Origin of the sequence: Streptomyces sp. NPDC059788 (assembly GCF_042732265.1) — a bacterium.
Taxonomy (GTDB): domain Bacteria; phylum Actinomycetota; class Actinomycetes; order Streptomycetales; family Streptomycetaceae; genus Streptomyces.
The window spans coordinates 56,017-108,373 of sequence record NZ_JBHWHY010000036.1; the positions used below are offsets into that span (position 1 = coordinate 56,017).

Below are 52,357 nucleotides of genomic sequence, written 5' to 3' on the forward strand. Positions count from 1 at the left end.
GTCTCAGGCCTGCGGACGGCCCAGCGCCCGGTACGTCCAGCCCGCCTTGCGCCACAGCTTCGGGTCGAGCGCGTTGCGCCCGTCCAGGATGCGCGGGGTGGCCACCACCTCGGCCAGCGCGGCCGGGTCCAGCTCCCGGAACTCCTGCCACTCCGTCAGGTGCAGCACCACGTCGGCGCCGCGCACCGCGTCCGCCGCCGTGTCCGCGTACCCCAGCGTCGGGAACACGCGCCGCGCGTTCTCCATGCCCTTGGGGTCGTACACGGTCACCTGGCCGCCCTGGAGGTGGATCTGCCCGGCGACGTTGAGCGCGGGGGAGTCCCGTACGTCGTCCGAATCCGGCTTGAACGTGGCGCCGAGGACGGCGACCCGGGTGCCGAGGAAGGAACCGCCGACCGCCTCCCGGGTCAGCTCGACCATGTGGCCGCGGCGCCGCATGTTGATCGAGTCGACCTCGCGCAGGAACGTCAGCGCCTGGTCGGCGCCCAGCTCACCGGCGCGCGCCATGAACGCCCGGATGTCCTTGGGCAGACAGCCGCCGCCGAAGCCGATGCCGGCCCGCAGGAACTTCTTCCCGATCCGCTCGTCGTGGCCGATCGCCTCCGCCAGCTTCACCACGTCACCGCCGGCCGCCTCGCACACCTCCGCCATGGCGTTGATGAACGAGATCTTCGTGGCCAGGAAGGAGTTGGCGGACGTCTTGACCAGCTCGGCGGTGGGAAAGTCGGCCACCACGAACGGCGAGCCCTCGGCCACCGGCTTCGCGTACACCTCCCGCAGCACCTCCTCCGCCCGGCCGCCGTCGACACCGATGACGATCCGGTCCGGGTGCAGGGTGTCCTGCACGGCGAAGCCCTCGCGCAGGAACTCCGGGTTCCAGGCCAGCTCCGCGTCATCACCGGCCGGCGCCAGCTCCACGAGCCGCTTCGCCAGCCGCGCCGCGCTGCCCACCGGGACCGTCGACTTGCCGACCACCAGCGCCGGGCGCCGCAGCAGCGGGGCCAGCGAGTCGACGGCCGACTCGACGTACGACATGTCACAGGCGTACTCGCCGTGCTTCTGCGGCGTGTTCACACACAGGAAGTGCACGTCGCCGAAGTCGGCCAGCTCCTCCCAGGAGGTCGTGAAGCGCAGCCGGCCGCTGGCGCCCTCGAAGCCCGCGACGTGCGCCCGCAGCAGCTCCTCCAGACCGGGCTCGTACATCGGGGTCTCGCCCCGCTCCAGCATCGCGATCTTCGCCGGGTCGATGTCCAGCCCCATCACCTCGAATCCCAGCTCCGCCATGGCCGCGGCATGCGTCGCGCCGAGGTAGCCGGTGCCGATCACGGTGATCTTCAGGGCCATGGGTGCTCCAGGTGCATACGGGGAGGAGTGCGCTGCCGAGCATAGTCCGGCCGTTCCCCGGGGGTCCGGGCCCGGTGGCCGGGATCGTTCGGGTGCTGTCGGCAAACTCACGTATCCCCTGTGCCGTACAGCCCCCTAGAATTCGGGTTACTTAACGGTAGTTAGCACTGCAGTCAGCTCTCAGGGGAGTGAGAAACCTTGGCGGGAACCGCTGATTTCGATCTGTACCGGACGTCCGAGGAGCACGACATGCTCCGCGAGTCGGTGCGCTCGCTCGCCGAGGCGAAGATCGCCCCGTTCGCCGCCGAGGTGGACGAGCAGGCCCGCTTCCCGCAGGAGGCCCGGGACGCGCTGACCCTCAACGACCTGCACGCCGTCCACGTCCCGGAGGCCTACGACGGCGCCGGCGCCGACGCGCTGGCCACCGTCATCGTCATCGAGGAGGTCGCCCGCGTCTGCGCCTCCTCCTCCCTGATCCCGGCCGTGAACAAGCTCGGCTCGCTCCCGGTGATCCTCTCCGGCTCCGAGGAGCTGAAGAAGAAGTACCTGGGCCCGCTCGCCAAGGGCGACGCGATGTTCTCGTACTGCCTCAGCGAGCCCGACGCGGGCTCCGACGCGGCCGGCATGAAGACCAAGGCAGTACGCGACGGCGACCACTACGTCCTCAACGGCGTCAAGCGCTGGATCACCAACGCGGGCGTCTCCGAGTACTACACGGTCATGGCCGTCACCGACCCGGAGAAGCGCTCCAAGGGCATCTCCGCCTTCGTCGTGGAAAAGTCCGACCCGGGCGTCTCCTTCGGCGCCCCGGAGAAAAAGCTCGGCATCAAGGGCTCCCCGACCCGCGAGGTCTACCTCGACAACGTCCGCATCCCCGCGGACCGCCTCATCGGCGCCGAGGGCACCGGCTTCGCCACCGCGATGAAGACCCTGGACCACACCCGCATCACCATCGCGGCCCAGGCCCTCGGCATCGCCCAGGGCGCCCTCGACTACGCCAAGGGCTATGTCCAGGAGCGCAAGCAGTTCGGCAAGCCGATCGGCGACTTCCAGGGCGTGCAGTTCATGCTCGCCGACATGGCCATGAAGCTGGAGGCCGCCCGCCAGCTCACCTACGCCGCCGCCGCCAAGTCCGAGCGCATCTCCGCCGGCGGCAAGCCCGAGGACCTCACCTTCTTCGGCGCCGCCGCCAAGTGCTACGCCTCGGACGCCGCCATGGAAATCACCACCGACGCCGTCCAGCTCCTCGGCGGCTACGGCTACACCCGCGACTACCCCCTCGAACGCATGATGCGCGACGCCAAGATCACGCAGATCTACGAGGGAACGAACCAGGTACAGCGGATCGTCATGGCGCGGAATCTGCCGTAACGCACGGTTTCGCAGACGTCCGACGCGAATCAGGGAGCTCCGGCCGGTCGGCCGGGGCTTCTTCGCCGCTCCGCCTGCCCGAAGCACCAGGACAGCTCGGGTCTACTCACTGCCGCGTACGGCCCTGATCAGGAGTGTGCCCATCGTGCGCTTGTCGTCCTCGGGGGCCGGGAGTACCACCGCCGTCACATCGTTGAACCCGTATTCCTTCAGGAGCGCGGACCAGGTGTCGGGTTCGTGGTCCCAGCGCTTGACGATCGCGGGGTCTTCGTCGGGACCGCGTGGGATGTAGGACGCCTGGCAGCCGTAGCAGCCTTCCACCGGAGGCCGCTGGGACATGGCGAAGACGCCGCCGGGGCGGAGGCCCGCGTGCACGGCCGGGAGCATCAGGTGCGGGTCGCAGAACCAGGCGGCGCCGAACACGCTGTAGACCGCGTGGAAGCTGGTGTACGTCTCTGCCAGCTGGTCGAGGGCGTCGCCCTGGTGCAGTTCCATGCCCGGCACATCGGTCCACCGGTCACGGGCCTTCCGGAGCTGCCCGGAAGAGAGGTCCACCCCCACCACCCGCACGCCGAGCGTGGCGAGATGAGCCGCGTTTCCGCCGGCCCCGCATCCGAGGTCCAGCGCTGCTTCTCCGGGTTTCAGGCAGAGCAGTTCGGCTCCGGGGCCGTGGTCGGCGTACTGGGTCCAGTTGAACCACGTGGTCTCGCCCCGGCTGTTCGTCTGCCGTCGATGCCCCTTCGTGGCGGAGTACACATCCCATGCCGGGCCTCCGGTCTCTGACACGTCTCGATCCTTCGCTGATGACGGCAGCCACCCGGACCGGGCGGCTGCCGGTTCGGGGCCTATGTGCCGACCGGGCTGTCGGTGCACCCTGCGTAGCTCTGGGTGCAGTCCGCCGCGCCGTCAGCGGGCCAGAACTCGTGGTCGATCTCGAAACCGGCCGCGCGGATGGTGTCCCGGGTCCTGCCGAGGGCCGCCCGCCCCTCGGCAGGGTCGTGCCCCCGTCGGTCCGGCACGTGGTGGATGAAGTCCGTTCCGAGTGCCGCACAGAATGCGGCGTACTGGGCGGTGTGCAGGACGAAGGCGTGCCAGAAGAGGTCTACTCGGAGGCTGGGGGCCATCTTCTCCGTGGCTTCGACCGCGGAGGCGAGGAACGCCGCCAGTTGGTTCACTCCCCTCGCGCCCAGGTCGTCGGTGAGTTCGGGCCAGTAGTCCTTGCGCACGACCGCGACCAGGTCCGCCCGCATCTCGGGGCCGATCAGGTTGAGGATCTCGGCCGGGGAAAGCTGAGGAGCAGGGGCCCGTAGGGCTTCATGGAGGGTCACCACGTCGGTCCTTCCTTCAACGGTGCCGATGGGACGACCGTAGGAACCCCCGCACCGGCGGGTCCACGATGTTGCACGTTGTTGCAGGGCAATTACCCAAGAGAGTCGATGGCCCTGCTGATCAGGGAACGGGCCCGGGGGCCGTACACCGCCATGCCGGCAAGACGGGTGAACGCCCGGAGGTATACCTCCACCTCGGTCGGCGTCGTCACGGTGACCTTCGCGGCCAGCAGCTCCACATGAACCCGCTTGTCATCGAAGATCGTGAACGTCTCCGGTCCCCATATGCTCCGGGGCGCGGACCGGGGGATGACCCCGAGCGAGACAGCGGGGTACGACATGGCTGTCAGCAGGTGCCCGAGCTGGCCCGCCAGCACGCAATCGCCCCCGATCCGGTGCGTCAGGACGTCCTCCTCCACGAGCAGGGCGACACGGTGGAGTCCGTCACGGATGACGTGCGAACGGTCCACACGAGCGGCAGCGGCTTCGCCGACGTCGTTCGGGAGGCTGCGGAAATCGGCGATCAGCGACAAGAGGGCATGGGCGTAGCCCTCGGTCTGGAGGAGTCCGGGCATGACCCGGGAGCAGTAGACGCGGAACAGCTTGGTGCGCTCGTAGAGCGGGACGCTCGCTTCTTGGAGCCTGCGCAGGCCCGTGCGCTGCATCCGGCGCCATGCAACGTACATCGAGTCCGCCGACCGGGACGCGGCGATGAGATCGGCCGCCTGTTCCGCGGCCGTGCAGGCGGCGCACCAGGCATGGATGTCGGCATCGGAAGGGGCGGTTTTCGCGGCCTCGATGCGCGAGGTCTTCGCCTTGTTCCAGCCGCATCGGTCAGCCAGCGCCTGCATCGTCAGGTCGGCGTCCAGACGGAGCTCCTTGAGCCGCGCGGCGATGGATTCGCGGGCGGCCTGGGCACTGGAGAGCGGTGCGGAAGGCATGAGTCGGCCGAGGGCGGAGGGCGGGGTCAGACCTGGTAGTCCTCGTGGGGGACACCGCGCTCCCAGGCCGCCTCGAACGACGCCGCGAAGAGCTTCAGGACGGCCGGTTCGCAGGAGAACTGATCGCCGACCAGAAAACCGTTCCCCGCGAAGTGGTGAATCCGTGCCAGACGGTCGTCGAACAGCCAGAAGTCGTTGCACGGAAGCAGAAGATCCGACGCGAGGCGTCGGGGCACCCACCGGACCTGCTCGCCGGCGGCGAGGTTGGCCCGGGTCATGTAGTGCTCCCAGCGGATGTATGCGGATACCGGCTCACTGATGATGCGCACCCGGCGGACGGACACCCCTCGTTCGACCGCCCCGGCGATCCGGTCATGGAACGGGCGCCACCAGGACGACCGGTCGCCCCACTCGATCCGGGCTCCGTGTCGCCATGCGGCAAACCGCTCGTTGTCGCCGTAGTCGTCGCGCATCTCCAGGTGGACCGCCGAACGGTCCGTGTCCCGGAGGCACTCAGCGAAGCTCGGCTGCTGAGCGTTCTGCGGCATCGCACGCCTTCCTGATCTGCTCCACCAGCCGGGCCGGGATGCGGATCACGGCCTCCGTGTCCGGGACGGGGCCGAAGGCGAGGCACTTCTCCTCGGTCGCCCGGTCGGTCTTCCACCCCTGGAGAACGAGATCGGCGGTTTCCTCGTCCACCCAAACCGAGGGGCAGTGGTCCTCGTCGGTGTCGGGGTCCTTGCCGAAGAACAGCAGAGACATGGCATCTCTCCCGCGTCGAGCTTGTTGCGACCGGTCACCTGACCTTGGCGGGCTGTCGGCAATGCCGTCAAGAGGCCCTGCCTGGGGGCGGTGACGGAGCACGGGCCCTGGGGCGTCGGTACGAACCGGTGGCGGCCACCCTCACGCCTTCACCACCACGGGCCCCGGCCCGCGCTCGCGGTCCGGGGCCCGTGGTGTCGAGGGCGTGGTGTCGGCTAGTTGCCGCTCACCGTCACCGGCTCGTCGTTTTTCAGTTGTTCGACGAGTTTGGAGACCTTGGACTTGTCCCAGACGAGGTTTCCGCCGCGGGAGCCGGAGACGGGCATGTTCATCGACTTGCCGTCGCCGCCGGTGACGCCCTTCATGGCGAAGAACATCTGGCCCAGGTCCCACAGGCCCATGTCGTTGTCGACGATCAGGGTGTCCAGGCCCGCGCCCATGGTCGGGTAGAGCTTGAACGGGTTGATGATCGTGCCGGGGGTGGCCGTCTGGTTGGCGAGGGCGGCGAGGAACTTCTGCTGGTTCTTCGTGCGGTCCAGGTCGCTGCCGGCGAAGGCGTAGCGGGTGCGGACGAAGGCCAAGGCCTGTTCGCCGTTGAGGGTCTGCTTGCCGGCCTGGAAGTCGGCGCCGGACTTCTTGTCCTTGAAGGCCTTGGGGATGTCCATCTCGACGCCGCCGATCGCGTCCACGATGCCCGCGAAGCCGGCGAAGCCGATCTCGACGTAGTGGTCGATACGCAGGCCGGTGTTGTGCTCGACGGTGCGCACCAGCAGCTCCGGGCCGTCCTCCGCGTACGCCGCGTTGAGCTTGGTGTGGCGGCCCTTGCCGGCGTACTTCTTGCCGGACTTGGAGCCGACGAACGAGGGGATCTCCACGTCCGAGTCGCGCGGCAGCGAGATCAGCGTCGGGCCGTTGCCGCCGTCGTGCAGGATCATCATCGAGTCCGTGCGCTTGCCCTCGGCGGAGCCGGTGTGCAGCTTCTTCTTGTCCTCGTCGGACATGCCCTCGCGGCTGTCGGAGCCGACGATCAGGTAGTTCGTGCCGTCGCCCGCCTCCGGCCGGTCGATGACCTTGCTCAGGTCCACCTCGCGGCGCAGCTTGCCGTCGGCCCAGATGTACGTGCCGACGGAGGTGACGAGCAGGACGACGACCAGCGTCAGGACGGTCCACTTGATGCGGCGGCCCCAGTTGGGCGCGGGCCGCGGGGCGCGTCCGCCGCCCTGTCCGCTGCCGCCCTGGCCGCCGCCGCGGCCCCCGCCGTAGACCTGGCCCGTGTTGTAGCCGTCGTCGTACCCGCCGCTGTGGCTGCTGCCGTACGGGGCCTGGCCCTGGCCCTGGTGGGGGACGGAGGGGCGGCGCGGCGAGAGGTGCGGCGGCAGGGGCGGCTCGGGCGGCTGCTGTCCGGGGCCCGGGCCGTGGCCGGGTCCGCCGGGGCCGCCGGGTCCGCCGCGCCGTACGTGCGGCATGGCGCGCGCGCCCTCCGGCTCGGCGCCGCTGCCATGTCCGTACCGGTCTCTGTTGTCGGACCCAGGCCACTCGTTCATGGGGGAAGTCTGCCTGTCCTACGGCTCCGCCATACAGGGCAGGTACGAGATCGGGCCGCCGCTGTTGCAGAGCTGATGCAAAGTGACGCGGTGCGTCGCTTGCGCAATCCGGAAGGAGGTGATCATTCCGGTTTGTTTGTGCTGGTCAGTGGAGGAGTCGGAGGAACAGGGCGTGAGGCGGGCGCCTTGGTGCGGTACGGGTGGGGAGGAGGTGCGGGGCGGGCGCCGGGGGAGGGGTGCGCGCCCCGCGCATAAGCTGGGCGCATGACCGATCTCGTCACCACCGGCCCGGAGGGCGACCTTCCGGGCAAGCCCACCTCCGTCTCCCGTACGACGCTGTCGCACATCATGGACGCGAGCCACACCAATCTGCTCGGCACGGTGCACGGCGGCGTGATCATGAAGCTCGTCGACGACGCGGCGGGCGCGGTGGCCGGCCGGCACTCCGGCGGGCCCGCGGTCACCGCCTCCATGGACGAGATGGCCTTCCTGGAGCCGGTCCGCGTGGGTGACCTGGTGCACGTGAAGGCCCAGGTGAACTGGACCGGGCGGTCCTCGATGGAGGTCGGCGTACGGGTCCTGGCCGAGCGCTGGAACGAGTCCACGCCCGCGACGCAGGTCGGTTCGGCGTACCTGGTGTTCGCGGCGGTGGACGAGGACGGCAAGCCCCGCCCCGTACCGCCGGTCGTACCGGAGACCGAGCGCGACAAGCGCCGCTACCAGGAGGCCCAGATCCGCCGCACCCACCGGCTGGCCCGACGCCGCGCGATCAAGGAACTGCGGGCGCAGCGGGTGGCGGACGGGATCGACGAGCAGGGGCGCGGATAGGCCGCGTCTCGTCCGTCGGGCCGCGTTGACCGGCGCGAGCGGTGAGGCGGCTCGTAAAGCCCGTATGCCCGTATGCCCGTATGCCCGTATGCCCGTATGCCCGTAAAGCCCGTATGCCCGTAAAGCCCGTATGCCCGTAAAGCCCGTACGCCCGTAAAGCCCGTACGGACCGTAAGCCCGTAAGGCCCGTAGGGATTGCCGTTGCGGGCCTTACGGCCGGGTCAGGTCGAGGATCGCTTTGGTGTCGGTCGTGCGCGGGCCCTCCCACAGCAGGACGCGGTCCGCGCCGGATTCGGCGAGGAGCCTCTCGGCGAGCCGGGTGTCGCTGTCGCAGGCACGTTCGACGACGTCCTGGCCGCTGTCCCGTACGGTCCACGCGCCGTCGTCGAACACGTCGAGGCGCCAGCTGTAGCGGACGCGTTCGCGCAGGATGCGGTACACGTACGACGGGGTGACGGCGAGGTCGCGAGCGATGGCGGAGGCTTCCAGGCCGTCCGCGGCGGCCTCCAGGACGAGGCGCGGCAGGGCGGCTTCGGTGATCTTGTACGCGCGGCGGATGCGGCCCGCTTCGGCGAGGGTGAGGCCGTCGGCGCCGACCTCCGGATCGAGGGCGGGGGCCGTCCATGCGGGTGGCCCGGCGCCGGAGTCCCGGGCCGCGTGATTGAGGCGTTCGACGTCCGCCTGGAGGGCGGCTTCCTCCTCGTCCAGCCGGGCCCGCTCCGCGGACAGCCGCGCTGCGCGGACGGTCAGGTCCGCCGCCTGGGAGGAGCGCCGGGCGCCGGGCGTGTCCGGTACGCGGCTGTCCGGCTGGGAGCGCAGGAACTGCTGCGCGACGGTGGTGATCTGGTCGATGAACCATCGGTCGGTGAGTGGTGATCGTTTGTGGCCCATGACCGGCGACTGTACTGAGTACACAGCCTGGCGGGCAACGGGGAAACTGGGTTCACGAGTGCGGGCCGGGAAGGAGTGGGCTGCCGGGGCCCGGTGGTCAGGGGCAGGCCGCCTCGTCTCCCGTCAGGGTGGTGAAGTCGCCGGAGGGGGTCAGCTGGGTGGGGTCGTCGGAGCGGACCTGGTGTACGGGCTTGGACTCCTTGCCGACGGTGACGCGCAGCACCGGGCCCTGTCCGGGGGCCTTGCGCAGGATGGCGCCGGGGAGGGCGGCGGCCAGGGAGCGGACCGAGCGGTCCCAGCGCGGGTCGTAGGCGATCACGGTGCGCCGTACGCGCGTGGGCGCGTTGCCCGGGGTGCCGGTGGTGTCGAAGCCGGTGGCGCGCAGGGCCTTGTCCACCGAGCGGCCGAGCCCCGCCCGGCCGGCGCCGTTGTCGACCTGCACCCGGATCGTGCCGGGCGGTACGTCCACGACCGTCGCGCGCTGCCGCCCGTGCCGCCGCACGGCCAGCGGCCGGTCCTCGCGCAGGGCCTGGAAGAGCTTCTTCGCCCTGTTCTCGTTCCACATCACGGTCGAGCCCACGTTGGGCACCTCGAAGTCGATGTCGCTCACCGGTACGGACGTGAACTCGGAGGACGACGGGTTGAAGCCGCGCAGCGCCTGGCCGAGGTCGACCATCTCGTCCGCGCCGAAGCCCTCGTCGGCCCGTACGGACTCCAGCAGCGCGTCGGTGATCTCCTTGAACCGGCCCGGGTGGAGCAGCGCGCCGGAGCTGGTGATCTTGTGCATGAGTGCGGCGAGGAAGCGCTGCTGGCGCTGCATCCGCCCGAGGTCGGAGGCGCTGTCCAGGTGCCGGGCGCGGACGTACTGGAGCGCCTCGCCGCCGTTGAGCCGGGACCGTCCGGCGGGCAGGTCCAGGCCGCTGTAGCCGTCCTTCAGGGGGCGCGCGGTGCAGATGTTCACGCCGCCGACCGCGTCCACCGTCTTCATGAAGCTGGTGAAGTCGACCTCCAGGTAGTGGTCGATGTGCACACCGGTCATGCGCTCCACGGTCCGGATGGTCAGGTTGGGCCCGCCCTCGGCGTACGCCGCGTTCAGCTTCACGGGGTGGCCGTGGTGCCGCTTGCCGGTGGTCGCGTCGGTGTGCGGGGGTGTCTGCGCGTACGAGTCGCGCGGCAGGCTGACCACACTGGCGCGGTCCCGGTCGGCGGACAGGTGCACCATCATGATCGTGTCGGTGCAGTGGCACGGCTCGCCGCCCAGGTGGTACCTGCGCTTCTCCTCCGGTGAGAGCTTGTTCCGGCCGTCCGTGCCGACGACCAGGAAGTTCATGCCGTCGCCGCCACTGTTGTCCGGCCGGTTGCCCATGCCCTTGAAGGCGTCCACGCGGGAGATGCCGTCCTCCACGCCGGTGACCATGGCGTGCCCGATGCCGCCCGCGGCCAGCAGCAGCAGCGAAGCGCCCGCGGTGATGCGCAGGCCCCAGCGGGGCCGCCCGGCCGGACGCCGGTGACGGGCGGGCGGACGGGGCGGGCGGTGCGGTGCGGTCATGGGGACACCTCCGCGGCGGGGTCGGGGCGGACGGGGTGCGGCAGGGGACGGCGTAGCGGGGCGAGGGGAGGCGGGAGGGGGAAGGTCCGGTACGGGATGAGGCGGGACGGCCGGTACGGGAGGGGCGAGGCGGAGTGGGGATGAAGCGGACATCACGGTAGGAGCGGGTCGGGTCACCGTAGGCCTATATGAATGGCTGTAAAGCACCACACGCCGGACGTCGCCCCCACGGCCACCCGGCTGCCGTCGGTCCCCGTCCCCCACACGCGGTAACGTGACCGCGATGAACGCCACGCCCCCGCAGCAGCTGCCGGCCGTCTCCGTGATCATGCCGGTGCTCAATGAGGAACGTCATCTGCGCAGCTCGGTCCAGCACATCCTGGAGCAGGAGTACGCGGGTGAGATGGAGGTGGTGATCGCGCTCGGGCCCTCGACGGACCGTACGGACGAGATCGCCGCCGAGCTGGTCGCCGAGAACGCCGCGAGCGAGCGCGCCCGCGTACTGACCGTGCCCAACCCCACGGGCCGCACCCCCGCCGCCCTGAACGCGGCGATCAAGGCCTCCCGCCACCCGGTCGTGGTGCGCGTCGACGGCCACGGGATGCTCTCGCCGAACTACATCGCGACGGCCGTGCGCCTGCTGGAGGAGACCGGCGCGCAGAACGTCGGCGGCATCATGCACGCCGAGGGCGAGAACGCCTGGGAGGACGCGGTCGCCGCGGCCATGACCGCCAGGATCGGCGTGGGCAACGCGGCCTTCCACACGGGCGGCGAGGCGGGCCCGGCCGACACGGTCTACCTGGGCGTCTTCCGGCGCGAGGCGCTGGAGCAGCAGGGCGGCTACAACGAGGAGTTCATCCGCGCCCAGGACTGGGAGCTGAACTTCCGCATCCGCGAGGCGGGCGGGCAGGTCTGGTTCTCGCCCGAGCTGCGGGTCCAGTACCGGCCGCGGCCCAGCGTCCGCGCGCTCGCCAGGCAGTACAAGGACTACGGGCGCTGGCGCCATGTCGTGGCCCGCTACCACGCCGGTTCGATCAACCTGCGCTACCTGGCGCCGCCGACCGCCGTGTGCGCCATCGCTGCGGGCGCCGTCGTCGGCGCGTTCGTCACGCCGTGGGGCTTCGCCGTCCCGGCCGGCTACGTGGCCGCGATCGCCGCGGGCTCGGTCCCGGCGGGCAAGGGACTGCCGCTGAAGGCCCGCGCGCAGATCCCGGTCGCGCTGGCCACCATGCACATGTCGTGGGGCTGGGGCTTCTTGACCAGCCCGCGGTCGCTGGCCAGGAAGGTCATCGCCAGCCGCCGCCCGGCGGTGACGGCTCCGCAGCCGGCCGCCGCGGAGTAGTGGAGGGCCGGACTGCCGTCCCGGCCGGTCGCCGCACAGTAGGCGGGGCCGGATCGTCGTCCCGGCCGGCTGCCGCACAGTAGGCGCGGCCGGACTGCCGCCCCCGTCGGTCGCCGTGGAGCGGGCGGGGCCGTACCGCCGCCCCGCCTTCCCCGTCCCGCCGCGCATCCGGCGCCTCACCCGCCCCCGCCGCCCCTCCCGTCACAGCAATGCACGCGGGCTGGGCACGGGCGCACAGTCGTGGTTACGATACGTGTTGCGATCATCACGTACCGTGCCCGACGATCGGCTGGAGGTGGCCGCGTGCGTCCATGGGCGGTGCTGGTTGTCCTGCTGAGCGGCACCTTCCTCGCCAACCTCGATGTCTTCATCGTGGTCGTGGCGATGCCCGCGCTGGAAGGGGACCTCGGCGCGGACGGCGGGCAGCAGCAACTCGTCCTCGCCGGCTATCAGTTGGTCTACGCCCTCGGCCTGGCCGCCGGCGGCCGGCTCGGCGACGCGCTGGGCGCCCTGCGGGTCTTCGGACTCGGCATGGCCGTCTTCACCGTCGCCTCGGTCGCCTGCGGCGCGGCGCCCACCGCGGCCGTACTGATCGTGGCGCGCCTGTTCCAGGGAGCCGGCACGGCGCTGATGGTGCCCCAGGTCTACCGGGCGGCGCGGACCCTGTTCACCGGTCAGACACAGCGCAGGGCGTACGCCGCGATCGGCGCGGTGATGGGCCTCGGCGCGATCGGCGGGCAACTGCTCGGCGGCTGGCTGCTGTCGGCGGACGTCCTCGGTCTCGGATGGCGCGCCGTCTTCCTCGTGAACGTGCCGGTGGGCGTCCTGGCGCTCGCCCTCCTGCCGTGGGCGGCGGGCGGCCGGCCACCGGTGCGCCGCGGGCCGGTGCGCCTCGACCTGCCCGGAACGGGCCTCGCGGCGGGCGCGCTCGGGCTGTTCGTCGTCCCGCTCGTGGCGGGCGGCACGGGCGGCATGGTGTGGTGGGGACCGGCCTGCCTGGCCGCCTCCGTTCCCGTCGCGGCCTGCTTCCTGCGCCACGAACGCGCCCTGGACGCCCGGGGCGGCTCCCCCCTCGTACCGCCGCGACTGCTGCGGCTCGACGGATTCCGCCGCGGCATCGTGCTGATCGTCCTGATCAACTGCGGACTCGCCGCGTTCGTGCTGATGCTCGGGCTGCTGTTGCAGACCGGACTGCGCTGGAGCCCGCTGGCCACCGGCGCGGGCATGGTCCCGGCCGCGGTCGCCTTCGCGGCCGGCTCGCTGGTCGCGCCGCGGCTGGCCCGCGGCGCGGAGCCCCGGCTGCTGATGCTGGCCTCCCTCGCCGCGACCGCCGGGTACGCGGGCTGCGCCGTGAGCGCCCTCGGCGACGACCCCCGCTGGCTGCTCGGCGCGGTGTGCGCCGTCGGCGGCGCGCTGGGACTGTGCGTCACACCGGCCCTGTCCGTGACCCTGCGGACCGTTCCGGGGCCGGTCGCGGGCGCGGCGTCCGGCGTGGTCTCCACGGCCCAGCAGCTCGGCGCCGCGCTGGGCGTGTGCGTCTTCGGCTTCCTCTTCTTCGCCCAGGTGCGCGCCACCGCCGATGTCGTCGGCGCCTTCGCGGTCACCACCGTCGCACTGACCACGACGTCGGCGGCCGCCGGCGTCCTCGCCCGTGGCCTGCCGCGGGCCGCCGTGCCCGCCGGCCGGCCGGACGACGCCCTCGGCGCCCCGGCGGCGCGGGACGTCCCGATGTGACACCGGACCAGCCCCCTGACCGTACGGAGACGCGCTTGTCCCCTCATCCCCGGTCCGCCGCCGTGCGGCCGAGCCCCGAAGACCGGCTCGCCGAGGTCTTTCCGCAGGTACGGCAGTACCTGGCCGGGCTCCTCGACGGCTACCGGCCCCGGTACGCCCATCTGCGGCCCGCCCTCGAACGGCTCGTCGACCACGGCAGGCGGACTCCCCTCGAATGCGCGCTGCCGCTTCTGGTGCACGGTGCCGTCGAGGGCACCCTCGAACCGGCCGTCCCGGTGGCGGGGGCGCACACCCTGTGGTGGCGGGCCGCCAACACCTTCGACGACGTGTCGGACGGCGACGCCGGCACCCGGCTGTACGGCGGCGACCCGGCCGCGGTCATGACGGCCGCCCTGGAATGCGGCTACGCCCTGCCGCTGCGCGCCCTGGCCGCGCTGCCGGTGCCCGGCCCCCTGCGTGAGCGCCTGACCGCGGACTTCCTCGACGGCTGGACCGCCGCCTGTGACGGGCAGGTCGGCGACATCCTCGGCTCGCCGACCGGCACGAGCCCCGACGAGGTCCTGACGGTCTACCGGCACAAGAGCGGTTCGGTCTACGCCATGGCCGCCACGATGGCGGCCCGTCTCGCGCTCGGCGCGGACGCCGCCGACGACCCGCGGGCCGCCGCCTGGGGCGAGTTCGGGCAGGCCGTCGGGATACTCGCCCAGTTCCGCAACGACGAGGACGACCTGCGCTCCGGCCACAGCGAGGATCTCGGCAACCGGACCGCCACCTACCTCCTGGTCCAGCTGCTGCACTCCACCGCCGGGACGGACCGGGAACGCGCCGTGGAACTCCTCGGCCGGGCCGCCGACTGCGCCGACGACCGCCGCCGGCTGGCCGCCATGATGTTCCGCCCCGAGATCCTGGCCCCGTACCAGCGCTTCCTCGCGGACATCCACCAGCGCGCCCACGCCCTGCTGGACACCCTCGCGCCCGCCTCGCCCTTCACCGCGCCCCTGCACCGGCTCGTCGACGACGAGGTGCGGACCACCGCGTACGCCGTCGCCCCGGCGGGCCCGCGCGGCGCGCACTGCACCCTGCCCCCGGCCCCGGCCCCGGTGGTCCCGCCCGGCCGCACCGAGGGGCGGGCCGATCAGAAGGTGTAGCCGGGCCGACCGTGTCGGGGTCAGAAGGTGTAGGAGGGGTTCACCTTCATACAGGCCTTCTTGTCCTCGCCGTTGAGGGCGTCGGCGCTCTCCGGCGCCTTGTCGGCCTCCTTCGTGTCGGCCGGCGGCTTCGGGAACGCCGTACCCCGGCGCCAGTCGTTGCCGATCACCAGTCGCAGCCGGGTGGCCGAAGCGGACTCCTTGAGCGCGTCCTTGGACAGGCCGAGGGCCTTGGCGAGGGCGAGGGCGTCGCCGCGTCCCTCCTTGGCCGGGAAGGTGATCGTGGTGTCGGCCTGGGTGGTGAGGCGGGAGTCCATGGAGGCGCCCGTGTAGCCGAGGGACACCAGCCGGCTGTAGATCACGTTGGCGCGGCCGGAGACCGGGCCCTGCACCGTGCTGTTGGTGCCGTTCTGGACGATGACGTCCAGCTTGTCCTTGGCGGTCGTCGGCTGCGGGTCGGGCGCGGGTTTCTTCTTCTTGTCCTTGCCGTCCAGCGCACTGTCGTTGCGCAGGAGGGAGAAGGTCTGCTCGGCGTCGCCGGGCTTGGGGACGACGTACTCGCCGCCCGCCGCGTACTGCCACGGCATGGTGACCATCGTGATCCGCTCGGTCGGCACCCGTTGGAGGTCGCCGCCCAGGTCGTACAGCTTCTTGACGCTGCCCAGCCCCTCGTCGACGGTCAGCGCCCGGGTGGCGGCCTCGGCCAGGTCTCGCAGCTTCATCGGGTCGGTGAGCTTGGTGCCCGCCTTCAGCTCGCGGACCATCGAGTTCATGTACATGTGCTGGGCCTTGGCCCGGCCGATGTCCGTGTTGTCCTCGAAGCCGTAGCGGGTGCGCAGCCACTGCAGGGCCTGCACGCCCTTGACCGAGTGGGTGCCCGCGGTCAGCTTCAGACCGCTGCCGTGGCCCTTCCTGTCGTGCGAGTAGACGTTCTTGTCCACGCATACGGGGACGCCGCCGATCGCGTCCGCCATGTCCACCACGCCGGAGAAGTCGACCATCATGAAGTGGTCGATGTAGATGCCGGTCAGCTCCTTCCAGGTGGCGACCGTGCAGCCGGGACCGCCGTGCTGGAGCGAGGTGTTGATGGCCGCGGTGGTCTGCGGATAGACCTTGCCGTCGTCCGGGTCCTTGCACTCCGGGATCGGTACGCGGGTGTCGCGCGGGATCGAGATGACCGACATGTTGCTGCGGTCGGCGGAGACGTGCAGCAGCATCTGTACGTCGGCCAGCGGCTTGCGGTCCGCGTCCTGGCGGGCGCCGCCCAGCTCGATGTTCTTCTCGCTGTTGCGGCCGTCCGAGCCGAGCAGCAGGATGTTCAGCGGGGTCTGCCCGAAGGCGTTCGGCTCGGGCTTCTCCAGGCCGCCGGCGCCCAGGTCCAGGGCGTCCTTGCGGAGGTTGCTGTTGAGGTGCTGGTAGTACCAGTACCCCGCGCCGGCCGTGCCGACTATCAGCACGGCCAGGGTTATCGCGCTCCAGCGCAGCACGCGCCGGGTCTTGCTGCGGGGTTTTCGGGAGCGGCGGGTGCCCTTGGCCTCGGGCTCGGGGCCGGCTGCCGGGTCGCCGGACGCGGGGGGCGCGGGGGCGTCGGCCGGGGAAGCGGTGGACTTTGCCGGGTCCTTGACGGCGGTGGCCGTGCCGGTCAGGCCGCTACCAGTGGAAACCGAGCCGGCCGCAGCCGGGCCCGCGGAAGCCGTTCCGGTGCCGGGCGCGGTGGCCGGACCCGTGACGGTGGCCGCGCCCGTGACGGCAGCCGCACCTGTGACGGCCGGCGCGGTGGCCGGACCGGCGCTGCCGCCGCCCGTGGCCGGGCCCGCGACGCCGCCGGTGATGACGGGCGGTCCGGATACCCCGCCGGTGATGACGGGCGGTGCGGTCGGGCCGCCGGGCAGCGGCGTGCCGGTGACGCCGGGAGCGCCCGGGGTGCCCGGGGCGACCGGCGCACCCGGCGTACCGGACACGCCCTGCGCCCCCGCGGTGCCGGGTGCGCCCTGACCGCCGGATACGTCCTGCGCACCAGGTACGCCCTGCGCACCGACGCCGCCCCGCGCATCCGGCCCGTCCGCGCCGTCGGGTCTCGCCCCGTCCGGCGCTTTCTGTCCGCCGGGACCCGGTGGGCCGTCCTGCCCGGCCTGCCCGTCGTGTCCGTCCTGCCCGTCTTCGTACAGGCTGTCGTCCCAGCCCAGGTCCTTGGCGTCGGGCCGGCGCCGGCGTGGTCCGTCGCCACGCACACTGCTGTGCCGCATTGGGTTCTCCCCCGTCGATCGGCGCCGGTCACGGCGGCCGGGGCTCGCTTGGTCGTTCCGGCTGCCCCGTGCAGCCGCGGACCGGCCGGGGAGAGCCCGGCCGTGTCCGGCTACTTGGCGCAGACGTTCTGGTCGTCGGCGTTGACGTTCTGCACGCCGTCCGGTGTCTTCGTCGGCGCCTCGATCGACTTGCCCGGCCCCTGGAAGTCCTTGCCGAGGATCAGCTTCATCGGGACCATGGGCCCCGCGTCCGCGGTGGTCTTCTTCAGCGCGCTCTTGGGCAGCCCCATCCAGGCGGCCAGGGTCGCTGCCTGGTCGGCCTGGTTCGGTGCGTACTCAAGCCGGGTCGCGGCCAGCTTGGTCGGTGCGTTGCCGGCGTTCGTCGACAGCTTCGCGGCCTTGCTGTTCTGCAGCCAGTCCACCGTCTCCTGCGCGGCACCGAACGGGCCGCCGCCGTTGCTGACATCGACCCGGACCTTGTCGGCCGGCGCCTGGGGAACCTTCTTGTCGTCCGACGTGCCCTTGCCCTTCTTCGTCTTGGTCTTGGACAGCGAGTGGTCGGCGCGGATCATCTGGAACAGCGGTCCGGCCTTCGCCTCGTCCAGTACGACGGTCGCGGGGTCCTTCGGGTTGTCCAGGACGGGAACTGTGGCGAAAGTGATGTTTTTGATGTCGACCCGGCTGAGGTCCTTGGCGAGGTCCACGAGCTTGCCCGCGCTGCCGATCCCGGTGTCCACGGTCAGCGCCTTGGTGGCGGCCTGGGCCAGGTCGTAGAGCTTGGGGACGCTGGTGAGGGTGTCGCCCGACTTCATCTTGCGGATCATCGAGCTGAGGAACTGCTGCTGCAGCTGAATACGGCTCAGGTCGCTGCCGGTGCCGACGGAGTGCCGGGTACGGACGAACGCCAGCGCCTGCTCGCCCTTGACGAGGCTCTTGCCCGCCGGGATGTGCAGATGCGACTTCGGGTCGTCGATCGGCTTGGCGGCGCACACCTCGACGCCGTCCACCGCCTCCGACAGCTCCTTGACGGCGTTGAAGTCGGCCATCATGAAGTGGTCTATGGACAGGCCGGTCATCTTCTCGACGGTGCGCCAGGTGCAGCCGGGGTCGCGGTCCTCCTGGCCCAGGCTCGTGTTGAAGCGGACGTTGTGCTGACCGGGGATCGTCCTGGTGGCGCCGTTCTTCTTCGTCGGGCAGTCCGGGATGTCGGTGATCATGTCGCGGGGGATGCTCAGGGCGGTCGCGTTGGACCGGTCCTTGGAGATGTGCATCAGGATCGTGGTGTCGGCGTGCCCCACGCTCCCCGCGTCGCCGTAGCCCTCGTTGCCCTTGCCGGAGCGGGCGTCGGTGCCGATGACGAGGATGTTGACCGGGCCGTCCTTGACCGCCGGGTTCTCCTTGCCGACGTCGACCTTGGAGATGTTCCCGTTCAGCTGCTGGTAGAGGTAGAACGCGCCGCCGCAGCCCGCGACGAGGACGAAGCCGAGCGCCCCGGACGTCCAGTAGAGCGCCTTCTTCTTCGCGGACTTCTTCGGCTTGGGCTTGCGGCGGCTGGGCGTGCCGCCCGGCGGCGGCGCGGCACGGTTCCCGGCGCGCCGGTTGCGCTGGGCGGGCAGCTCGCGGGTGCCGCCGTCCGGCCCGTCCCCATCGCTTCCAGAACCGTTTTGCCCCTTGCGGCTGCCGGGTACGGCAGTGCTGCCGCCCGCCTCCTCCTCGGGGCGTGCCCGACTGCTGCGTCCGGGCGCCGGAGCCCTGCGGTCGGCCGGCTGCGGTGCCGGAGCGTCGCCAGGGTCCAGCCGCAACTCGTAGGTGCCGGTGTTCGGGTCGAACACCCACTGATCGGCGGGATCGATGTTGTCCCCTCGCCCACGGCCTTGCGCGTCCACGGTGCCTTGTGTCCTCCGTCGGTGCCACGCGGCGCCTCCCCCTCAAGGCGCTCGGTCGGTCGGTTGTGCAATGCGCGGTCAGCCTGGTCGTGCGGACCGGATCGCTCACACTATCCGCCCAGTTCAGCGTCGAGCGACGCCCGTGACAAATTCCACTCCCCTACAACTGGGCAATTCACCCCATCCTTTCGACAGCTTTCGAGCAACGGGGCATACCTTTGCGGAGCTTTTAGCGGCAGATCCCGCGCTCTGCGGTGGTTCCCCGGAACGTGGGTGTCGCGGACGGCGGCGCGGAAGCGTCCGGAGTGCCGTCCGGAGTGCCGTCCGGGAAATCCTTACGCGGTCCGGACGCCGGACCGGGCCGCTGCGTGCCCGCGCGGCCTTGTGCCTGGCCGGGGGCGGCGGGGGACGGCGAGGCGGGCGCCGAGGTGGGCCGGACGGTCACCGGACGGTCCTTGCCCAGCTGTCTGAAGAGCTGTTCGGCGTCGGGCTGGACGAGTTCGTCGCGGTCCGCGTCGTAGCGATACTCCTGTCGCGGAACGGTCAGGAACTGCACCTTGTCGGTCGGAATGCTGCGCATACCGCGCACCCATTCGTACAGACCGCGCAGCGACGCCAGGTTCTCATCGGTGGTCAGCGAGCTCGTCGCGGCGTCCAGCAGCGGGTAGAGCCGGCCGGGGTGGAGCAGGACGCCGTTGCTGTGCACCTTGTTCACCAGCGCCGCCAGGAACTGCTGCTGACGCTCCATGCGCTGGGTGTCGCTGCCGTCGCCGAGGCTCTTGCGGGCCCGTACGTAGCCGAGCGCCTCCTCGCCCCGCAGCGTCTGCCACCCGGCCGGCAGCCGCAGCCGCGCCTCGTCGTCGTCGACGGGCCGTTCCAGGCACACGTCCACGCCGTCCACCGCGTCCACCATTTTCTTGAATCCGGCGAAATCCACGATCATGTGGTGGTCGATGCGAATGCCGGTCATCTTCTCGACCGTACGGATCGTGCAGGCCGCGCCCGCGAACTCGAACGCCCAGTTGAACTGGATGAATTGCGGCGCCGACTGCTTTCCGTCGGAACGCTTGCAAACGGGAATCCGCACCATCAGATCGCGCGGGATGCTGACCGCCGTCGCGCTTCTGCGGTCGGCCGCCGCGTGCAGCAGGATCGTGGTGTCCGAGCGCTGGGTGCCGTTGTCCTCGCCGTACTTGCCGTTGTTCTCCCCGGAACGCCGGTCGGAACCGATCAGCAGGACGTTCTCCGCGCCGCCGGGCTGCGACTTGGGCCGCTCCGCCTCGTACTTCTCCAGCTCGTTGCGGGTGTCGGGGTCGGTGCGGATGTTGCCGTCCAGCTTCGCGTAGAGCAGCGTCCCGGCCCCGGCCGCGGCCAGCACCAGCGCGGAGAGCCCGAGGGCGGTCCGGCGCAGCCACCGCCGCCCGTGCCGCGGGCCGGTGGCCGTCGCGCCGCTCTCCGCCGTGAGGTCCAGCGGCGGGGCCGCGGGCGGGAGCGCGCGGGCACCCGGCTCGTCGGCGGGGTCCCGCGGGCCGCGCGGGCCCGGCCGGGCGGAAGGGTTCTCCGGGCTGTCGCTCACGTGTGCGTCCCCATCCCTCCGGAGTCGGCGTCCCGCCCGCGTACGGGGCCACCGTCCGGCGGGCGGACGGGCGGGCCCCGCGCCTGGGCATCCGTACCCCAAGATCATGGCCCGCCCGGGGCGTACCGGCCCCTCACGGAGCGCCGGGCGTCCGCCGGACGGGGGAGGGGCGTCAGTCCGCGCGGTGCGTGACCCGCTCGCTCTCCTCGCGCCTGGCCAGGCCGTCCGCGTCCAGCCGGTCGAGGTTGCGGCACAGGACGGCCGAACCGCCCACGGCCAGCGGCGCCAGCAGCCCGGCCGACAGGCCCGCCCAGCTGTCGTACGGCAGGCCGGACAGCAGCCGGGAGCCCTCGGACAGCCCGCGCTCCGCGGCGTCGGCCAGCGCGGCCGCCACCACCTCGGCGCCGGTCAGCTCCCGGCCGTCCACGGCGAGCGCCGGGTCCTGCGGGGAGACCGGCGCGTACGGCGCGAACCGGTCGCCCTGGCTCGGCACCTCGACCGCGTAGTCCGCGAAGCCCTGCGGCGGCTGGGGGAAGCGGCCGCCCAGCGGACGCAGCGCCAGCGCCACCCGCTCGCCCGTGCAGGCGCGTGCCTCCTCCAGGGTGTCCGGGCCGCTCACGACGACATCGGCCGCCGCCGGGTCGCCGCCGACGTCCGCGATCACACCGACGGAGGAACAGGCCAGCAGCCAGACGGCGGTCTGCCAGTGCGCGGGCAGCAGCAGCGCCACCCGGTCGCCGGGCTCGGCGGCCAGGTCGCCCTGGAGGTAGTTGGCGGTCTTCGCCACCCAATTGGCGAAGGTGGCCACGGACAGTTCCACGCGCTCGCCGGTGGCGTCGTCGTAGAAGGTCACGAGCGGGCGGGCCGGGTCCGCGGCGAGTGCGGAACGCAGCAGGTCGGCGGGGGTGCGATCGGTGGTGTTCATCGGCGTCAGGGTACGCGCGGCGGCAGCTGACGGTCAGCCGGACGGCGGGCGGGTACGGGGCGGCCGGGCCGACGCGCCGTCAGGTCCATGAATGGCGTGTTATGTCCTATTCGTTCACGCTTCCCTCATGCGTGCCATTCTTGCTACCTCGATCGCCGTGACGTGCACCGCCGCTCTCGCCCTCCCGCTCGCCCTGCCCGCCGGAGCGTCCGCGGCAGGCCCGGCCGGCGCCTCCACCGCCGGTACGTCCCGCGCACCGGCCGCCGCACAGGCCGTACCCGACGGCATCCCCGGCAGCACCCGCTCCCTGCCTCTGCGCCCCCTGCGGACCTCCCAGCGCGGCGCGGCCCCCGACGCCCAGGGCCTGTCCGCCCACGGCGTCAGCCCGTTCTCGCTGGTCGGCGTCGTCTGGGACGACCCGGACACCGAACTGCACGGCCGCGCCCAGGTCCGTACCCGCCCCGTCGGCGGCACCGGCTGGACCGGCTGGCAGGACGTCCAGACGCACGACGACGACGCGCCCGACCCGCAGTCCGCCGAACACCGCGGCGGCCGCGTACGGGGCAGCACCGCGCCCCTGTGGGTCGGCGCCTCCGACGCCGTCGAACTGCGCGTCGCCCCGGAGCGCGACGGCAGCGGCCGGACGGCGGCCCGCCGCGCGCTGCCGGCCGGGATGCACCTGGAGCTGGTCGACCCGGGCAGGGACACCGCCCAGGTGCGCGCGGCGCGGACCGGCGAGCAGACGTCCGGCGAGGGCCGTCCGAAGCCGCCCCGCGGCAACACCGGAACCGTCGGCTCCGCCCTCGGCTCCCTGCTCGGCATCTTCCGCATCCCGGCGCTCGGCAAGCCCGCCGGCCCCGGCGACGACTACGACGACGACCCCGCGCCCCGCCCCACCAACCCCACCACCCCGCGCCCCAGCAACCCCCGCGGCCACGTCGGCCCGCGCCCGGCCATCGTCACCCGCGCCGGCTGGGGCGCCGACGAGAAGCTGCGCGAGCGTCAGTTCGCGTACACCAGGAGCGTCCGGGCGGCCTTCATCCACCACAGCGCCACCGGAAACCACTACCGGTGCGCGCAGGCCCCTTCGGTCCTGCGCAGTATCTACCGCTACCACGTCAAGAGCAGTGGCTGGCGCGACATGGGCTACAACTTCCTCATCGACAAGTGCGGCACCATCTACGAAGGCCGCGCGGGCGGTGTCGCCAAGCCGGTGATGGGCGCGCACACCCGCGGATTCAACGGCAACAGCATGGGCATCGCCGTTCTCGGGTCGTTCGAGAATGCAAACCCTCCCGCCGCGGCCGTGACCGCGGTGGCGAAGCTGACGGCGTGGAAACTCGGGCTGTACGGAGTGAACCCGCGAGCCACAACATCCCTAGTTTCCGGCGGCGGGAACCGGTTCAAGAAGGGTGTCCGGGCTAAGCTGCACGCCATCTCGGGACACCGGGACGGCTTCAACACCCAGTGCCCCGGCGACCGTCTCTACAGCAAGCTCGGCAGCGCGCGCAGTGCTGCGGCCCGCCTCCAGGGCCGCTGAAAACCAGTTCGAAAGCATCTGCCTACACTGGTCCGCCGACCGGCCGACCCCAGCAGGAAGCAGAGAAGACAAGGTGACAGAAGCGATCCTCCTGGTCGGCGGCAAGGGCACCCGACTGCGCCCGCTGACGGTGCACACGCCCAAGCCCATGGTCCCGGCCGCCGGCGTCCCCTTCCTCACCCACCAGCTGGCGCGGGCCCGCGCCGCGGGTGTGGAGCACATCGTGCTGGCCACGTCCTACCTCGCCGAGGTCTTCGAGCCGTACTTCGGCGACGGGTCCGCACTCGGCCTCCACCTGGAGTACGTCACCGAGGAGGAGCCGCTGGGCACCGGCGGCGCCATCCGCAACGTCGCCTCCCGTTTGCATTCGGCACCCGGCGAACCGGTGCTGATCTTCAACGGCGACATCCTCACCGGACTGGACATCGAGGCCCTGGTGGACACCCACCGCACCACGGGCGCCGACGTCTCCCTGCACCTGACCAAGGTCCCCGACCCGCGCGCCTTCGGCCTGGTGCCCACCGACGCCGACGGCCGGGTCACCGCCTTCCTGGAGAAGCCGCAGACCCCCGAAGAGATCGTCACCGACCAGATCAACGCGGGCGCCTACGTCTTCAACCGCTCGGTCATCGACACCATCCCCACCGGCCGCCCGGTCTCCGTCGAACGCGAGACCTTCCCCGGCCTGCTGGAGAGCGGCGCCCACCTCCAGGGCATGGTCGACTCCACCTACTGGCTCGACCTCGGCACCCCGCACGCCTTCGTCCGCGGCTCCGCCGACCTGGTGCTGGGCCGCGCCCCGTCCCCGGCCGTCCCCGGCCGCTGCGGCGAGCGCCTGATCGTGGACACCGCCGACGTCGCCCCGGACGCCAAACTCAGCGGCGGCACGGCCATCGGCGCCCGGGCCCGGATCGGCTCGGGCGCGCGCATCGACGGCAGCACCGTCCTGGAGGGCGCCGTCGTCGAGCCCGGCGCCCGCGTCCGCGGCTCGCTGATCGGCGCGGGCGCCCGCATCGGCGCCCGTACGGTCCTGGAGGGCGCGGTCATCGGCGACGGCGCGGTCGTCGGCGCCGACAACGAGCTGCGCGACGGCATCCGGGTGTGGTGCGGCGCCGAGATACCGCAGGCCTCGGTCCGCTTCTCCTCGGACCAGTAGGCCGCGAACCGGGCCGCCGCGGGCGGGCGCCGGACCTCGGGACCCCCGAGCCCCGCGCCCGCACTCCCGCATCACTTACCCTGGCCGGATGCCCGCCCCGCTCCACCGCACCTGGGTCCCGCCCGGCCCGTACGACCTGCGCCGCACCCTCGGCGTGCTCGGCCGCGGCCCCGGCGACCCGGCCTTCCGGGTGGCGGACGGCACCGTGCTGCGCGCCAGCCGCACGCCCGAGGGCCCGGCCACCCTGTGCGTACGCGCCCGGGCCGGCGCCGGACAGGTCGAGGCCGAGGCGTGGGGACCGGGCGCCGAATGGCTGCTGGACGGGCTGCCCGCCCTGCTGGGGGAGGACGACGACCCCGCGGCCTTCACCCCGCGGCACCGCCTCGTCCACGAGGCACGCCGCCGCCACCCCGGCGTGCGGCTGGCCCGCACCGGCCTGGTCCTGGAGTCGCTGATCCCCTCGATCCTGGAGCAGAAGGTCACCGCCGACGAGGCGTACCGCGCCTGGCGGCTGCTGCTCCAGCGGCACGGCGAGCCCGCTCCCGGCCCGTTCGAGCGGCTGCGCGTGATGCCCGACCCGCGCGGCTGGGCGCTGATCCCGTCCTGGGAGTGGCACCGCGCGGGCGTCGACCACAAGCGCTCGGCCACGATCCTGCGGGCCGTCCGCGTCGCCCGCCGCCTCGAAGAGGCCGCGACCATGGACCTGCCGGACGCCCTGCACCGGCTCCAGCTGGTGCAGGGCATCGGCCCGTGGACGGCGGCCGAGGCGCTGCAACGGTCCAACGGCGCGCCCGACGCGATCACCGTCGGCGACCTGCACCTGCCGCGCACCGTCGGCTACGCGCTGACCGGACGCCGCGACGGCACCGACGAGCAGATGCTCGACCTGCTCGCCCCCTACGCGGGCCAGCGGCACCGCGCCGCCCGCTTCATCCTGCTGTCGGGCCGGACGCTGCCGCGCCGCGCCCCGCGCTTTCCCGTCGGGGACATCGCCCGGCTGTAGTGACGGCCGGGCGGTGCCCCCGAAGTCAACGGACTCAGCGCACCACCACGAAGTCGTCCCCCGAACGGTCCGGCCGCGGCCGGGGCGGCGCCGCCGGGCGGCCCACGGCCACCGCGCCCATCGGGTCCCAGTCCGCCGGCAGGCCCAGCACGTCCCGTACGACGTCGCGGCAGAACATCGTCGAGGACACCCACGCCGACCCCAGCCGCTCCCCGGCCAGCGCGACCAGGAAGTTCTGGATGCCCGCGCCGTTCGCGACGACGAACATCTCCCGTTCGGCGGCGTTGCGCCGCGCGTCCGGATACGTGTGCGAGCCGTCCATGACCAGACACGGCACGACCAGGTACGGCGCGTTGCGCAGCACGTCGCCCCGGCGCACCCGCTTGGCGATCGACTCCTCGCTGAAGCCGTCCCCGCGCAGGTCGGCGATCCACGCGTCGCGCATCGCGTCGAGCAGTTCGGTGCGGGAACTCTCGGACTCCAGCAGGACGAACCGCCAGGGCGTGGTGTGGTGCGGCGCGGGCGCGGTGACCGCGGCGGCGACCGCGCGCCGTACCGCGCCGGGGTCCACCGGGTCGTCGGTGAACTCGCGGACCGTACGCCGCAGGGTCACCGCTTCCCGCACGGCCTCGGAGGTGCCCAGCCGGAACATGTCGTCGGGCGCGGACCGCACCAGTTGCCCGGCCCCCGCGTCGTCCCCGTCGCCGTCCGGGCCGTCCTCGCGCACCACGTGCGGCAGCCCGCGGACCACCGCGACCGGCAGCCCCTCCGCCTTGCCCTTCACCAGGTCGCCCGCCGCGGCCAGCTCGTCGGCGGTGGCGACCACCGTCGCGCTGAGCGGATTGCCGTACGCGTCCGTGCCGCCGCGCAGGTCGTCCAGCACCCGGACCCCGGCCGCGCCGATCGCGACATCGGTCAGCCCGCTGCGCCACGGCCGCCCGAAGGTGTCGGTGACGACGACGCCGACCCGTACACCGAGGGCGGCCCGCAGCCCGTCCCGGATCGCGCGCGCCGAGGCGTCCGGGTCCTCGGGCAGCAACAGCACCGTGCCGGCCGGGGTGTTGGAGGCGTCCACGCCCGCCGCCGCCATGACCAGGCCCTGCCGGTTCTCGACGATGCGCAGGGTGCCGCGGCGTGCCACGACCCGTACGGTCTCCTGGTCGATGGCCGCCTCGCGGTCGGCGGCCTCCATAACCCGGCCCTCGGCCTTGCTGACGATCTTCGAGGTGACCAGCAGCACATCGCCGTCGGCGAGTCCGGGCAGCCCGTCGGCGGTCGCCGCGGCCGCGACGACCTTGGCGAGGTCGTCACCGGCCCGCACCTCGGGGACGCCGGGCAGCGCCCACACCCGGTACGCGGCCGGCCCGGGGCCGCTCACGCGCGGACCTCCTCGGCCAGCGCCAGGGCCTCGCGGGCCATCGCCGCGGTCGCGTCCAGGTCCGTCATCATCAGCGGTACGGCCTTGCAGCGGATGCCCGCCTCCTCGACGTCGGCCACCGCGCCCGCGTCCACCGTGTCGACCAGCCAGCCGTCCAGCAGCCCGGAACCGTAGTGCCTGGCCACCGCGGCGGCCGTCGACTCGACGCCGACCGCGGCGAGGACCTTGTCGGCCATGCCGCGCACCGGCGCGTCGCCGACGATCGGCGACAGCCCGACCACCGGTACCCCGGCGTCCGCGATCGCCTCGCGGATGCCCGGCACCGCCAGGATCGTGCCGACGCTGACCACCGGGTTGGACGGCGGGAAGAGCACCACATCGGCCTCGGCGACGGCCTCCAGCACGCCCGGCGCGGGCTTGGCCTGCTCGGCGCCGACCGGCACCACCGCGTGCGCGTCGACCGAGGCGCGCAGCCGTACCCAGTACTCCTGGAAGTGGACGGCCTTGCGCTCACCGTCGACGTCCACCGCGACATGGGTCTCCACCCGGTCGTCGGACATCGGCAGCAGCCGCACCCCCGGCTCCCAGCGCGCGCACAGCGCCTCGGTCACCGCGCTGAGCGGGTATCCGGCGCCGAGCATCTGCGTACGGACGATGTGGGTGGCGAAGTCGCGGTCGCCGAGCCCGAACCACTCGGGCCCGACCCCGTACGCCGCCAACTCCTCCTTCACCCGGAAGGTTTCGTCGACGCGCCCCCAGCCCTGCTCCTCGTTGATGCCGCCGCCGAGCGTGTACATCACGGTGTCGAGGTCCGGGCAGACCTTCAGCCCGAACAGATGGATGTCGTCACCGGTGTTGCCGATGACCGTGATGTCGGCGTCCGGCGCCGCTGCTTTCAGACCCCGCAGGAAGCGGGCGCCGCCGATGCCGCCGGCGAGAACCACAATGCGCATGGGGCCAGCATGTCAGGGAGCGACGGCCCGGTGGGAGGCGGCCGCCGCGCAGCGGGCGGTGTGCATCGGCATGTCGGTCAGGCCGGGGAAGTACACGTGCAGGCTGACGGCGGGTGCCAGCGCGTCGTTGACGACCTCGTGGACGTAGCCGGGGGCGAAGACGCGCTGTGCGCCCGCAGTGAGGGTCCGGTGCGCGCTCGCCGTACGTTCGCTCAACTCGCCTTCCAGCACGGTCAGTACGCCGGAGGAGGGGCCGTGGTCGTGGCGTCCGCTGCCCTGGCCCGGGAGCCAGCTCAGCAGCCACACCTCGTAGCCGGTCGAGGGGCCGCCGGCAGGGGCGGGGACGGAGCCGGCGGGGACGGAGTGCAGCCGGTGGTACCAGCGGGTGGTCGCGTCGTAGCGCACGAGCGGGGCCCAGCGGTCCCGGTCGGCGGCGATCTCCCGGGCGAGGCCCGCGAAGCCGGCGACGGTGGAGGGGTGCGCGGGGACGGGCGGGAGCAGGTGCGGGACGGCCAGCGGGTCGCCGGCGATCTGGACATCGCTGTTCATGTGCGGGAATTCCTCGGCAAGGTGCTCAGGTGGCGCGGATGGAGTGCGCCGCCGCGCGGGACGCGCGCGGCGGTCACGGGAGCCGTGCGGGGTGCAGCGGGCGCTGCGGATGCTGCGGGGAAAAGAAGCCGGAGCTCGGTGGCGTCAACAGCTGGAACAGCGACAGCGGGCCTGGGCAGCGCAGCGGGACCCGTAGGCACGGGTCAGGCGGAGCGCAGGAATCGCTGGCATGCATGCAAGGAGACCGGGTACTCGGCCCCATGTCAACCGGGTGTCTGTTTTGGGGGATATGTTTCACCTCATCCGGTTACTGCGTCCGGCGAAAGGTTTGTGCAGACGAGGTGTGGAGCAGACGGCCGACATCCGCGCACTCCCTGACGCCGTTGCGGTCTCGTGACCTGAATGTGACCTGTCCCGCTTCGGCGCGCGCGGTGCAACGGCTGCGCTGCCCGCCGCGTCCTTGGGTGTGAGAGGGAAGTTACGGGTGATACGGCTGAGGAAGTGTCCTGTTTTTTGCCGATTTGAACACTTTCTGCATACGCTTGGTTCCGCAGAGTGAATAAGGGGCCCAATAGCAGATCTCGGCTTGACTGGCCCGGATCGGCACACTTGTAATTTCACTCGTGTCGTTCAGCCGTCATCGGTAACGGCTGCATCACGGGGACGCAAAGACAGACGAGGGGCGCACATGACCGAGCTGTTCCAGGAATTGCTGGTCGAAGACGCGGACGAGGAGCTCGGCTGGCAGGAGCGCGCGCTGTGCGCCCAGACCGACCCCGAATCCTTCTTCCCGGAGAAGGGTGGCTCCACCCGCGAGGCCAAGAAGGTCTGCCTCGCGTGCGAGGTCCGCTCCGAATGCCTTGAATATGCCCTCGCCAACGACGAACGCTTCGGCATCTGGGGCGGACTGTCCGAGCGCGAGCGACGCCGGCTCAAGAAGGCAGCGGTCTGACGTCCAGCGCGACGGCCCGGCGGCCGGGCCACCGATTCTCCCTATATCCCCCTATAGACAACGGTCCGCCTCCGGTGCCCACGTGCCGGAGGCGGACCGCTGCGCACGCGGCAGACGGACGCCGTCCGCCGAACCATTAGTGTGGGGCCGCGTCCGAGGCGCACCGACGCCCTGACGGGCACCCGGCCACGACACGTGCCGTCGGCCGCACCGCGTCGCAGTCCGTCGCAGTCCACAGCGCAGCGCTATGCCGGGGGAGGACCCCGAGACCCCCGGGGAGGGCCCCTACCTCGATGTCCGTGCACAGTCAGCCGGCCGCCCAGGCCGCGCAAGCCGCCGCCCAATACCACGACGGCACCCCCGAGTTCCCCCGGCACGTCGTCACCGCAGTGCTCGTCTCCCACGACGGCGAACGCTGGCTGCCCGACGCGCTGGCCGGACTGCTCGGCCAGGAACGCCCGGTGCAACACGCCGTCGGCGCCGACACCGGCAGCGCCGACGGCTCCGCCCGGCTGCTCGGCGAAGCCCTCGGCGACGACCGGGTGCTGCACCTCGCCCGCCGCTCCGGATTCGGCACCGCCGTCGACGAGGCCGTCCGCACCGCCCCCGTCCTCGGCCCCGACGACCTGCCCTACCTGCGCCGCCCCAGCGGCTGGGACCCCGTCAGCCGCACCTGGCGCGACGACGCCTACGACCTGCCGGAACTGCCGCACGGCGAACCCGTCCAGTGGCTGTGGCTGCTGCACGACGACTGCGCACCCGAGCCCGACGCGCTCACCGAACTGCTGCGGGTGGCCGACGCCAGCCCCGCCACCGCCGTCATCGGCCCCAAACTCCGCAGCTGGTACGACCGCCGGCAGCTCCTCGAAACCGGCGTCAGCATCGCCCGCAGCGGCCGCCGTTGGACCGGCCTGGACCGCCGCGAACAGGACCAGGGCCAGCACGACCAGGTACGCCCGGTGCTCTCCGTCTCCAGCGCGGGCATGCTCATCCGGCGCGACGTGTACGAACAGTTGGGCGGCTTCGACCGCCGGCTGCCCCTGATGCGCGACGACGTCGACCTGTGCTGGCGCGCCCAGGCCGCCGGACACCAGGTCCTCGTCGCCCCCGACGCGGTCCTGCGGCACGCCGAGGCATCCGCCCGCGAACGCCGCCCCATCGACTGCGTCGGCCGCTCCGTCGCCAGCCCCCACCGCGTCGACAAGGCCGGCGCCGTCTACACCCTCCTCGCCAACACGCGCGGCGCCCTCCTCCCGTACGTCGCCCTGCGCATCGTCCTCGGCACCCTGCTGCGCGTCCTCGCCTACCTCGTCGGCAAGGTCCCCGGCCAGGCCCTCGACGAACTCGCCGGACTCTTCGGCACCCTGCTGCGCCCCGGCAAGATCCTCGCCGCCCGCAGAAAACGCGGCCGCCCCACGACGGACGCGAGCGAACTGCGGCCGCTCTTCCCGCCGCCCGGCGCGACCGTACGGGCCACCGTCGAACAGGTCGCCGGCAACCTCGCCGGCCGCTCCGCCCCCGAAGCCGCCTCCGCCGGACGGCACGGCGCCGTCGAGTCCGGACCCGGCGGCGACGACGCCGACTACCTGGAGATCGAGCAGTTCGCCCGGCTCAAGCGGATCGCCCGCGCACCGGCCCCGGTGCTCTTCCTCCTCCTGCTCGCCGTCTCCCTCGTCGCCTGCCGCTCCCTGCTCGGCTCCGGCGCGCTCACCGGCGGCGCCCTGCTGCCCGCCCCCGGCAGCCTCGGCGACCTCTGGTCGGCCTACCTCGACGGCTGGCACGCCACCGGCACCGGCAGCACCGCCGCCGCGCCCCCGTACCTCGCCGTCCTCGCCCTGGTCGCCACCTTCTTCCTCGGCAGCACGGGACTCGCCGTCACCGTCCTGCTCGTGTGCTCCGTACCGCTCGCCGGACTGAGCGCCTACTTCGCCTCCCGGCCGCTGGTCGGCTCCCGCCTGCTGCGCGCCTGGGGCAGCGTCGTCTACGCCTTCCTGCCCGCCGTCACCGGCGCCCTCGCCGGCGGCCGCATCGGCACCGCGGTCCTCGCGATCCTGCTCCCGCTCATGGCACGCGCCGCCATCGCCGCCGGCGGCCTGCGGCTGACCCCCGGCACCCGCCCGAGCTGGCGCGCCGCCTGGGCATACGCCCTGCTGCTCACCTTCACCACCGCCTTCACCCCCGTCGTCTGGCCCGTCGCGGTCCTGCTCGGCATCGCCCTGCTGGTCCTGCGCGCCCTGGACGGCAACCGCGGCCTGCTCCTGGCCTACGCGCTGCGCTTCCTCGCCGTCGCCGTCACCCCGCTCGTCGTCCTGGCGCCCTGGTCGCTGTCGCTGCTCAGCCACCCCTCCCGCTTCTTCCGCGAAGCCGGACTGGATCTCGGCGCGGGCTCGGCCTCCGTACTGGACCTCGTCGGCATCAGCCCCGGCGGCCCCAAGGCCGTGGGCGGCGTGCTGCTCCTAGGCATCGTGCTGGCCGCGCTGGCCGCCACCCTGCGCGACGACCGGCAGCTCGCGATCCGTACGTCCTGGGCCGTGGCCGTGACGGCGCTGCTGTTCGCCGTGCCGGCCAACCGCTCCGCCTGGGCCGGACCCGCCGCCCTCGTCTACGGGCTGGCGCTGCTGTGCGCCGCCGCCGTCGGCGCCGAGGGCATCCGCTCCCGCATGGAGACCCTCGGCTTCGGCTGGAAGCAGCCGGTCGCCGTGCTGATCGCGCTGTCCGCGCTGCTCGCCCCGCTGTACGCGGCGGCCAGCTGGATGATCACCGGCGCGGCCGGGCCGCTGGAGCGCCGCGCCGCCGTACAGGTCCCCGCCTTCGTCGCCGAGGACTCCGGCTCCGTCGACCGCGCCCGCACCCTCGTCCTCGACGGCCGCGCCGGTCACGTCGCGTACACCCTGGTACGCGGCTCCGGCGCACGCCTGGGCGACGCCGACATCGCCACCGCGACCGGCGAGGACAAGCGGCTCGGCGGCATCGTCGCCAACCTCGTCGCCGGCTCCGGCGCCGACCAGACCAACCAGCTCGGCGGCTACGCAGTCCGCTACGTCCTGGTCCGCGACGGCGCGCCCCGCGAGATGAGCCGCGTCCTGGACGCCACACCGGGCCTGATGCGGCTCAGCCAGGACGACGGCAGCGCCCTGTGGCGCGTGAACCAGCGCGTCTCGCGCGTGTCCATCGTGCCGGGGGAGACCAAGGACGGGACGCGCACCGGCGTCGCCGCCGCCCCCGTCCCGGTCCCGGCGGGCCCCGTCGAGTCCCACACCGACCTGCCCGCCGGCCCCGACGGCCGGGTGCTGCGCGTCGCCGACACCGCCGACGCGGGCTGGCAGGCCACCCTGGACGGCAAGGCGCTCAAGCCGGTCAAGCTGGACGGCTGGGCGCAGGGCTTCGAACTGCCCGCGACCGGCGGCCGCCTGGACCTCACCTACGACGACCCCATGGGCCACACCGCGTGGATGTGGGCGCAGGGCCTGCTCGCCGTGGTCCTGGTGGTGCTCGCCCTGCCCGGCCGCCGCCGCGAGATCGACGACGACCTGCCCGAGGACGGCGTCGCCGCCATGGCCGCACCGGCCGCCGCGGGCGAGGGCCGCCGCGCCCGGCGACTGCGGGCCGCGCAGGCCGCCGACGCCCCCGGAGGCGGCCCGGAACCGGGCATCCCGGCCGCGCGGACCGGCGACGAGCCGGAGCCCGACCCGATGGCGGGCCCCCCGGCCGCCGACCCGATGGCCGGTCAGGCCGCCGACCCGTACGCGGCCGTGCCGCAGCAGCAGGGCTACGACCAGCAGCACGGGTACGGGCAGCAGCTGTACGAGCAGTGGCAGGCGCCGGATGCCGCGCAGGGACAGGACCAGCCCCAGGTGCACGGGCAGCCCCAGGCCCCTGGCGGGCCGGTCTACGCCCCGGACGACCCGTATCAGGGCGCGCAGCCGCCGTACGGGCAGGAGGCCCAGGGCGGGCAGCCGTACGGGCAGGACGCAGGCGCGCAGCAGTACGGGCACGACCAGTACGGCCGGCCGTACCCGGGCGGAGCCGTCCCCTACCAGGCCGACCCGGAACAGGCCGCCGCCCCCTACCAGCCGGGCGTCTACGACCCGTACCACTACGGCCAGCAGCCACCCCAGCAGCCGCCGCACCAACAGCCCTACGACGACGGCACGACGTACCCCGGCTCCTACCCCGAGCCCCGCCGCGACGGGAGCGACCAGCAGTGAAGCGCACCATCATCTCCCTGATCGGCGCGGCCGTCGCGCTCGGCGCGGTCACCGGCGTCGCCGCCGTCGCCGCGCCGGACGGGCCGCGGGACACCGCGGCCAAGGGCGCCTCCCGGCTGCCCGTCGAACGCTCCGCGCTGCTGTGCCCGCCGCCCACCTCGTCGGAGGTCGGCGACACCACGTACACCGCCTTCACCCCCAAGGGGCAGGGCGGCAAGGCCGGCTCGCGGGGCACCGCCGGACTGCTGCCCGCGCAGCCCGGCAAGCAGGACGGCAAGGGCAAGAGCAAGGGCAAGGACGGCGGGCAGGGCGCGGCCGCGCAGACGGACGCCAAACCCGTCGCGCCCCTGAAGGAGCCCGGCACACCGGTCACCGCGACCACCGACCGCGCGGACGCCCCCGCCCTCGTCGGAGCCGCCGACGGCTCCCTCGCGCCCGGCTGGGCCGTCCAGCAGACCACCAGCGTCGCGGCCGGCAACGGACGCGGCCTGCTCGGCCTGTCCTGCACGGCACCCGAAACCGACTTCTGGTTCCCCGGCGTGAGCACCGGCAAGGACCGCCAGGACTACGTCCACCTCACCAACCCCGACAACACCCCGGCCGTCGTCGACCTCGACCTGCGCGGCAAGGACGGCCCACTGAAGTCCGCCTCCGGCGAGAACATCACCGTCCCGCCGCACGCCACCCTGCCGGTCCTGCTCTCCACCCTGACCAGCGCGCCCGCCCAGGACGCGGCGCTGCACGTGGTCGCCCGCGAGGGCCGGGTCGGCGCCTCCGTACAGGCCGCCGACGCGAAACTGGGCGGCGACTGGCTGCCCGCCGCGGCCGACCCCGCGCCCGGCGCGGTGCTGCCCGGCATCCCCGCCGACGCCACCGCCGTCCACCTCGTCGCCGTCGCGCCCGGCAAGGAGGACGCCGACCTCAAGGTGCAACTGGCCACCCCGAACGGCCTGATCACCCCGGCCGGACTGGAAACCCTGCACGTCAAGAGCGGCATGACCGCGTCCGCCGACCTCAAGGACCTCACCAAGGGCGAGGCCGGCTCACTGGTGCTCACCCCGGCGAACGGCTCGAAGGCGCCGGTCGCGGCGGCCCTCCAGGTCACCCGCGGCAAGGGCGACAAGCAGGAGATGGCCTTCATCCCGGCGACCGGGCCGGTCGGCGCGCGGGCCACCGCCGCCGACAACCGGGAGCAGGGCAGCACGCTGTCCCTGGTCGCGCCGGAGAAGGGCAAGGACGCCAAGGTCACGGTCACCGCGTCGGCGGGCAGCGGGGGCGGTACGCCGGTGTCGAAGACGTACACGGTCAAGGGCGGCAGCACCCTCGCCGTCGAACCGCCGCGCCCGCAGGGCCTCAAGGGCTCCTACGCGCTGACCGTCGAACCCGCGGCGGGCAGCGGCCCGGTGCACGCGGCGCGGACGCTGGCGCTGCCGCAGGGCGGCCTGCCGGCCTTCACCGTGCAGACGCTGCCGGACGATCGGGGGACCGTGGTGGTGCCGACGACGGGGGAGGATCTGTCGCTGTTGACGGGGTGACGGGGTGACGGGCGACGGGACGGCTGGACGGTGGGCCGAGGGGCGCGCCGTCCGCGTCCCCGGCGCCGTCCGTGTCCGTCCGCGCTCCGGCGCCGTCCGCGCTCAAGTGCCGCCCGCGCTCCGGCGTCAGTCCTGCCCGTACCGCGGGTCGACCGACTCCGGCGCCAGGCCGAGCAGCTCGGCGACCTGCTCGACGACGACCTCGTGGACCAGCAGCGCCCGTTCGTCCCGGTTCTTCGTACGGATCTCGACCGGGCGGCGGTAGACGATCACCCGTTCCCGCTGGTCACCGGTGGCGGGCAGGAGCCGGCCCAGCGGCACCGCCTCCTCGTCGGCGGCGAGCCCGGCATCCCCGTCGGGGCCGAATCCGGGCACCTCGACGACCAGGAAGTCCACGTCCGCCAGCTGTGGCCAGCGCCGCTCCAGCCGGTCCCGGGAGTCGTAGACCAGGTCGACGAAGGCGTCCGCGCGGCTCACCGAGAGCGGCACCTGGGGCGGCGCGACCGGGCCGCGCATACCGCGGCCGTGGCGGTCGCGCCGTCGCGGGCGGGGCCCCGGGGCCGGGATCCGCTGGGCAGGGTTTCCTCCGGCGTCGGCTGGAGGAGGTACGGGGCTGTCCATCAGAACCGAGCGTAACCGTCCGAGGGCAGGCGGCGCGGGAGAGCGGCCGATCCGATGCCATGTCGTCGAGTGACCGGTCGTAGGCTCGTTGAGTCCGTTTGCGGCCGGACATCGGATCATGAGGAACATGGGGAATGACATGAAATGCACAGAGTCGTGACGGGTTTCGACGCCCTGCGCCGTCCGGCGCAGCGTTCGCAGCGCGGTCCGGCCCGAGCGCCCGCAGGTCAGGCGCACCGGACGAACCAGGACGACACGGTCGGGTGAGGTCGTGGAGAGTCATCGCGGCCCGCTCAAGAGTGCGGTACCGTCCAACGTCGTGAGCCCTGTACGTCGCTGTTCGCGCACTGCGTGCGGCCGCCCCGCCGTCGCAACGCTGACGTACGTCTATGCGGATTCGACCGCCGTGCTCGGACCGCTCGCCACCTACGCCGAGCCCCACTGCTACGACCTGTGCGCCGAGCACTCCGAGCGGCTGACCGCGCCGCGCGGCTGGGAGGTCGTGCGTCTGGCCACCGACACCGGTCCGGCCCGCCCCAGCGGCGACGACCTCGAAGCGCTCGCCAACGCGGTGCGCGAGGCGGCCCGGCCGCAGGAGCGCGCGGCCGGCGGCGGCAACGGCCCACAGGTCAGCGGACCGAACGGGCGCGACGCCCACCCGATGGAGGTCGCCCGGCGGGGGCACCTGCGGGTGCTGCGCTCGCCCGACCCCTGATCGCGGGCCACGCGCCGCACTGCTGCCGGCGGGGTGGGGGCGTGAGCCGCCCGCCCCGCGCCTCCCGTCACTTCCGCCCGCGGCATTGACGCCGCCTCGGCGCGGACACCACCATGCCTCCACCCCCGAATGATCCGCTTCCGTATGGCGGAAGTGACGGGGGAGCTGCCCACCGGGAGGCCGAGTGTTCGTACAGCAGCGGATGTCCGTGGCACAGGCGGTGTACGTACAGCAGCCGGAGCCGGTAGCCGATTCGCTCGCCCTGTCCGCGCTCGTCGCCGCACTCCCGCTGATCACCGTCCTCGTCCTGCTCGGCGCCGTCCGGCTGCGCGCCCACCTCGCCGGGCTCACCGGCCTCGCCGTCGCCCTCGCCACCGCCTGCCTCGGCTACGGGATGCCCGCCGGGCAGGCCCTGTCCGGCGCCGCGCAGGGCGCGCTCTTCGGCCTGTTCCCGATCCTGTGGATCGTCGTCAACGCCCTGTGGATCTACCGGATGACGGTCCGCACCCGCCACTTCGACGTGCTGCGCCGTTCCTTCTCCGGGCTCTCCGCCGACCCCCGCATCCAGGCCCTGGTCATCGCCTTCTGTTTCGGGGCGCTGCTCGAAGCGCTCGCCGGGTTCGGGGCGCCCGTCGCGATCAGCGCGGTGATGCTGGTCGCGCTCGGCTTCGCGCCGGTACGGGCCGCCGTCGTCGCGCTCGTCGCCAACACCGCGCCGGTCGCCTTCGGCGCCATGGGCACACCCGTGGTGACGCTCGCCCAGGTCACCGGCCTGCCGCTGGACGCCGTCGCCCCGGTGGTCGGCCGCCAGACCCCGCTGCTCGCGCTCGTCGTACCGCTGCTGCTGGTGTTCCTCGTCGACGGGCGGCGCGGCCTGCGCGAGACCTGGCTGCCCGCGCTCGCCTGCGGAGCGGCCTTCGCCGCCGTGCAGTTCGCGGCGTCCAACTACGTGTCGGCGCAGCTCGCCGACATCGGCGCGGCCCTCGCCGGAGCCGCCGCGCTGGTCGCCGTGCCCGGCGCCCGCAGGCCCGCCGCCGAGCCGGTACGGGCCGCCGTACTGACCGGCGCCCGCAGCGAAGACCTGGACGTCCGCGACGCGCGCGCCGACGTCGTACGGGCCTACGCGCCGTACGCCCTCATCGTCGTCGTCTTCTCACTCGCCCAGATCCCGCCCGTCAAGGACCTCCTGGCCCGGGCCACCCGCACCTTCGACTGGCCCTTCCTGGACGTCGCGGGCCCGGACGGCCGGCCGGTCGCGGGCAACGTCTTCTCCCTGCCGCTGCTCGCCACCGGCGGGACGCTGGTGCTGCTGGCGGGCGCGCTGAGCGCCGCGGTACTGGGCGTACGGGCCGCCACCGCCGTACGGGAATGGGCCGCGACCGTACGCGAACTGCGCCTGGCGATCCTGACCGTCACCTCCGTACTGGCCCTCGCCTACGTCATGAACCTCTCCGGACAGGCCGCCACCATCGGCCACTTCGTCGCCGCCGCGGGCGCCGGGCTGGCGTTCCTCTCGCCCGTCCTCGGCTGGTTCGGCGTCGCCGTCACCGGCTCCGACACCTCCGCCAACGCCCTCTTCGGCGCCCTCCAGGTGACCGCGGCGCGCCAGTCCGGCCTCTCGCCGGTCCTGCTCGCCGCGGCCAACAGCTCCGGCGGCGTACTCGGCAAGATGATCTCCCCGCAGAACCTGGCGATCGCGTGCGCGGCGGTCGGACTGGCCGGACGCGAAGGCGATCTGCTGCGCAAGGTGCTGCCGTGGAGTCTGGGTCTTTTGCTCGTGATGTGCTTGATCGTGGTGGGGCAGAGCACGGCGGTGCTGGGATGGATGCTGCCGTAGCGGCGGTGCGGTGGGCGGGCGACGGGCCTGCGGTGCCTGGGATGCGGGGGATCGCGGCGGCGGGCCTGAGCGGCGTCCCGTCCCGCCGGACCCCGTCCCGCTCCTGACCCGCCCCCGTCTCTCCTCGGCCTCGTACGGGTAGGTTTGGGACCCCGTCAGACATTCAGGAGGGCTGGCTGTGACTGATCTGTCGCAGATCGTGAAGGCGTACGACGTGCGTGGTGTGGTCCCCGACCAGTGGGACGAGACGCTCGCCGAACTGTTCGGCGCGGCCTTCGCCCAGGTGACCGGGGCGGACGCCATCGTGACCGGGCACGACATGCGGCCCTCCTCGCCCGGCCTGTCCCGCGCCTTCGCCCGCGGCGCCGCCGCGCGCGGCGCGGACGTGACCGAGATCGGGCTCTGCTCGACCGACCAGCTGTACTACGCGAGCGGCGCGCTGGACCTGCCCGGCGCGATGTTCACCGCCTCGCACAACCCCGCCCAGTACAACGGCATCAAGATGTGCCGCGCGGGCGCCGCCCCGGTCGGCCAGGACACCGGCCTCGCCGAGGTCCGCGCGCTCGTCGAGCAGTGGCGCGACGGGGAGGGGCCAAAGCCCGCTGCCACCCCCGGGACCATCTCCCAGCGCGACGTCCTCAGCGACTACGCCGCCCACCTGCGCGGCCTCGTCGACCTCTCCGGCATCCGCCCCCTGAAGGTCGTCGTGGACGCCGGCAACGGCATGGGCGGCCACACCGTCCCCACCGTCTTCGAAGGCCTCCCGCTCGACCTGGACGCCCTCTACTTCGAACTCGACGGGACCTTCCCCAACCACGAGGCCAACCCCCTCGACCCGAAGAACATCACCGACCTCCAGGCCCGCGTCCGCGAAACCGGCGCCGACATCGGCCTGGCCTTCGACGGCGACGCCGACCGCTGCTTCGTCGTCGACGGCAACGGCGACCCGGTCTCCCCGTCCGCGATCACCGCCCTGGTCGCCGCCCGCGAACTGGCCAAGCACCCCGGCGGCACGGTCATCCACAACTGCATCACCTCCTGGTCCGTCCCGGAGGTCGTCAAGGAGAACGGCGGCACGCCCGTACGCACCCGTGTCGGCCACTCCTTCATCAAGGGCGAGATGGCCCGGACCGGCGCCATCTTCGGCGGCGAGCACTCCGCGCACTACTACTTCCGCGACTTCTGGAACGCCGACACCGGAATGCTCGCCGCCATGCACGTCCTGGCGGCCCTCGGCGGCCAGGACGGCCCGCTGTCGGAGCTGGTCGCCCAGTACGACCGGTACGCCGCCTCCGGAGAGATCAACAGCACCGTCGACGACCAGACGGGCCGCCTCGCCGCGGTCAAGGCCGCGTACGAGGGCCGCGAGGGCACCGAACTGGACGAACTGGACGGCCTGACGGTCACCACCGCCGACGCGTGGTTCAACCTCCGCCCCTCCAACACCGAACCGCTGCTCCGCCTGAACGTGGAGGCCCGCGACCGGGAGACCGTGGAGCGGGTGCGGGACGAGGTGCTGAGGGTCGTGCGGGGGTGAATCGAGGGTGAATCGGTCGGGACCGGTCGTGGGGGGCCGGCCCTGGTCGGTCGGGGCCGCCGGTCGTGGCTGGTCGAGGGCGCCGGGGCTGTCGTGATCGGCCGGGGCCGGACGGTGGCGGTCGGAACCGGACGGTGGCGGTCGGAACCGGTCGGAACCGGCCGGAACCGGTCGGGCCTCCGGACGGGCCGGCCGAGGCCGCCTTTCGGCCGGACGGGGCCGCCGCACGCCGGTCGCGGCCGGTCGCGGCCGATTGGGGCCGCCCCGCCCGGACGGGGCCGGGCGGGGCCGGTGGCCGGTGGGCCCGTCCGGCCACCTGCGCCGCGTCCCCGCGCCCGGCCCGGCGGTACGCTGGCAGTGCCGTATTTCCGCCGAAGGAGAAGCCCCCATGCCGGTCGAAGCCAGCCTGATCGAGATCCTCGCCTGCCCGGCGTGCCACGCCCCGCTGGCGGACCGGTCGGACGCCGACCCGGCCGAGCTGCAGTGCACCGGCAAGGAATGCGGCCTGGCCTACCCCGTCCGTGACGGCATCCCCGTCCTCCTGGTGGACGAGGCACGACGCCCCGCCTGACCCGGGCGACGCGGCCGTCCGGACCACCTGGGCGGCGCGGCCGACCGGACCGCACCCCGCCCGTACCGGCGATCGGAGGCAGCGCACACCATGCTCGACGAGTCCCTGTTGGACGCACCCGAAGCGCTGGCCGGCGCCGACCGCTACGGACTGCTGCGCGGCGTCGCCGAATCCGGGGCCCGGGTGCGCACGGCGGCCCGTAACGCCGCCGAATCCGGCATTCCCGGCCTACAGCCCGACGGCCGCCCCCGCACCGTCCTCGTGGCGGGCCCGGGACCGGCCGCCGCCTGCGTCGCCGACCTCTTCGGCGCCCTCGGCGGCGGCAGCTGCCCGGTCACCCTCATCCGGCCCACCGGCGTCGCGGCGCGGCCCGGCGCCCTGCGCTGGACCCTGCCCGGCTGGTCCGGCCCCCTGGACCTGCTGCTGATCACCGGCCCGGACGGCACCGACCCGGGCCTCGCCCAGCTCGTCGAGCAGGCGTACCGCCGCGGCTGTTCCGTCGTCGCCGTCACCCCCGCCGGCGGCCCGCTCGCCGACGCCGTCGTGCAGGCCCGCGGCCTGACGGTCCCGCTCGCCACCACCACGTACGACGCCGAGTTCGACGTACAGGGCGCGCCGCCCGCCGCTCCCGGCACCCTCTGGTCACTGCTCACCCCGCTGCTCGCCCTCGCCGACCGGATCGGCCTGCTCAGCGCGCCGCCCGAGCTGCTCGCCCAGCTCGCCGACCGCCTCGACCAGGTCGCCGAACGCTGCGGTCCGGCCATCGAGACGTACTCCAACCCCGCCAAGACCCTCGCCGCCGAACTCGCCGACGCCCTCCCGCTGATCTGGACCGAGGACACCGTCTCCGGAGCCGTCGGCCGGCACTTCGCGACCGTACTGGCCGGACTCGCCGGCCGGCCCGCGCTCGCCGGCGAACTGCCCGAGACGATGACCACGCACGGCGCGCTGCTCGCCGGACCGTTCGCGGCCGGCGCCGACCCGGACGACTTCTTCCGCGACCGCGTCGACCAGCCCACCGCCCTGCACGCCCGGGTCGTCCTCCTCCGCGAAGAGGCCCCCGGCCCGCTCTCCGCCGCGCCCGCCGCCCGCGACCTGGCGCTGGAACACGACACGCCCGTCAGCGAACTGGAACCGGACGGCGGCAGCGCCCTGGACCGGGCCGCCGAACTTCTCGCCGTCACGGATTTCGCCGCCGTTTACCTGGCGCTCGCCGGCACCGAGGGATCATGAGGCCCGTGCCGCCGGCCGCACGGAAAGCCTGAGCCCGGCCCCGCCCAACGGCAGGACCGTCCCCCGGCAGCATCGCCCGCCGGCAGTATCGCCCGCCGAACGGGTACAGCGCGCGCGGCACAGGCAACACCGGTGGCACAGGCAAAACCGGCAGCACCGGCCGCACAGGCAACACCGGCAGCGCAGCCCGAACGAAGAGTCAGGAACCCCGTCACATGGACCGCCTCACGAACACCGTGCGCCCCTACGCCTGGGGCTCCACCACCGCCATTCCGGAACTCCTCGGCACCGAGCCCACCGGCGAACCCCAGGCCGAGATGTGGATGGGCGCACACCCCGGCGCCCCCTCCCGCACCGACCGCGGCGCGGGCCCGGTGTCGCTGGCCGACGTCATAGCCGCCGACCCGGAAGGCGAACTGGGCCCCGACGCCGTACGCGCCTTCGGCCCCCGGCTGCCCTTCCTGCTCAAGCTGCTCGCCGCCGGCTCCCCGCTCTCCCTCCAGGTCCACCCCGACCTGGCCCAGGCCGAGCAGGGGTACGCGGACGAGGAGCGGCGCGGCGTCCCCGCCGACGCACCGCACCGCAACTACAAGGACGCCAACCACAAGCCCGAGCTGATCTGCGCCCTCACCCCCTTCGAAGGGCTCTGCGGCTTCCGGCACCCGGCCGAGGCCGCCGCCCTCCTCGAAGGCCTCGGCGTCGGCGCCCTCAAGCCGTACGCCGACATCCTGCGCGCCGCCCCCGAGGACGCCGCGCTGCGCGAGGTGCTCACCGCCGTACTGACCGCCGACCACGACGAGACGGCCGACGCCGTCGAACAGGCCGCGGCCGCCGCCCGTCGCCTCGCCGCCGAGGACGGCCCGCACGCCGACGCCTACGCCGCGTACGCCGACATCGCCCACCACTACCCGGGCGACCCGGGCGTGCTCGCCGCCATGCTCCTCAACCATGTACGGCTGCAGCCCGGCGAAGCGCTCTTCCTCGGCGCCGGCATCCCGCACGCCTACCTCAGCGGCCTCGGCGTGGAACTGATGGCCAACTCCGACAACGTGCTGCGTTGCGGCCTGACCCCCAAGCACGTGGACGTACCGGAACTGCTGCGCGTGGTCCGCTTTGAACCGCGCGACGCGGGGGTGCTGCGGCCGGAGGAGGCCACGGCGTCCGGCGAGGAGGTCTACGAGACCCCGATCGACGAATTCCGGCTCTCCCGCCTGGTCCTGGCCCCCGCCGCCACGCCGCGCACCCTCGGCGACCGCACCCCGCAGATCCTGCTGTGCACTGCAGGAACGGTTGCGTTGAGGGGGAGCGGGGCGGAGATGGGGGCGGGGACGGGGACGGGGACGGGGACGGCGGTGGACGCTGGTGCTGGTGCTGGTGCTGGTGCTGGTGCTGGTGCCGGGGCCGGGGCCGGGGCCGGGGCCGGTTCCGGTACGCGTACGGAGTTGACGCTCGCGCCGGGCGAGTCGGTCTTCGTACCGGCCGGGGAACGCGTGCAACTGACGGGGGAGGGCACGATCTTCCGCGCGACGGTGGCGGTCTGACGGCTGCCGGAGGAGTGCCGGGCGGCCTCTTGGGCCGCCCGGGGCTGTTCGGCGCCCCGGTGGACGGCCCGGTGGACGGCCCCGTGCGCGCACCCGCGGCCGGGCTGCAACAATGACCCGCCTAAAGGGCTCGTAAAGCGGCCGCCGGAGCGGCCTCGGAGCAGGCTGCGCAACGCAGCCGGTCGACGGAAGGGAAATGCGCCACCCATGAGTGCATCAGGCGGTACCAAGGCGATCGTCGCGGCGCTGGGCGCCAACCTGGCCATCGCGGCGGCGAAGTTCGTGGCCTTCGCCTTCAGCGGATCGTCCTCGATGCTGGCCGAAGGCGTCCACTCCATCGCCGACTCCGGCAACCAGGGGCTCCTGCTGCTCGGCGGCAAGAAGGCCAAGCGCGCCGCCACCGAGGAACACCCCTTCGGCTACGGCCGCGAGCGTTACATCTACGGCTTCCTCGTCTCCATCGTGCTGTTCACCATCGGCGGCGTCTTCGCCCTGTACGAGGGCTACGAGAAGATCCACGACCCGCACGAGCTGGACAACTGGGTCTGGCCGGTCGGCGTCCTCGTCTTCGCGATCATCGCCGAGGGCTTCTCCTTCCGTACGGCCATCAAGGAGTCCAACGAACTGCGCGGCAAGCAGACCTGGCCCCAGTTCGTCCGCCGCGCCAAGGCCCCCGAACTCCCCGTCGTCCTCCTGGAGGACTTCGGCGCGCTGGTCGGCCTGGTGCTCGCGCTCGGCGGCGTCGGCCTCACCCTCGCCACCGGCAACGGCGTGTGGGACGGCATCGGCACGATGTGCATCGGCGCCCTCCTCGTCCTGATCGCCCTGGTCCTCGCCGCCGAGACCAAGTCGCTGCTGCTGGGCGAGGCGGCGGGCCCCGAACAGGTCGCCAAGATCCGGGCGGCCGTGGTCGACGGCGACACCGTCACTCGCGTCATCCACATGCGCACCCTCCACCTCGGCCCGGAGGAACTGCTCGTCGCCGCCAAGATCGCGGTGCAGCACGACGACACGGCCAAGGAAGTCGCCGACGCGATCAACGCCGCCGAGGAGCGCATCCGCGAGGCCGTCCCGATCGCCCGCGTGATCTACCTGGAGCCCGACATCTACAACGAGTCCGCCGCCGCATCGGGCAACAACCCGGCGAAGACACCGGGCGGGGCCTGACAGAGGACTCGACCGGGGCCTGGCCGGGGACTCGGCCGGGACCTGGCCGGGGGCTGGCCGGGGATTCGGCCGGGGCCTGGCCGGGGCAGGCGTCGGGGTTCTGAGTGGGGTCCGGTTGGGGGCGGTACGCGGGCAGGCGCCCCGGGCAGTTCTGCCGCACCGCCCGCGCCAGGCCCCGATCTGCCTGCCCGCCTTTCCGCCAGTCCGCCAGTCCGCCGCAACACTTCCCCCTCATACGGCCTCATACGGCGGGGCCCCCGCACCTGATGTGGTGCGGGGGCCCCGCCGTTCCGTACGCCAACCCTTGCTTCCGGCTCCGGCTCCGGCATCGGCTCCGATCCCGTCTCCGTCCCCGTCCCCAATCCCGTCTTCGTCCCGGGCTACTCCACCTCGCCCAACACCCGCAGAATCGCCGTCTCGTCCGGCGCGCTCCGCAGCCGCTCCCGGAAGTCCGCGTCCATCAACTTCCGCGACAGCAACGCCAGGATGCGCAGGTGCTCGTCGCCCGCCGCGGCCTGCGGCACCGAAATCATGAACACCAGTTTGGCGCGCGTCCCGTCCAGCGAGTCCCAGTCGATGCCCTCCGCGGACCGCGCGAAGCCGACGACGGGGGCGGTCACCGCGTCCGTCTTGGCGTGCGGGATGGCGATCTCCTCGCCGAGGCCGGTGGTGCCCTGCGCCTCGCGCGCCAGCGCCACCCGGACCAGCTCCTCCACGTCCGCCACCTTGCCGGTACGGGCCGCGAGTTCCGCCATCTCACGAATGGCGGCCTCCTTGCCGTCGGCGGCCAGCCGCACCTTCACGGTCGCCCGCGTGAGATACCCGGAAAGCACCTCCCCCTCCGAGCCACCACCCCCAGCAGCAGCCTTCCGACCACCAGCCCCTTCGCCGTCCGCCCCTCCGCCGTGCGTCCCCTGGCCACCCGCCCCTTCATCGCGCACGCCTTCGCCGTCCGCTCCTTGGCCGTCCGCCCCTTCGTCATGCGCGCCGACGCCGGCCGGACCCTCGCCGCCCCGCGGCCTCCCATCCGTACCGTTCCCGGCGGCATCCACCGGCCCGGAGACCACCGACCCGGAGACCACCGCCCCGGCAGCGACCGACCCGGAAGCCACCACCCCCACACCCGCTGCCGCGCCGACGCCCGCCAGGACCGTTTCCGCTCCCGGTACCGCTCCCGGTACCGCTCCCGCTCCCGGCGCCGCTCCCGCTCCCGGTATCGGTACCGCTCCCGCTTCCGGCTCCGCGCCGAGCCCCGCAGCCACCGCGCGGCCCTTCTGCCGATCCGACACGTCCACCAGCGCCACCGTCGCCAGCGCCGTCACCACCGACCCGGCCGCCACGGCCACGAAGAACATCGGCACCCCGCCGACCGCGCCCAGGACCGCCACGATCGGTCCGCCGTGCGGCACCGCGTCCGTCACCCCGGCCAGGCCGGCGATCGCACCGGCGACCGCGCCGCCCAGCATGTTCGCCGGGATGACCTGCGCGGGCCGCGCCGCCGCGAACGGGATCGCGCCCTCCGATATGCCGAACAGGCCCATGAACAGCGACGCCATGCCGGTCTCCCGCTCCTGGTCCGAGTACAGGCGCCGGCGGATCAGCGTGGCCAGGCCCTGGCCGAGCGGCATCACCGGGATCGCGGCGGCACACATGCCCATCACGGTCTGGTTGCCGGTCGCGATCAGCCCCGTACCGAAGAGGAACGCCGTCTTGTTGACCGGCCCGCCCATGTCGAACGCGATCATCAGTCCGAGCACCGCGCCGAGCGCGATCGCGCTGGTGCCGGTCATGCCGCTGAGCCAGCCGGTCAGATGCGTGAAGACCCACGAGATCGGCTTGCCGAGGACGTAGATGAAGAACAGCCCGAGCACCGCCGTCGCGACGATGGGGATCACGATGATCGGCATGATCGGCCGTACGAACCTGGGGACCCGCACCTTCTTGATCCACATGACCAGGTACCCGGCCAGGAAACCGGTGACGATCGCCCCGATGAACCCGGCGCCCGCCTTGGAGCCGTACAGCTCCCCGGTGTTGGCTATCCAGCCGCCGATCATGCCCGGCACCAGCGCGGGCCGGTCCCCGATCGCGTACGCGATGTAGCCGGAGAGGATCGGCACCATCAGCTGGAAGCCGATCGTGCCGATGTCGTTGACGTGCGCCCAGAAGGTGCCCTCCGGGATGACCAGCCCCTTCGGCGTCGGCTCCCCGCCGACCGCCAGGGACAGCGCCAGCAGCAGGCCGCCGACCACGACGAACGGGATCATGTAACTGACGCCGTTCATCAGCGCCTTGTACGCGAGGCTGCGCTCCTTGCCCCCGGAAGCCCCCGCCCGACCGCCGCTACCGCCACCACCTACGACCCGACGGCCGCCTCCAGCCCCACGGCCACCTCTGACCCCGCTGTCACCACCCGCCTCACCACTACCGCCGCTACCGACACCCCTACGGTCACTACCGATACCCCTACGGTCACTACCGCGACCGCTACCGCCGGACCGCCCACCGGCCGCACCCGCGCCACCCGGCCCGGCGCCCTCACCGTCACCACTGCCCCCCTCGCCACTGACCCCCTCGCCGCTCACCTCGTCACCAATCGCCCCGTCCGCCCCGTGCACCGGCGCGCTCAGCACCCGCCCGATCAGTTCCTCGGGATGGCGTATGCCCTCGGCCACGCCCACCACCAGCAGCCTCTTGCCGACGAACCGCGCCGGGTCGACGTCCTTGTCCGCGGCGATGATGATGCCGTCGGCATTCTTGACATCGTTGTCAGACAGGACGTTCTCGGCGCCGATCGACCCCTGCGTCTCCACCTTCATCTCGTGGCCGAGCGCCTCGGCGGCCTGGGCCAGCTTCTCGGCGGCCATGTACGTGTGGGCTATGCCGGTCGGGCAGGCGGTCACTGCGAGCAGCTTCAGCCCTTGCCCGCTCCTCCCCGCACCCTTGGGGGGATCAGCTGGACTGGTGGTCACGTGGTTCTCCTAACGGACGTGCGCGCAAGGTGACGTGCGAGTGTCCTCGCGCTTCTCGCATCCTGCAATACGACGGCACGGGTGCAAAGTGCCCAACGCCACTCCGCTACGGACCGTCCGCCCGCCACCCGCTCCCCGCGCCCCCGCCACCTGCACCCCCGCGCCCGCGACCCGCGTCCGTACCCCCGGCCGCCGGCCGGGGCCCGCGCCCGTCCACGCACAATCTCCAAGGGCGGGCTGGGGTTCCCCGGGGCGATCGGTGTAGATTCGTGACCAGTGCCAGACGTCGCTGCTGATGGCGGTCGGGCGGTCCGCCCCGCGGACCGGCCGAGGGAGAGAGGGCCTCCGACGGACTGCGCTGCGGCCAGGGGAGAGGTGTGTCCGCTCACGCGGAACCGCCCGTACGGTACGCCGCCGAGAGCGGTGTCCCGCGCTCGCGGTATGTCCGCCCGTGCGGAACTTCCGGGCGGTAACGTCCCCACCTGCCCGCGCCGCAGACTGCCAGCCAACCACCCTCGACCCCGGGAGCAACCCGAATGTCGACCGCAGCCAACAGCCAGGACTTCAAGGTCGCCGACCTGTCCCTCGCCGCCTTCGGCCGCAAGGAGATCACCCTCGCCGAGCACGAGATGCCCGGCCTGATGGCGATCCGCAAGGAGTACGCCGCCGCGCAGCCGCTGGCCGGCGCCCGCGTCACCGGCTCGCTGCACATGACCGTGCAGACCGCCGTGCTGATCGAGACCCTCACCGCTCTCGGCGCCGAGGTCCGCTGGGCCTCCTGCAACATCTTCTCCACCCAGGACCACGCCGCCGCCGCCATCGCGGTCGGCCCGAACGGCACCCCGGACAGCCCCCAGGGCGTCCCGGTCTTCGCCTGGAAGGGCGAGACGCTCGAAGAGTACTGGTGGTGCACGGAGCAGGCGCTGACCTGGCCCAACTCGCCCACCGGCGGCCCGAACATGATCCTGGACGACGGCGGCGACGCCACGCTCCTGGTCCACAAGGGCGTCGAGTACGAGAAGGACGGCAAGGCCCCCGCCGTCGAGACCGCGGAGAACGACGAGCACCGCGCGATCCTGGAGCTCCTCAACCGCACCCTCGCCGAGAACCCGCAGAAGTGGACCAAGCTCGCTTCGGAGATCCGCGGTGTCACCGAGGAGACCACCACCGGCGTGCACCGCCTCTACGAGATGCAGCGCGACGGCCAGCTGCTCTTCCCGGCGATCAACGTGAACGACGCCGTGACCAAGTCGAAGTTCGACAACAAGTACGGCTGCCGCCACTCCCTGATCGACGGCATCAACCGCGCCACCGACACCCTCATCGGCGGCAAGACCGCCGTCGTCTGCGGCTACGGCGACGTCGGCAAGGGCTGCGCCGAGTCGCTGCGCGGCCAGGGCGCCCGCGTCATCATCACCGAGATCGACCCGATCTGCGCGCTCCAGGCCGCGATGGACGGCTACCAGGTCACGACCCTGGACGAGGTCGTCGAGACCGCCGACATCTTCGTCACCACGACGGGCAACAAGGACATCATCATGGCCTCCGACATGGCCAAGATGAAGCACCAGGCGATCGTCGGCAACATCGGCCACTTCGACAACGAGATCGACATGGCCGGCCTCGCCGCCATCGACGGCATCGTCAAGGACGAGGTCAAGCCGCAGGTCCACACCTGGACCTTCGTCGACGGCAAGGTCCTGATCGTGCTGTCCGAGGGCCGCCTGCTCAACCTCGGCAACGCGACCGGCCACCCCTCCTTCGTGATGTCCAACTCCTTCGCGGACCAGACCCTGGCCCAGATCGAGCTGTTCACCAAGCCGTCGGAGTACCCGACCGACGTCTACGTCCTGCCCAAGCACCTGGACGAGAAGGTCGCCCGCCTCCACCTCGACGCCCTCGGCGTCAAGCTGACGACCCTCCGCCCCGAGCAGGCCGCCTACATCGGCGTCACGGTCGAGGGCCCCTACAAGTCCGACCACTACCGCTACTGATCCCCCGGCACCCGGCGCCCGCCCCGCCACCGCGCGCGTCGGGCACCACCGCCGGCAGTCGGTGATCCAGGCCCCCGCCCAGCACCATGGCGGGGGCCTGACCCGTACCACCGGACCCGACCAAGGACCACCCCCATGCCCCGCGGCCGCTACTCCCTCCACGACCCGCACGATCACACCCCCCTCGGCGAAGAACACTTCCACTGCGCCACCGGCCCCTCCGGCTGGCGTTACGTCTCCCAGCTCACCACCCCCTCCGGAGACCACGCGGGCTCCGTCGACCTCACCCTCGACGACCTCGGCCGCCCCATCCGTCTCGAACTCCACGCCGGCGGCTGGCAGGTCCGCGGCGCCGCCCTGGAAGGCGTCACCTGGGTCCGTACCGACCCGACCGGCGCCCACGCCACCGAAGGCAATGTCCCCGCCCACACCTTCACCGGCGCGTCCCCCGCGTTTCTCATCGCCACCGCCCGGCTGCTCCGCCCCGCCCCCGGCGCCGGAGCCGTCCGCACCCGCCTCGTGGCCTTCACACCCCCCGTCCTCGCGCCCCGCACGCTCGACCAGTCCTGGGCCTTGGTGAACAGGACAGCACACGCCACTGACAACGACCCGCTGACCGCGGACGAATACCAGGTCAACGACCTGGAGACCGGTGAACAGCACGCCGTGCACCTCGCCGGCGACGTCGTCCTGTCGGCCCCCGGCATCGAACTCGAAGACCTGGAAACCCCGCCCTCGACGTTCACCTGACCCCGCGGCCGGACACCCACGACCGGCCGCCCCCCCGGCCCGCGGCCCCTCGGCCGGCCACCCCACACCGACCGCCCCTCGCACCGATGTGCCCGCTACGTCGCCTACGTCGTCACACCGGCGGCGCGAACCCCGTACGACGCTCCCCGCCGCTCTCCGGCCCGCCCCCGGCCGCGTCGCCGCCCCTCACAGGGGCCGACTCCACGGCGCCTCCGCCGCCCTGCTCACCCGCCGGCGACACATACGCCGTAGCCGCCGACGCCACCTCCGGCCCCGATCGCTGTCCCTCCGCCGACCGCGCCTCCCACGCACCCGACCGCGTCCCCCAAGCCCCGTCGGCCCCACCACTCCCGTACGCACCATCCGCGCGCACATCACCCCCGTACGCGCCTGCGTACGCACCCTCACGCCCGGCCGCCACCACCGGACCCGGTGCCCCCAGCGGCGCCCCGAACGCCCGCTGCGCCTCCCGCGCCTGCCGCTCGCCCACCACCGCGGCGAGGTACACCGCCGGATACATCCCCGCGGGCGCCGACGCCCCGGTCCAGCCGCTCAGATCCCCCGCCAGCCGAGCCCCCATCGCCCCGCCGACCTGCGGGTCCAGCTGAGGTATTCGGCTCAGGTACTGGCGCACCGTCAGCCACCAGCTGTCCGGAACGCGCGACAGGTCCAGCGCGCCGAGCTCCGCCGCCAGCCAGGGCGGCGGGGGCGGCAGCACCGGCATGCCGCGCTGGGCGGGTATCCGCTCCCGTACGACCACGGTGCCCGCGAACACGTCCCCGAGCCGCCGCCCCCTGGCCGAGACCAGCGAGGCGATGCACGCCACCACACCCATGGTCAGCACGATCTCCACGGCACCCAGGGCGCCGCGCACCAGCGCGTGCCGGAAACGGACCGGCCCGCCGTCCTCACGCACCACCCGCAGGCCGCACACCAGCTTCCCCAGCGACCGGCCGCGGCTCAGCGTCTCCACCACGATCGGCACCCCGACCAGTACCAGCACGAACAACGCCACCGACACGGCAGCCATCGCCGCCTCGTCCATCGAGGCCGTGGCGCTCAGCAAGAGCACCGATATCAGTACATAGGCGCTCCAAGTGACCGCGAGGTCGACGAGGACCGCCAGCGCCCGACTCGGCAGCCGGGCCGGGCGCAGCCCCAGCACCACTGCCTCGCCCGTCACGAGCTCGTTCACGCGCGCCGTCCTCCCATGCCCTGCCCCGTTCCGTACCGGTCCGTCCCCGGACCGGCGCCCGCCCCACTGCCGACCAGCCCAGTCTGCCAAGCTGACGGCACAGTCACCGCACGGCGCCGCCAGGAGCTGAATCCCATGGACCTCGATGTCTTCGTTAGGGCCCACCGTGCCGAGTGGGACCGGCTCGAAGCACTGCTGCGCCGCAGACGCCGCCTCACGGGCGCGGAGGCCGACGAACTGATCGCCCTCTACCAGCGCACCACCACACACCTCTCCTTCCTCCAGGCCAGCGCCCCGGACCCGGCCCTTACGGGACACCTCACCTCCCTCGTGGCACGCGCCCGCAGTACGGTCACCGGCGCACGCAAGGCCTCCTGGCGCGATGTCGCCCGGTTCTTCACCGTGTCGTTCCCCGCCGCGGTCTACCGCCTTCGGCACTGGTGGATACCCACCGCACTCCTTTCCACCGCGGTCGGCGTCCTCATCGCCTGGTGGATCGCCACCCACCCCGAGGTCCAGGCCGCCATCGGCGCCCCCGAAGACCTCCGCGCCATGACCCGGCCGGGCGGCCAGTACGAGACGTACTACTCCAGCCACCCCGCCGCGTCCTTCGCGGCCCAGGTCTGGACGAACAACGCGCAGGCCGTCGCCCTCTGCCTGGTCCTGGGCGCCTTCCTCGGCCTGCCCGTCTTCTGGGTGCTCTTTCAGAACATGCTCAACCTGGGCGTCGGCCTGGGCCTGATGTCCTCGGCCGGCCGCCTCGACTCCTTCCTCGGCCTGCTCCTCCCGCACGGCCTCCTGGAACTCACCGCGGTCTTCGTCGCGGCCGGCATCGGCCTGCGCCTGGGCTGGACCGTCATCGACCCGGGTCCGCGCACCCGCCGCACCGCACTCGCCGAAGAAGGGCGCTCCGCCCTCGGCGTCGCCATCGGCCTCGCCGCGGTCCTGTTCGTATCGGGCGCCCTCGAAGGCTTCGTCACCCCCTCCGGCCTGCCCACCTGGGCCCGCATCACCATCGGTGTCGTCGCCGAGCTGGCCTTTCTCACCTACGTGTACGTACTCGGCGGCCGAGCCGTCCGATCAGGCGAATCGGGAGACATCGACGAGACGGACCGCGAGGCACCCGTCCCGACAGCTGCCTGATGTGCGTACAGCACCTCTGACCTGCTAATCTCCTCATCTCCCCAAGAAGTCCGTTGACACGGGCCAGGCGGGGAGGTAGATTCAAACGGTTGCCACGGGCTAGACATGTTCGAGCGCAACAGTTAGTCTCTCGTCTGCTTCGGTCGGGAAGTCGATTCCGCGAAGCACCTCCGAATCTTTATCCGGAAAGCGTCCACCGATTTCAGATCGGCGAAACGCTTCTGATAAAGTCGGAACAGCCGAAAGGCAAACCCCCTCCGACGAAAATCGGAAACGAATTCAGACCGGCAACGGACTGAAAATCGGATCTGCTAGAGTCGGAAAGGCCGGAAAGCGAAAGCCGGACGGCCGCCCCGCTCCAGCAGGGGCCGGATACGGAAAGCGGAAACGCC

Annotated in this window: 41 protein-coding genes; 21 read left to right on the plus strand and 20 right to left on the minus strand. The window is 72.8% G+C overall.

All coding sequences use genetic code 11. The features are described 5' to 3' along the window. Window positions 1-3 precede the first annotated feature (3 nt). Complete coding sequence (locus tag ACFV57_RS28715) at window positions 4-1,344, minus strand: UDP-glucose dehydrogenase family protein (protein ID WP_385238197.1); 1,341 nt, start codon at window positions 1,342-1,344, stop codon at window positions 4-6. A 198-nt stretch (window positions 1,345-1,542) separates the two neighbouring features. Here ACFV57_RS28715 and ACFV57_RS28720 point away from each other — a divergent pair, with 198 nt between their 5' ends. Continuing rightward, complete coding sequence (locus ACFV57_RS28720) at window positions 1,543-2,715, plus strand: acyl-CoA dehydrogenase family protein (RefSeq protein WP_385238198.1); 1,173 nt, start codon at window positions 1,543-1,545, stop codon at window positions 2,713-2,715. A 102-nt stretch (window positions 2,716-2,817) separates the two neighbouring features. On the opposite strand, the gene ACFV57_RS28725 is transcribed toward ACFV57_RS28720, so the two are convergent. The 6 genes from ACFV57_RS28725 to ACFV57_RS28750 all read right to left on the minus strand — a co-directional run bounded on the left by ACFV57_RS28725 (window position 2,818) and on the right by ACFV57_RS28750 (window position 7,290). Then, the gene (locus ACFV57_RS28725) at window positions 2,818-3,501 is read right to left on the minus strand and encodes a class I SAM-dependent methyltransferase (RefSeq protein ID WP_385238200.1); all 684 of its coding nucleotides are present in this window, start codon (window positions 3,499-3,501) and stop codon (window positions 2,818-2,820) included. Between the two features lie 59 nt (window positions 3,502-3,560). After that, complete coding sequence (locus tag ACFV57_RS28730; RefSeq protein ID WP_385238202.1) at window positions 3,561-4,046, minus strand: hypothetical protein; 486 nt, start codon at window positions 4,044-4,046, stop codon at window positions 3,561-3,563. Window positions 4,047-4,135: 89 nt separating this feature from the next. Further along, a complete protein-coding gene (locus ACFV57_RS28735) occupies window positions 4,136-4,984 on the minus strand; it encodes a helix-turn-helix domain-containing protein (RefSeq protein WP_385238203.1) in 849 nt (282 codons plus the stop codon). A gap of 26 nt (window positions 4,985-5,010) precedes the next feature. Then, a complete protein-coding gene (locus tag ACFV57_RS28740) occupies window positions 5,011-5,532 on the minus strand; it encodes a DUF6879 family protein (RefSeq protein WP_385238205.1) in 522 nt (173 codons plus the stop codon). After that, window positions 5,498-5,746 carry a hypothetical protein gene (locus ACFV57_RS28745; RefSeq protein WP_385238206.1) on the minus strand — a complete coding sequence of 83 codons (249 nt, stop codon included), beginning with the start codon at window positions 5,744-5,746 and terminating at the stop codon, window positions 5,498-5,500. Before ACFV57_RS28745 ends, ACFV57_RS28740 begins: the two co-directional genes overlap by 35 nt. 215 nt (window positions 5,747-5,961) lie before the next feature. Next, the gene (locus ACFV57_RS28750; RefSeq protein ID WP_385238207.1) at window positions 5,962-7,290 is read right to left on the minus strand and encodes an LCP family protein; all 1,329 of its coding nucleotides are present in this window, start codon (window positions 7,288-7,290) and stop codon (window positions 5,962-5,964) included. 264 nt (window positions 7,291-7,554) lie between these two features. On the opposite strand from ACFV57_RS28750, the gene ACFV57_RS28755 reads away from it, so the two are divergent. Further along, window positions 7,555-8,118: an acyl-CoA thioesterase gene (locus ACFV57_RS28755; protein WP_385238209.1), complete on the plus strand. Its 564-nt coding sequence runs from the start codon at window positions 7,555-7,557 to the stop codon at window positions 8,116-8,118. Window positions 8,119-8,328: 210 nt separating this feature from the next. Here ACFV57_RS28755 and ACFV57_RS28760 read toward each other — a convergent pair whose 3' ends face one another. Continuing rightward, a complete protein-coding gene (locus ACFV57_RS28760; protein WP_385238210.1) occupies window positions 8,329-9,009 on the minus strand; it encodes a hypothetical protein in 681 nt (226 codons plus the stop codon). A gap of 97 nt (window positions 9,010-9,106) precedes the next feature. Beyond that, on the minus strand, window positions 9,107-10,558 hold the full coding sequence (locus ACFV57_RS28765) for an LCP family protein (protein ID WP_385238212.1): 1,452 nt from the start codon (window positions 10,556-10,558) through the stop codon (window positions 9,107-9,109). A gap of 283 nt (window positions 10,559-10,841) precedes the next feature. Between ACFV57_RS28765 and ACFV57_RS28770 the strand changes: the two genes are divergently transcribed. From ACFV57_RS28770 to ACFV57_RS28780, 3 genes are all read left to right on the plus strand, one after another. Further along, complete coding sequence (locus ACFV57_RS28770) at window positions 10,842-11,900, plus strand: glycosyltransferase family 2 protein (protein WP_385238213.1); 1,059 nt, start codon at window positions 10,842-10,844, stop codon at window positions 11,898-11,900. 303 nt (window positions 11,901-12,203) lie between these two features. Next, complete coding sequence (locus ACFV57_RS28775) at window positions 12,204-13,634, plus strand: MFS transporter (RefSeq protein WP_385238215.1); 1,431 nt, start codon at window positions 12,204-12,206, stop codon at window positions 13,632-13,634. 35 nt (window positions 13,635-13,669) lie between these two features. After that, entirely contained in the window at window positions 13,670-14,782 is a 1,113-nt protein-coding gene (locus ACFV57_RS28780; RefSeq protein ID WP_385238216.1) for a class 1 isoprenoid biosynthesis enzyme, read from the plus strand. A 20-nt stretch (window positions 14,783-14,802) separates the two neighbouring features. Here ACFV57_RS28780 and ACFV57_RS28785 read toward each other — a convergent pair whose 3' ends face one another. From ACFV57_RS28785 to ACFV57_RS28800, 4 genes are all read right to left on the minus strand, one after another. After that, entirely contained in the window at window positions 14,803-16,428 is a 1,626-nt protein-coding gene (locus tag ACFV57_RS28785) for an LCP family protein (protein ID WP_385238260.1), read from the minus strand. Between the two features lie 710 nt (window positions 16,429-17,138). Continuing rightward, entirely contained in the window at window positions 17,139-18,914 is a 1,776-nt protein-coding gene (locus ACFV57_RS28790) for an LCP family protein (RefSeq protein ID WP_385238218.1), read from the minus strand. Between the two features lie 229 nt (window positions 18,915-19,143). Next, complete coding sequence (locus ACFV57_RS28795; protein ID WP_385238219.1) at window positions 19,144-20,490, minus strand: LCP family protein; 1,347 nt, start codon at window positions 20,488-20,490, stop codon at window positions 19,144-19,146. A 172-nt stretch (window positions 20,491-20,662) separates the two neighbouring features. Next, the gene (locus ACFV57_RS28800; protein ID WP_385238221.1) at window positions 20,663-21,415 is read right to left on the minus strand and encodes a TIGR03089 family protein; all 753 of its coding nucleotides are present in this window, start codon (window positions 21,413-21,415) and stop codon (window positions 20,663-20,665) included. 127 nt (window positions 21,416-21,542) lie between these two features. Between ACFV57_RS28800 and ACFV57_RS28805 the strand changes: the two genes are divergently transcribed. The 3 genes from ACFV57_RS28805 to ACFV57_RS28815 all read left to right on the plus strand — a co-directional run bounded on the left by ACFV57_RS28805 (window position 21,543) and on the right by ACFV57_RS28815 (window position 25,114). Continuing rightward, the gene (locus ACFV57_RS28805) at window positions 21,543-22,955 is read left to right on the plus strand and encodes a peptidoglycan recognition protein (protein WP_385238222.1); all 1,413 of its coding nucleotides are present in this window, start codon (window positions 21,543-21,545) and stop codon (window positions 22,953-22,955) included. Between the two features lie 73 nt (window positions 22,956-23,028). Then, window positions 23,029-24,111, plus strand: a complete 1,083-nt coding sequence (locus ACFV57_RS28810; protein ID WP_385238223.1) for a sugar phosphate nucleotidyltransferase — start codon at window positions 23,029-23,031, stop codon at window positions 24,109-24,111. Between the two features lie 88 nt (window positions 24,112-24,199). Beyond that, window positions 24,200-25,114: a DNA-3-methyladenine glycosylase family protein gene (locus ACFV57_RS28815; RefSeq protein WP_385238225.1), complete on the plus strand. Its 915-nt coding sequence runs from the start codon at window positions 24,200-24,202 to the stop codon at window positions 25,112-25,114. Window positions 25,115-25,148: 34 nt separating this feature from the next. Here ACFV57_RS28815 and ACFV57_RS28820 read toward each other — a convergent pair whose 3' ends face one another. From ACFV57_RS28820 to ACFV57_RS28830, 3 genes are read right to left on the minus strand one after another with little or no spacing between them, the layout of a single operon-like run. After that, window positions 25,149-26,492 carry a coenzyme F420-0:L-glutamate ligase gene (locus ACFV57_RS28820; RefSeq protein ID WP_385238226.1) on the minus strand — a complete coding sequence of 448 codons (1,344 nt, stop codon included), beginning with the start codon at window positions 26,490-26,492 and terminating at the stop codon, window positions 25,149-25,151. Then, on the minus strand, window positions 26,489-27,445 hold the full coding sequence (cofD, locus tag ACFV57_RS28825) for a 2-phospho-L-lactate transferase (RefSeq protein ID WP_385238228.1): 957 nt from the start codon (window positions 27,443-27,445) through the stop codon (window positions 26,489-26,491). The genes ACFV57_RS28820 and cofD overlap by 4 nt, the downstream gene beginning before the upstream one ends. A 12-nt stretch (window positions 27,446-27,457) precedes the next feature. Beyond that, the gene (locus ACFV57_RS28830) at window positions 27,458-27,994 is read right to left on the minus strand and encodes a cysteine dioxygenase (protein WP_385238229.1); all 537 of its coding nucleotides are present in this window, start codon (window positions 27,992-27,994) and stop codon (window positions 27,458-27,460) included. 688 nt (window positions 27,995-28,682) lie between these two features. Here ACFV57_RS28830 and ACFV57_RS28835 point away from each other — a divergent pair. The 3 genes from ACFV57_RS28835 (at window position 28,683) to ACFV57_RS28845 (ending at window position 34,689) form a co-directional block, all read left to right on the plus strand. Further along, window positions 28,683-28,946, plus strand: coding sequence for a WhiB family transcriptional regulator (locus ACFV57_RS28835; protein WP_023588371.1), 264 nt, complete (start codon window positions 28,683-28,685; stop codon window positions 28,944-28,946). A 293-nt stretch (window positions 28,947-29,239) separates the two neighbouring features. Then, window positions 29,240-33,154, plus strand: a complete 3,915-nt coding sequence (locus ACFV57_RS28840) for a glycosyltransferase (RefSeq protein ID WP_385238231.1) — start codon at window positions 29,240-29,242, stop codon at window positions 33,152-33,154. Further along, window positions 33,151-34,689, plus strand: a complete 1,539-nt coding sequence (locus ACFV57_RS28845; protein ID WP_385238233.1) for a DUF5719 family protein — start codon at window positions 33,151-33,153, stop codon at window positions 34,687-34,689. The genes ACFV57_RS28840 and ACFV57_RS28845 overlap by 4 nt, the downstream gene beginning before the upstream one ends. Before the next feature lie 126 nt (window positions 34,690-34,815). Here ACFV57_RS28845 and ACFV57_RS28850 read toward each other — a convergent pair whose 3' ends face one another. After that, complete coding sequence (locus ACFV57_RS28850) at window positions 34,816-35,310, minus strand: metallopeptidase family protein (RefSeq protein ID WP_385238234.1); 495 nt, start codon at window positions 35,308-35,310, stop codon at window positions 34,816-34,818. A gap of 271 nt (window positions 35,311-35,581) precedes the next feature. Here ACFV57_RS28850 and ACFV57_RS28855 point away from each other — a divergent pair, with 271 nt between their 5' ends. The 7 genes from ACFV57_RS28855 (at window position 35,582) to ACFV57_RS28885 (ending at window position 43,911) form a co-directional block, all read left to right on the plus strand. Next, window positions 35,582-36,025, plus strand: coding sequence for a DUF3499 domain-containing protein (locus ACFV57_RS28855; RefSeq protein WP_385238236.1), 444 nt, complete (start codon window positions 35,582-35,584; stop codon window positions 36,023-36,025). Window positions 36,026-36,245: 220 nt separating this feature from the next. Beyond that, window positions 36,246-37,862, plus strand: a complete 1,617-nt coding sequence (locus ACFV57_RS28860; RefSeq protein WP_385238262.1) for an L-lactate permease — start codon at window positions 36,246-36,248, stop codon at window positions 37,860-37,862. 178 nt (window positions 37,863-38,040) lie between these two features. Further along, window positions 38,041-39,399 (plus strand): phosphomannomutase/phosphoglucomutase, encoded by a 1,359-nt coding sequence (locus tag ACFV57_RS28865; protein WP_385238237.1) that lies wholly within the window; start codon window positions 38,041-38,043, stop codon window positions 39,397-39,399. Window positions 39,400-39,787: 388 nt separating this feature from the next. Further along, window positions 39,788-39,970: a Trm112 family protein gene (locus ACFV57_RS28870; protein WP_385238239.1), complete on the plus strand. Its 183-nt coding sequence runs from the start codon at window positions 39,788-39,790 to the stop codon at window positions 39,968-39,970. A 90-nt stretch (window positions 39,971-40,060) separates the two neighbouring features. Beyond that, window positions 40,061-41,203, plus strand: a complete 1,143-nt coding sequence (locus ACFV57_RS28875) for an SIS domain-containing protein (RefSeq protein ID WP_385238241.1) — start codon at window positions 40,061-40,063, stop codon at window positions 41,201-41,203. A 215-nt stretch (window positions 41,204-41,418) separates the two neighbouring features. Then, window positions 41,419-42,744, plus strand: a complete 1,326-nt coding sequence (gene manA, locus ACFV57_RS28880; protein ID WP_385238242.1) for a mannose-6-phosphate isomerase, class I — start codon at window positions 41,419-41,421, stop codon at window positions 42,742-42,744. A gap of 207 nt (window positions 42,745-42,951) precedes the next feature. Continuing rightward, window positions 42,952-43,911: a cation diffusion facilitator family transporter gene (locus tag ACFV57_RS28885; RefSeq protein WP_385238244.1), complete on the plus strand. Its 960-nt coding sequence runs from the start codon at window positions 42,952-42,954 to the stop codon at window positions 43,909-43,911. 380 nt (window positions 43,912-44,291) lie between these two features. On the opposite strand, the gene ACFV57_RS28890 is transcribed toward ACFV57_RS28885, so the two are convergent. Then, window positions 44,292-46,883: a fructose-specific PTS transporter subunit EIIC gene (locus tag ACFV57_RS28890; RefSeq protein WP_385238245.1), complete on the minus strand. Its 2,592-nt coding sequence runs from the start codon at window positions 46,881-46,883 to the stop codon at window positions 44,292-44,294. Window positions 46,884-47,419: 536 nt separating this feature from the next. Here ACFV57_RS28890 and ahcY point away from each other — a divergent pair. Beyond that, window positions 47,420-48,877, plus strand: a complete 1,458-nt coding sequence (ahcY, locus tag ACFV57_RS28895) for an adenosylhomocysteinase (protein ID WP_385238247.1) — start codon at window positions 47,420-47,422, stop codon at window positions 48,875-48,877. Window positions 48,878-49,012: 135 nt separating this feature from the next. Continuing rightward, window positions 49,013-49,627: a hypothetical protein gene (locus ACFV57_RS28900; protein ID WP_385238248.1), complete on the plus strand. Its 615-nt coding sequence runs from the start codon at window positions 49,013-49,015 to the stop codon at window positions 49,625-49,627. Window positions 49,628-49,739: 112 nt separating this feature from the next. Here ACFV57_RS28900 and ACFV57_RS28905 read toward each other — a convergent pair whose 3' ends face one another. Next, on the minus strand, window positions 49,740-50,822 hold the full coding sequence (locus ACFV57_RS28905) for an RDD family protein (RefSeq protein WP_385238250.1): 1,083 nt from the start codon (window positions 50,820-50,822) through the stop codon (window positions 49,740-49,742). 135 nt (window positions 50,823-50,957) lie between these two features. Between ACFV57_RS28905 and ACFV57_RS28910 the strand changes: the two genes are divergently transcribed. Continuing rightward, entirely contained in the window at window positions 50,958-51,965 is a 1,008-nt protein-coding gene (locus ACFV57_RS28910) for a stage II sporulation protein M (RefSeq protein WP_385238251.1), read from the plus strand. 202 nt (window positions 51,966-52,167) lie between these two features. Here ACFV57_RS28910 and ACFV57_RS28915 read toward each other — a convergent pair. Beyond that, window positions 52,168-52,357: hypothetical protein (locus ACFV57_RS28915; protein ID WP_385238253.1), on the minus strand; the 190-nt coding region annotated here is incomplete at its 5' end.

Coding starts and splice junctions, on each gene's coding strand:
- ACFV57_RS28715 (WP_385238197.1), bottom strand. CDS start 1,344: ATGGCCCTGAAGATCACCGTGATCGGCACCGGCTACCTCGGCGCGACG.
- ACFV57_RS28735 (WP_385238203.1), bottom strand. CDS start 4,984: ATGCCTTCCGCACCGCTCTCCAGTGCCCAGGCCGCCCGCGAATCCATC.
- ACFV57_RS28740 (WP_385238205.1), bottom strand. CDS start 5,532: ATGCCGCAGAACGCTCAGCAGCCGAGCTTCGCTGAGTGCCTCCGGGAC.
- ACFV57_RS28745 (WP_385238206.1), bottom strand. CDS start 5,746: ATGTCTCTGCTGTTCTTCGGCAAGGACCCCGACACCGACGAGGACCAC.
- ACFV57_RS28750 (WP_385238207.1), bottom strand. CDS start 7,290: ATGAACGAGTGGCCTGGGTCCGACAACAGAGACCGGTACGGACATGGC.
- ACFV57_RS28755 (WP_385238209.1), top strand. CDS start 7,555: ATGACCGATCTCGTCACCACCGGCCCGGAGGGCGACCTTCCGGGCAAG.
- ACFV57_RS28760 (WP_385238210.1), bottom strand. CDS start 9,009: ATGGGCCACAAACGATCACCACTCACCGACCGATGGTTCATCGACCAG.
- ACFV57_RS28765 (WP_385238212.1), bottom strand. CDS start 10,558: ATGACCGCACCGCACCGCCCGCCCCGTCCGCCCGCCCGTCACCGGCGT.
- ACFV57_RS28770 (WP_385238213.1), top strand. CDS start 10,842: ATGAACGCCACGCCCCCGCAGCAGCTGCCGGCCGTCTCCGTGATCATG.
- ACFV57_RS28800 (WP_385238221.1), bottom strand. CDS start 21,415: ATGAACACCACCGATCGCACCCCCGCCGACCTGCTGCGTTCCGCACTC.
- ACFV57_RS28805 (WP_385238222.1), top strand. CDS start 21,543: ATGCGTGCCATTCTTGCTACCTCGATCGCCGTGACGTGCACCGCCGCT.
- ACFV57_RS28815 (WP_385238225.1), top strand. CDS start 24,200: ATGCCCGCCCCGCTCCACCGCACCTGGGTCCCGCCCGGCCCGTACGAC.
- cofD (WP_385238228.1), bottom strand. CDS start 27,445: ATGCGCATTGTGGTTCTCGCCGGCGGCATCGGCGGCGCCCGCTTCCTG.
- ACFV57_RS28830 (WP_385238229.1), bottom strand. CDS start 27,994: ATGAACAGCGATGTCCAGATCGCCGGCGACCCGCTGGCCGTCCCGCAC.
- ACFV57_RS28835 (WP_023588371.1), top strand. CDS start 28,683: ATGACCGAGCTGTTCCAGGAATTGCTGGTCGAAGACGCGGACGAGGAG.
- ACFV57_RS28840 (WP_385238231.1), top strand. CDS start 29,240: ATGTCCGTGCACAGTCAGCCGGCCGCCCAGGCCGCGCAAGCCGCCGCC.
- ACFV57_RS28850 (WP_385238234.1), bottom strand. CDS start 35,310: ATGGACAGCCCCGTACCTCCTCCAGCCGACGCCGGAGGAAACCCTGCC.
- ACFV57_RS28870 (WP_385238239.1), top strand. CDS start 39,788: ATGCCGGTCGAAGCCAGCCTGATCGAGATCCTCGCCTGCCCGGCGTGC.
- ACFV57_RS28875 (WP_385238241.1), top strand. CDS start 40,061: ATGCTCGACGAGTCCCTGTTGGACGCACCCGAAGCGCTGGCCGGCGCC.
- manA (WP_385238242.1), top strand. CDS start 41,419: ATGGACCGCCTCACGAACACCGTGCGCCCCTACGCCTGGGGCTCCACC.
- ACFV57_RS28885 (WP_385238244.1), top strand. CDS start 42,952: ATGAGTGCATCAGGCGGTACCAAGGCGATCGTCGCGGCGCTGGGCGCC.
- ahcY (WP_385238247.1), top strand. CDS start 47,420: ATGTCGACCGCAGCCAACAGCCAGGACTTCAAGGTCGCCGACCTGTCC.
- ACFV57_RS28900 (WP_385238248.1), top strand. CDS start 49,013: ATGCCCCGCGGCCGCTACTCCCTCCACGACCCGCACGATCACACCCCC.
- ACFV57_RS28910 (WP_385238251.1), top strand. CDS start 50,958: ATGGACCTCGATGTCTTCGTTAGGGCCCACCGTGCCGAGTGGGACCGG.